Raw genomic sequence first — 57,671 nt, forward strand, 5'->3', positions numbered from 1 at the left:
CGCTGCCCGCGCCGCCGAAGTCCAGCCGTCTGGTACGGCCGAGGCCGCGCAACGATCTGCCGCGCGACGCGGCCGACTTCACCGGGCGCGAAGCGGAGCTCGCCGCCGTGCTCAGCGCGGTGGACAGCCATCGGGTCGTCGCCGTCGACGGCATGGCCGGGGTCGGCAAGACCTGTCTGGCGATGCACGCCGCCCACCGGCTCGCCGCCGACTACCCGGACGCCCAGCTCTATGTGGACCTGCACGGATTCACCGAGGGCCGGGAACCGCTGGACCCCGAATCCGCGCTGCGCATGCTGCTCGGCGCGCTCGACGTCCCGTCCGAGAAGGTCCCGCGCGAGGGCGTCGAGCAGCTCGCCGCGTGCTGGCGCTCCGAGCTGGCCGGCCGCCGGGTCCTCGTGGTCCTCGACAACGCGGCCGACGCCGACCAGGTCCGCCCGCTGCTGCCCGGCGCCGGAGCGTCCGTCGCCCTGATCACCAGCCGCAACCGCCTCCTGGGTCTGGACGAGGTGCCCCCGGTCTCCCTCGACGTGCTCAGTCCGCGGGAGAGCGCGGACCTGCTGGCCCGGGCCAGCGGTGAGAGCGCCAACCCGGACAGCCGGCTGGTCCGGGATCCGGAGGCCGCCGCCGAGGTGCTGCGCCTGTGCGGGCATCTGCCGCTCGCCCTCCGGCTGGCCGCGGCCCGGCTGCGGCACCGGCCGGGCTGGACCGTGGGCATCCTCGCCGAGCGGATGGCCGAGGGGGCGAGCGATTTCGACGCCGAGTTCAGCGCCGCTTTCGCCATGTCCGTACGGCAGTTGGACCGGGCCCGGGCCCGCCTCTTCCGGATGCTGGGCCTGCTGCCCGGCGGATCCTTCGACGAGTACCTGGCGGCGGCTCTCGTGGACGTGCCGCTGGGCAGCGCGCGGACGATGCTGGAGGACCTGGTCGACGCGCACCTGGTCCAGCAGCCGACGCCCGGCCGCTACCGGCTGCACGACCTGGTCCGTCAGCATGCCCGCCGGGCCGGAGCGGAACAGGACTCGGCGGCCGAGCGGGAGCGGGCGCTGGGCCGCTTCCTCGACTACTACGTGCACGCGGCGGCCGCCGCGGACGCCGCGATGCCCTTCCTGTCCCCCGCCCTGCCGCCCTCCGCGGGCCTGCCCCCGGCCGCGCTGCCGCGGTTCCCGGACAAGAACGCGGCGCTCGCCTGGCTCGTCACGGAGTACGCGAACGTCGTGGCGGCCTTCGAGACGGCGGCCGCCGTCGGCGCCGACGCGCACGTCCGCGAACTGCCCCGCTTCCTGCGTGCGTACTTCGCGCGCCGCTGCGGCACGACGCACCTCAACGCCCTGTTCGAGCGTTCGGTGGCGGCCGCGGAACGCCTGGGCGACCCGCTTCACCTGGCGCTCGCATACTGCGACTTGGGTTTCGCACGCTACAACGCGGGACGGACGACGGAGGCGGAAGCCGCGTACGAGACGGCACAGTCCTGGCTGTCACAGTCCGACGACCTGACCACTGAGGCCGAACTCGCCCTGCGTCGGGGTTACTTGAAGTGGGACGAGGGAGACACCGAGGAGCCGCTCGAGCTCTTCGGCCTGGCAGGCAAGCTGTACGAGCAGGCCGGCAGTCCGGCGGGCTCGGCCCACGCTGCCGCGGCGGAGGCCTGGGCGATGCTGCAGCTGGGCCGACATGAGGAGGCCGCGCAACGGGCCCGTGAGGTAATGGAATTTCCCCACGCCGACCCCGCGTGGCCGCCCACGCTGACGGCCCGGATCACGCTCGGCGTCGCCATCGCCGACGAGGAGCCCGACGCGGCGGCGCGCCACCTCGATCAGGCACTGGCGCTGGCCCGCGAGGACGGCCACCTCAACAACGAAGCCTGGTGCCTCAACTGCCTGGGCGTCGCGCTGCGCCGCATGGGCCGCTACGACGAGGCCCTGACCCGCCACCGCGAGGCGTTCGCCCTGCTGGACGAACTGTTCGAGGAGCACTGGAAGGTGCGGTTCCTCAACGGCTACGCCGAGACCTGCCGCCTCGCGGACCTCCCCGACGAGGCCCTGCGTCTGCACCGCCGCACCCTGGAACTGGCCCCGCCCCTGGGATACCGGCTGGAGGAGGCGCTGGCCCACGAGGGCCTCGCGCTCCTCCTCGACCCGACCGACCCGACGGCTGCCGACCAGCACCGGGAGGCGGGGCGGGCCCTACGCGAGGGCTTTCCTCCCCTCGAATTCAGAGCATGATGAGCAGCCGCGTATTCGGCTTGAGTTTCCTGTTCACCGAACGGCTCTGCACGTACACCTCCAACTTCGGATTGTTCCCCGCCTTCACGGAGACGGTTCCCTGCACCCCCGTACCGAACAGAAGACTGCGCGCCGCATCACCCGTATAAGCGCGGTCGGTGTCCTTCTCGACCACGATGACTTCCTTGTTCTGCTGGACCTGAGCTCTGGCACCCAACTGGTAGTAGCAAGCGCCCCGTTCGTAGGCCACGCCCGGATGCGAATTCACGAAGGGGCGGATCTCGATCTCCTTGTCGACCTTGAGAAGCCGGTACCTGTCGGCCGGAATCGGTTCGAGATTCGCCCGCACCTCGTCGACGGATATGTCCTGACCGACGGCGAAGAGATTCTTCGTGCCGCGCACGCCCTGCTCCCGTCCGCGGAGGAAGCTGGTGGCGGCGGCGCGCACGGTGCCGATCGCCTCCTCGACGCCCTGCTGGGAATCCGCGTCCCAGATGGCGATGTTCCCCGCGGGGAAGCCGTAGTTCTGGGCGGTGCGCTTGGCCAGGGAGTTCGGCACGAGGATCGCCGACGTCCAGTGGACCGGCAGCCCGTTCATCTTCGCCGTGATCCGGTCGAGCCAGGGGCCGAGGATGGTCATGTCACCGTCGTGCCGTACGTCGCCGCCGGAGGCGTTCTCCTCGCCGTCCGTCACGACGATCTGGAGGAAACTGTGCTCACCGTATTCCTCCCAGATGTGCCCCAGGTCGTCCAGGGACTTCACGGAGGCTTCTATCAGTGCCGTGGCGCCATTGCGCACCTGGTACAGCCCCCGCATGGAAGGAAGGTGCTTCACGTCCATGTCCCAGACCAGGTTCTCCACCTTGTGGTCGAAGGAATAGAGGCTGATCCGGGTCTCGTGACCGAGGCTGTCCGACTCGGCTTTCAGGCCGGCCACGAACTCGTCCACCACGCGGATGAGCTGACTCTGGTGCGGACGCATCGAACCCGAACAGTCCACTACCAGCGCGACGTGATTCACCTTGTGCTGAATCCTGTTTGCAGACACGTCTGTGCTCCCCCTCCGGCGTTCCCCGAGTGATGTATTCACTCTATGGGGAGGCACTGACAATGGCCTTTGACGCTCGATCACCTGCAAGCGTCGAGGGCCGTGCCTGGTATCGGCCGAGTCGCCGCCGGTGACGACGTTTGGCTACAACCGCCCGTGACCGCGCCGCGGTGGACCCGGGCTCCCTCGTCAGGAACCGGCGAGAAAGGACAGCCGAACCTTCCGCTCAGGGTTGTCCCGGTTCGTGTCCGCGAATCTCCGTTAAGACAACCCCCAGGCTATCCCGGGCATGGCGGGGACATCAGTTGAGTTCTGGGCGGAAGCGAACCACGGCTGGAGCGGCGTGCGGTTGATGTCAAGGAGCAGCGGTCTCAGGTCGTCGTGCCGACGGATGAAGTCTTTGATCGCGCAGTCGTCGTCCCAGTCCTCTCCGTACAGGTCCTCCCAGGCATTGCTCCCGGGCCGGAGGTAAAGCGGACGGCGTCGGCCACGGCCTGCGAGACAGAGGTTGAGATGTCCACGGCGGCGGTGGGCGGCAAGGTGAGCAGGTCCGGGACTGCGGCAAGGGTGAGGGCCAGCGGGTCGCTCGCGGGCTCGGGGTGCCCAGCACGGTCACCGCGTCCTCAGTCGGCACTTGGTCCTTCAGCAGGTGAAGGTCCCCGCGAGCACCTCCAGGGTGTCGGCGTTGCCGGGCTGCTCAGAGACCACCACGATCGAGTAGCTGCTGGCGCTCCGGTCGCACTCGAAGCGGGCATATGGGGAGGGGATGGTCTCTTCGAGGTGCATGGGGTCTTCTTCCTTGTCGGGCGTCGTCCGGCGGGGCGGGCCGGTGCCGACGGCGCTCCTCTTCCGCACCCGCAGGCAGGGAAGGACACGCTTGCGCACCGGATCGGCCGAGGCATGCCTTCCACGCGGCCAGCGGCACCCGCAGGTCGGCTCACGGCAGGGGGGTCAGAATCCCCCGGCGCTGCAATTCCCGGATGTGTTCGGCTGCCCTCTGCGGAGCGGTGCCGCCTGTGACGAGCACTCCCGCCTCCAGATTCCTGCGTACCCCGGATTCCGTCAGGTTGGCGCTGCCCACCAGCAGGATGCGGCGATCAGCGACGGCCAGTTTGGCGTGTTGTCGGGCATGCTCGTGCCCGCGTGCCGCGGGGGCCCAGTGCTAGAGTCTCAGGCCGGGCACCGAGGCGAATGCCGTGGCCGGCTCGGGTCCGCCGAGCAGTCCGGCCGCGCCTTCCCGGGTCTCGACGACGACGTGCACGTCGACGCCGCGTGCGACGGCCTCACTCAGGGCGGATATGAGCGGAGGGTAGCGGCGGGCCGCGTAGGCCATGGCCAGGAATTCGGAGCGGGCCCCGCCGACGACCTCGGTAAGGACGCGTGTGGTCGCGCGTACCGGCACGCCCGGTGTGGCCGGTCCGCTCCATACCGTGCGCACTTCGGCTTCGTCCCTGCGCCGGGACCGCCCCGCCACGAACCCACGAAGGTAGGCGGCGGCCTCGGCCGACGGAACGTGATTGCTCTGAACTGCCTCGTACAGCGCCCGGATCGCATCGCCGACGGCCGGGGCCTGGAACAGGAGCAGTGCATACTCCAGGCTCCGGCCGCGAGCGAGCACCCCCGCCAGGTCCTTGGCCCGGGATGGCCCGAGCAGGACGACCGCCTGCTCTGCCGCCGCCTCGAAGTCCCGACGGCTCACGGCCGCAGGTTCACCGGCGTCAGCACCTGGTCGGTGTCGTCGCCGAGCGGGACGAGGAAACGGCGGTCCAGGAAGCGGTTGCCGCGTTCGCAGGTCGTCTCGGAGACGAAGAGGCAGACGTGGCAGGCCGCGCCGTGCAGGTAGTCCGCGGGGTCCTTTGGCAGCCGTTCGGCGCAGAGCGGGTCGGAGGAGCAGCGAGCCGCGTCCTCCAGGGCTCTGCGCACGATCCGTTCGAAGTGGGTGTCCTCGGTGAGCGAGACGAGGCCGCCCAGGGTGCCCTCGGAGTCGGGAACGGCGGTGTAGATGAGGATGCCGGTACGGGTGTTCTCCTCGTCTCCGGCGTAGATACGTTCGCCGGGGCTCGCCGAGCTGTAGCCGCATTCGAGGGCGATGGTGCGGATCAGCAGGTGGGACAGGGTGTGCAGAGCTATGTAGCGTTCGCCCGGCCAGCCGCGCATGGGATCGAAGGGGCCTGTGATGCGGTCCGACTTCCGGTTGCTGCGGAACCGGCCGAAGGCTTCCCGGTGCGCCGCCATCTGCGGCGACTTCTGCATCCGGTCCTCCCACTCGGCCATCAGGTCCTCGCGCACCCGCAGGAAGATGCCCTCACCGCGGACCTCGCTGGCCGGCACCCAGTTCTGCGAGGTGCGGGAGAGCCTTACGAGCGTGGCGATCTCGTCGGATTCAGGGTCGGGGGCGTCGAGGCGGGTGAAGCCGACCAGCGCGCGTGCCTCCCGAAGCCGCTGCACCTGGCGGACGTCCGCGAGCAGTCCGTCAAGGGGCGTGGGGACGGTGACGCTCTCCATCGCGAAGTCGTCGGTGGGATCGGGTACGTGCGGCGCGGCGAGGACTTCCCATTCGGGGCTGAGCAGGTCGGCCGTCGCCTCGGTGACCTGGTTCTGCTGTCCGGTGGCGCCCTGCCTGCGGGCCTCGACGGCGGCGATCAGCGCGTCCGGGTCGTACTCCTTGAGATAGGTGAACTGCGGCATGGCGCACAGGGCGTCGTAGACGGGACGGGAGGTGACGTTCTGCAGTTCCACCCAGCGTTCCTCGACGAGTTCGGTCAGGTCCTGGTTCCTGCTCGGCGGCAGGGCGAGGGCGCTGAGCGTCATCGGGAACCACTGGTTGGAGGCGCCCGCCACCATCAGGGTGGCCTCGCGGTCGCAGCCGTCACTCTCGAAGGCGGACAGGTGCGGGTGGCGGCCGCGGCAGGCGGGCAGCTCGGCGCGGCCCCGCTCCCCCATCGCGTCGCGGATGTTGCGCTTCTCCCCGCAGGCGACGCATTCGAGGGTGACGTTGGCCGCCTGGTTGCCTCCGTGGTCCTTCATCCGCATCAGCGGTCGGGGACTCTTCGCGCACACGTTGCCGCGGTGCACGAACATCGCGTACGGGAACTCGTCGAGGTGTCCGTTCGTGCAGACCAGGGTGAAGCGTGCGGTTACGGCGAGCAGCCTGCCGAACTTGCAGTCGCTGTGGGCGAACTTCGCCTCGTGCGGGGTGCGCGGGTTGTTGTTGAGGAAGGTGAAGGCGTCCGCGTCGACGGGGGCGAGCAGGTTGCACGCGGTGCAGCGCAGCCACTGCGGGAAGGGCGTGACGGGGACGCCGATGCCCTGCGCTGCCCAGTCCTTGGGGGCGCCGTCCGCGCCCTCCATCCAGGGAGCAGAGCGCAGCTCGCTGATCTGGGCCCGTCCGTAGAGCTGGAGGGCCCGGTTGACGGCGGTGCGCAGCCGGGGTTCCTCGATGAGGTAATCGTCCGGGAGTAGCCCTGTGTGGCTCCAGAACTCGAGCCCCGTGACGAGGACGGAGAAGTTGGGCAGGTCGACGAGCGCACCCACGCGGGCCGTGTACATGAGGTGGCTGGGGCGTGCCGCGCCCACACGCCGGTAGTAGTTGCCGCTCATCGCCCTCCCTTTCCTGCCGCCTCGGCGGCGTCCCCGTACTCGTCGGCGTCGACCTGCGCGCCGCCGTCTCCACCTTCCCCACCCGTGCCCTCGGCGTCATTACCGCTCGCGGCCGCAAAGTGCCAGGCGGGACCACCGTTGGTGGGCTGGTCCACGAAGTTGCCGCCGCCCGGCAGCAGCAGGTTGAGTTCGTTCTCGGTCTCCCGCATGGACATGGGCACGGTGAGTTCGTCCCAGCGTGAGCCGTCGGCCCGGTGGAGGAGCCCGGTGACCAGGGCGTCCTTCTTCTCCTTGCGGTAGCCCTGGACGCCGCCGCTCTCGCGCCGTTCCTCCCATCCGTCCTTCAAGGCTTCAATCCGTTCGGTCAGGTAGTCCTGGGCGCGCTGCCCGCCAACGGCGGTCCGCCCGTTCCAGCAGCCGCTGTTCGACCTGCTGGGCGAGTTCGCCGTAGAGATCTACGTGCTGGGCATCGGTGTTGCGGGAGTACTCGTACGCGGCCTGGCGCAGCGCCGCGATGTACGTGGGTGCCGTGCCCCGGTCGAGCGCGCGGCGCGTGAACGGCGTGACCGACAGGGCTTCGACCTGGCGGTAGAAGGTCGCGTGGTAGTGCGCGAAGTCCTCAAAGTGCGCCAGGTCTCGCGGGCGGGACCAGTTGTAGAGGGTGACGACCAGTCCGGGCCGGCGCGCGTCCCGGCCGACGCGGGAGGACGACTGGATGTACTCGGCGGTGTTCTTGGGCTGACCGACGACGAGCATCAGGCCGAACCGGGAGACGTCGACGCCGACCTGGAGCATGGAGGTAGCCAGAACGACATCCACGGCCCGCTGCTGCACGGGCGTCATACGGGCCCGCGGTTCGCGCTTGTCCCGCCGGGCCGCCACGTACTCGGCGGCAAAGGCCTTGCGGCGCTTCGAAGTGTCCCGTTCCGGGTCGAAGGGGGACTCCAGCCGCTTGAGGGTGGCGCTGATGTCCGCCGAAGAGATGCGAGAAGTCAGTTCCTGGATGGTGAGCATCCAGGATTTGGTGGGAATGCGGTCCGCGATCGTGTCGTACCCCTTGCGGCCGCCGTTGGCGCGGACGCGGGTGGCAGTACAGCAGCACGCGGCGCCGGTCCGGGTCGTAGTTCATGTTGGAGTGGGCGGTCAGGCTCTGCCCGCACCAGGGGCAGCTAAGGACCTGGATGACCCGCGCGTGCTTGTCGCTGACGCTCTCCCGGGACCCCGCGATCTGTTACTGGGCCTCGCCGAACCAGTTGGGCGATACCGAGGTTCCCACCCACAGTCCGATACGGAACGGGGTGGCGCCCCAGCGCCGGTCGCGCGGGTACTCCTCGCGGCGCAACACTTCGCGGGCCTCGGCTGCGCTGCCCACGGTGCCCTGGAACCTGCGCAGGGCGAAGTGTACGCGGCGAGGCCAAGGTAGGCCTCGGTCTTGCCGCCACCGGTGCCCTGGCAATGCCATATGCGGCCGACCCCCGTGACCTGACGACAGAGCCCTCTCGGGCTTCGCGGCAGACAGCTCGTTCAACTGCCCTAGGATCTTCAGCAATCACTTACGCGCTGTCATGTCACGTAGACGTACGAGCTTGGGGAGGCCCGGCATGTCTCGGGGAGAGCGCATCGCCGATCGTTATGAGTTGTGCACTCCGATCGGCCACGGAGCGATGGGCGAAGTGTGGGAGTGCACCGACCTGCGCCTTAAACGGCAGGTCGCCCTCAAGTTCATCCGTCCGGAACTCCTCGGCTCCGACGATGAACGGCAGCGCGTCATCCGGCGCTTCCGGCGTGAGGCCGCCGCTCTCGCCGGGGTCGACCATCCCCACGTCGCGACCGTGCACGACGCCGGTGAGTGGAAAGCGATGCAGTATCTCGTCATGCAACTCGTGCCGGGCGTGGCGACTGTGGCGGATCTCCTGGCGGAGCATGGTCCGCTCACGGTGAAGGCAACCGCCGCCGCGGGCGCGCAGATCGCCGCCGGACTGTCTGCCGTACATGCGGCAGGTCTCGTACACAGGGATCTCAAGCCGCAGAACATCATGGTTGCACCCGACGGCATCTTGAAGATCATCGACTTCGGTCTGGTGGCCGTACCCGGCGCTACGCCCATACGGTTGACCGCCGCCGGAGAGGAAATCGGCGCACCGGACTATCGGGCCCCAGAACAGGAAGGCGGTCCCCATTCCCACGTCGATCACCGGGCCGATCTCTACTCACTGGGCTGTGTACTGCACTTCATGTTGACCGAGAAGCCCCCGTTCACCGCTCCGACACCAGCGCTCATCGTGCTGGCGCACCGCAACAGTGCGCCCCCAACCTTCACGTCACTCCGTCCCGACGTCCCACCGGAGCTCGAAGATCTGGTCGTCCGGCTCCTTGCGAAGAACCCCGACGAGCGGCCCGCCGACGCCGCCTCGGTGAACTCCCTCCTGGCCCGCCATGTCCCTTCGTCCGCACCTGACGCATCGTGGGATTCGGTTCCGGCAGCGGGTATGGACGTCACGCGGCCGTTCCGGCTCCCATCCTCTCCGCGACCGCCGGCAGCCCGGGTCGACGATGGAGTGCGGGAGAGCCGATGAGGGACCAGCACATGGCGACAGGCGAGCTGATCGACAACCGCTACGAGCTGGCGGAGCTGCTCGGCAGAGGTGGCATGGGCGAAGTGTGGGCGGCGTACGACCAGCGGCTGGACCGGTCCGTGGCGGTAAAGTTGCTGACACCGCAGACGACTGTCTCCGGGATGCCGCGCCACCTCGATCCGCAGGACCCCGCCGTCATCCGCTTCACCAGAGAAGCCCGGCTGATGGCCAAGCTGGAGCATCCCTATGTACCGGTCATCCATGATGCGGGTACTCATCGAGCGAGCTGGCTCTACCTGGTGATGCAGCGCGTGTACGGGCACACGTTGGACCGGCTCGTGGCCCGGCGCGGGCCCTTCCCCGTGGAGTGGGCCGCTGCGGTGGGCGCCCAGGTGTGCTCCGTACTGGCCCAGGCTCACGGACGCGGGTTCGTCCACCGGGATCTGACGCCCCGCAACGTGATGCTCACTGCGGACGGCACCGTCCGCGTCCTCGACTTCGGTATCGCCACCGCGCTGCAGCCGCCGGACGGCCCACGGTTGACGAGCGCCGGCATGGTGGCCGGAACTCCGGGCTTCATCTCGCCCGAGCAGGGCAAGGGGCAGGCGGCGACCCCCCTCAGTGATCTGTACGCGCTGGGCTGCGTGCTGTACGAGATCCTGGGCGGACGACCGCCGTTCACCGCCGACGAGCCGCTGGCCCTGGTGGTCCGGCACATCGCCGATACCCCGGTGCCCCTTGACCGGCTGCGCGACGACGCGCCGACGGAACTGTGCGAGCTGGTCTCCCGCCTGCTTGCGAAGAGTCCCGAGGATCGTCCAGCGGACGCGGCTGAAGTCCGGGAAGTCCTCGCGCCCTGGGCCGAGCAGGCAGTGCCGAAGGCCGCCCGGGCGGGTGCTCCGGGGCCCGGCTCCGCCACCGCACATCTGCCACGTGGCGACGCAGAGCTTCCAGGCAATCCCCCTCCGGACGGGGAACGCGCACCCTCCCCGGAGCACACTCCGGCCCCGGCACCCGCAGTGCTGCCTCCCGCTCGAACGCTGCAACCGCGGTCCCCCTCGGGAGCCGGGTCGCCCGTGCCCTCGGACCCGGAGGACCTGCGTGAGCACGCGCAACGCCTTGCGGCCGAGGGGCGACTGTCCCAGGCGCTGGAGCTGCTGGGCAGGGATCTCGTCGCGGCGCTGCCCCTCTTCGGCTCATCCCATCCGGAGGTCGTCTCCCGCAGGCTGGCCATCCTGCGGTTGCAGTTCGAGGCGCAGGAGCTGCAAGCGGCGCGCGACGGTTGTCTGGAGCTCGCGGAAACCCTCGCGTCGGCCCGTTCCGCGCCGTATGCCGACCTCGCGGCGTGCCGGGTGATGGCTGCCCGCTGTCTCGGCCGTCTCGGACACAACACCGCCGCTCTCCAGGAGCTTCGTCAAGCGCTCGATCTCCAGAAGGAGGTACTTCCCCCCCTACATCCGGAGGTATTGGAGACCCGGCGGGAAATCGCCACCCTTCTGGCAGGCGCGGGCTCGGCCGACGAAGCCCTGGAGGCTCTGCGCTCTCTCGCCGAAGATCAGCGGACCGCGCTGCCGCCGGACCATCCTGCCCATGCCGAGGTGGAGCGCCTAGTCGGCCGGCTGGGCCGATTGACCCGCACCCTCCATCTCCCACAGTAAGCCCGGGGCAGCCCCTCACCATCGGAAAAGTATCTGCGTGAACTGAGTCAACGAACGAATCACTCGCTAGTATGAGGCGCTCCGGTAGGCACCGCCGTCTCGCCGATAGTGGAGGATGTCCGCATGCCCGGTACCACCCGTACTTCCAAAGCCTCCACAATCGTCGCGCCGCCCGAGGAGAACGCTCTCGTCCAGGTGCGCGGCCAGAACTGGGTGGTGTCCGGTGTCGAAGCTGCCCCGGTCGGCGATGTCACCCTGGTGCATCTGCAGTCCGTCGCCGACGGCCGCTACGGCGACACCCTGTCCGTCATATGGGAGGTCGAGCCCGGACGCCGCGTGTTGCCTGCCGGCTCCCTTCCCGACGCCTCCGCGGGGGCGTTCGACCCGCCGGAGCAGCTCGCCTCCTTCCTCGACGCCGTCCGCTGGTCCGCCGTCGCCTCCGCGGACGTCAGGACACTCCAGGCACCCTTCCGCTCCGGGGTGGCCATCGAGCCGTACCAGCTGGAACCGGTCGCACGCGCCGTCGGCGCCCCCCGCGTCAACCTGCTGCTCGCCGACGACGTCGGCCTCGGCAAGACCGTGGAGGCCGGGCTGGTCGCCGAGGAGCTGCGGCTGCGCGGTCGGGCCCACCGCATCATGGTCGTCTGCCCGGCGGGGCTCACCCTCAAGTGGCGCGACGAGATGGCGGACAAGTTCGGCCTCGACTTCACCGTGGTCGACTCGGCCTGCTGCGCCGAGCTGCGCCGCACGCACAGCAGCGCCGCCAACCCGTTCCGGGTGTTCCCGATGACCATCGTGAGCCTTCCCTGGCTGCGTACGCCCAAGGCGCAGAGGCTCATCGACGAGGTTCTGCCGCCCGGCGGGTCCACGGAGCTGCCGGGCCGCCCCGGACGCCGTACCTTCGACCTGCTGATCCTGGACGAGGCGCACCACGTCGCCCCCAGCGCGCCCAAGCAGATCTACGCCGTCGACTCCCAGCAGACCAAGCTGATCCGGCGACTCGCCCCCCACTTCGAGCACCGGCTCTTCCTCTCCGCCACCCCGCACAACGGCTACCAGGACTCCTACACGGCGCTGCTGGAGCTCATCGACAACCAGCGCTTTTTCCGCAGTGTCGAACCGGACAAGGCCGCCCTCGACGACACCGTCGTACGGCGGCTGAAGAGCACCGTGACCAACGAGGACGGCAGCCCGCGCTTCCACGCCCGCGAGTCCCAGGCGCTGCCCGTCGAGTACCCGGACACCGAGCGCGAGATCCACGCCCTCCTCACCCGCTACGCCGAGCTGCGCAGGAAGCGCGTGGCCCCCGACCGGCGCGGTGGCCGGAAAGCCGTCGACCTGGTCACCCTGCTGCTGAAGAAGCGGCTGTTCTCCTCCCCCGCCGCCTTCGCTCACACGGTCGACGTCCACCTCGAATCGGTGCGCGCCAAGGCGAAGTCCGGCAGGAACAAGGATGTTCAGGCCCCGGTGGAAACCCCGCTGTGGATCACCCAGTATGAGGACTACGCCGCCGACCTCGACGACGAGGAGCTCTCCGAGGCTGAGCACGACGCGATCACCCGCGCCGCCACGGTCACCCCGGGGACATCCGCGGAAGAGTCCGAGCTGCTGGAGCGGATGGCCCACTGGGGCCAGGCCCACCAGGCGTCCCCCGACGCCAAGGCCAAGGAGCTCATCAAGACCCTCAGGGCCATCTGCCTCACCGGCGGGACGTGGGGGAACGAGCGGGTCGTCGTCTTCACCGAGTACCGCGACACCCAGGACTGGCTGCTGAACCTGCTCCAGCAGGAGGGCCTCGCCCAGGAGGGCCGCGTCCTCACCCTCCACGGCGGGAAGAACGCCGACGAGCGCGAGCAGATCCGGCTCGCCTTCCAGGAGCCGCCCCACAACCCGGAGGGCAAGGTCCGCATCCTCATCGCCACCGACGCCGCCAGCGAGGGCATCGACCTCCAGGACCACTGTCGGCACCTGATCAACTACGACATCCCGTTCAACCCCAACAAGCTGGAACAGCGCATCGGCCGTATCGACCGCTACGGCCAGCGCCACAACCCGCAGATCATGCACTTCGTCGGTGCCGCCTGGGACAAGGCCAGGACCGATGTGTACGAGGCCGACCTGGAGTTCCTCGCCCGTATCGCGAAAAAGGTCGCGCGGATGGAGGAGGACCTCGGCGAGGTCAACGCCGTGCTCGCCGAGAAGGTGCAGCTCCGGATGACCGGGCAGCTCAGCGACTTCGACATCGAGCACGCCCGTGCCAGGAAGATCAAGGGCCGTCCCACCGGTGGCAAGGTGGACGCCGAGCAGAACGTCACCGAGCAGGTGCGACGACTCAGCGCCCAGCTGAAGCAGACCACCGATGAACTCGGCATCACCCCCGACCGGGTCGCCCGTGTGGTGAACACGGCGCTGAACCTGGCGCGGCAGCAGCCGCTCGTGCCCTGCCTCGACGAGAACGCGCCGTCCGAGGACGACTTCCGGCAGGGCCTGTTCACCGTGCCACCGCTGACCGGCTCCTGGGAGCGCGCCACCCGCGGCCTGCCCGACAAGCTCCGCCCCGACGTCCTGCGCCCGGTGACGTTCGATCCGAAGGCGGCCTCGGGACGCCCCGACATCGTGCTCGCCCATCTGAACCATCCGCTGGTCGCCATGTCGACGCGGCTGCTGCGCGCGGCCGTGTGGAACGCGAACAACGTCGACCTGCGCCGGATCACGGCCGTCGTCAGCGACGACCCCGCCCTGGAGACCACCTTCGTCGGCGCGTACGCCCGATTCGTGCTGGTCGGCACGGACGGGCAGCGCCTCCACGAGGAGATCCTGCACGCGGGCGGCTGGCTGGGCGACAACGGCTGGCAGCGGCGGCTGCGCGGTGTGGAGGCGGTCGCCTCGATCCTGGACCGCGCGCTCACCGAGGGCCGCCCCGCCAAGGAGCGCCTGCTCCACCGGCTGCAGCAGAGCTGGTCGAAGACGTACGAGGGCCTCACCCAGTCCGTCGAGGCGCGCGGCAAGGAGCGCAAGGCGTCCCTGATGGACCGGCTGGCCGAGCGCCAGGCCGACGAGGAGCAGCGCATCAACGGCACCCTCGACCGCCTCCAGCGCACCCTGCGCGCCCGGCTCGGCGAGACCTCCTCCGGCACAGCGACCTCCCCTGCGGGCGGGATGGACACGCTCTTCGGCCTGGACGAACTGAAGGACCCCGACGAGCGCCGCCAGCTCACCGACGACCGCAAGCGCTGGCGGGCCCGGCTCGACGGCCTTGAGGACGAGCGTCAGCGCGAACTCGCCGCGATCGCCGCCCGCTACCGCGACCCGCAGGACCACCTCTTCCCGGTCGCCGTCGTCTTCGTCATCCCCGCCAAGGAGGCCTACTGATGAGCCCCGCGCCCCGCTCCGGAGGCCGCCGCCCCTCCGCCGCCGCGATCCGTGCCGTGAAAGCGTCCGACGGCAAGCAGCAGCACCTGGACTGGCTGAACCTCGTCGAGGTGTCCGGCCCGTTCCTCACCCTGCCGGTCCTGCTGCGCACCTGGCCGCAGCTGGAGGGCGTCCCCAGCGAGCGCCGCGCCGACATTCGCCTCCACCACGGCATCTGGCAGGACGGCCGCAAGGGCGCCGGCCGCCTCGACTGGATCGGCTTCCTGCTGCGCACCCTGCTGGAATGGGACGACGCCCTGCATCTGCGTGAGGGCGCCGGGCAGTTCGGCGACAGCGGCGAGAGCCTGGCAGAGGACGACGCGCTGCTGGACCGGTTCGCCGTCAGCCCGCCCGGAGCCGACAACACCGTCCGCCCCGACTTCGCCCTCGTCCACCCCGGCAGCGACCCCGCCGCCGAACCGGACACCGCTGCCGCCGCCAAGCACCTACCGATCCTCGGCCTGGTCCTGCCACACGACACCGTGCCGACCCGCCGCATCAAGGGCGATTCCTGGTCGGCGAGCGGAGTCGACCGCCTCGCCCACGTCCTGCGCCACCACGGCGTAGAGCTGGGTCTGGTCACCGACGGCCGATGGTGGTCCCTGGTCTGGGCGCCGCCCGGCGGCGTCACCACGAGCGCCACCTTCGACACCATCGCCTGGAACGAGCGGGCCGACCTGGTGGCGGTCCGCGCCTGGGTGTCCCTACTGCGACGCGGCCGCTTCTTCGGACGGCCCGAGGACGAGCTCCTTCCGGCGCTGCTGCGCGAGAGCCTGGAAGGCCAGGAAGACGTCACCGAGGCCCTCGGTATCCAGGTCCGCCAGGCCGTCGAACTCCTGGTGGACTCCATCGGCCGCGCCGAGGCCCGGATGGTCAAGCGCGGCGGCAGGGGCCTGTCGGGAGTACCGGCGAGCGAGGTCTACCGGGGCGCCGTCGCGGTCATGATGCGCGTCGTGTTCCTGCTCTTCGCCGAGGAACGCGGCCTGCTGCCCGCGGACAACGAGCTGTATGCGGAGGCGTACTCGGCCGGGCGGCTTTACGAGACGCTGGACAAGCGCCGCCGCGCGGACGGCGAGGACTCCCTGGAGCACACGACGGCCGCCTGGCACCGGCTGATCGCCCTCTTCCACGCCGTGCACGGCGGAGTGGACCACCCGCTGCTCACCCTGCCCGCGTACGACGGCTCCATCTTCGACCCCAAGCGCTTCCCCTGGCTGGAGGCGGTCCCGCAGGGCGCGGACGGCACGGACGACGACGCGGCGCGAGCCGCCGACGGCCACACCTCCCTCCTCCCGATCGACGACCGCACCGTCCTGCACGTCCTCGACTCGGTGCAGTTCGTCGTCGTCAACAGGGAGCGGCGCCGACTGACCTTCCGCGCCCTGGATGTGGAACAGATCGGTTACGTGTACGAGGGCCTCCTCTCGTACGACGGCAAGCGCGCCCAGGACACCGTGCTCGGGCTCGTCGGCAAGCCTGGCCTGGAACACGAGGTGGGCCTGACCGAACTGGAGGAACTGGCCGCCCCGTTCGGCGTGGGCACGCGCGCCGTCCCCGGCCAGAAGCCGAATCTGCCGGGCCTTGCGAAGAAGCTGTACGAGCACTTCAAGGACCCCAAGCCGCCGGCCACGGCGTCGAAGATGGAGAAGCTGCTCGCTCCCGGCGACGAGCAGGCGCGGGGCAAGGCCCTCCACCGCCTGCTCGCGGTCACCGAGAACGACCGCGACCTCGCCGAGCGCATCCTCCCCTTCCACGGCCTGCTCCGCGACGACCTGCGCGGCCTTCCGGTAGTGATCCCGGAGGACGGCCTGTACGTCACCGAGTCCCGCCTCCGCAAGAACACCGGCACCCACTACACGCCACGTGCCCTGGCCCAGCAGGTCGCCGAGGGCGCGCTGGAACCGCTGGTCTACCGGCCGGGCCCGCTCCAGACGGCGGACGAGAAGCAGTGGAAGCTCATCAAGCCGGACGAGATCCTGAAGCTCAAGGTCGCCGACATCGCGATGGGTTCGGCGGCATTCCTGGTCGCCGCCTGCCGTTACCTCGCGGACAGACTGGTCGACGCCTGGGTCGAGGAGGAGGACGAGGAGGCCCTGGCGTTCCGCGGCAGCCACCGCGACCAGGCGGGCGCGGTCACGGCGGCGGACGCGGAGAGCGACCCGGTGATGATCCGCGCCCGGCGCCAGATCATCGAGCACTGCCTGTACGGGGTGGACATCAACCCGATGGCAGTGGAGATGGCCAAGCTGTCGCTGTGGCTGATCTCCATGGACCCGGAGCGACCGTTCACGTTCCTGGACGACCGGTTGGTGGCGGGCGACTCGCTGCTGGGCATCACGTCTGTGGAACAGCTGGAGGTCATGGACCTCAACGCACGACGGGGCCGCGAGCGGCACGAGCGGGGCGTCATCGACTTCACGGCGGGTGTGCGTGAACTGGTCCACGAACTCGCCGAGGACCGCAAGCAGATCGGCGACATGCCGGGCGAGACGCTGAAGGACATCGCGGAGAAGCGGGCCATACTCGCGGACGTCCAGGAACGGGCGGATCGGGTCAACCTGCTCGCCGACCTGACGGCAGGGGCGGCCCTGGCCTCGCACGGGAGCGGGCCGCTGCCGGCTCGGGAGTCGCTGAAGAAGGAGATGTCCCGGCACGGGTGGTCCCTGAAGAGGTCCGAGGCTCCGATGGCTGCGGCGGGCATGGGGTTCGCCGTGGCGAAGGGGCTTGAGGGGGCCATGGAGGAGGCTCGGGCGCTGGCACGGGAGTGGCTGGCTACGGATCTGCCGGAAGGCGGGTTTGAGCGGGAGCCGGTGCATTGGCCGTTGGTGTTTCCGGAGGTGTTCGAGGATGGTGGGTTTGATGCGGTGATTGGGAATCCGCCGTTCCTGGGCGGACCGAAGCTAACCCCTTCCCTGGGACTGCCATATCGAAAGGCACTCGTAACTCACGTATCCAACGGAGTCGGGAAGACCAATACTGACCTGATCGGCTTTTTCTTCATGCGGTGTGCGCGAATGATCAACAACGCAGGCACCTTGGGAATCATCGCCACCAATAGCTTGACACAGGGAGACACCAGGGCTGTCGGACTGGACCAAGCCGTCTATGAGTTCACTATTTATCGCGCCACCAGAAGCAAGCCCTGGCCCTCCAAGAGCGCCGCCCTTGAATACTGCGCCGTCTGGCTGTCACCCGAAGTCCACCCCGAATCTCGCCGCCTCCTCGACGGTGTAAACGTACGCGGGATCACCTCATCACTGACTGCCGAATCCCGCGCCTCCGGCAATGTTAAACCACTGCGCGAGAACGCCGGAATTTGCTTTATTGGCCATCACGTAAACGGAGCAGGGTTTCTACTCGACCCCAGTGAGGCCGATTCCTTGATCGCCGCCAATTCGAGAAACTCGGACGTCATCAGACCGTACCTAAACGGCCAGGATCTCAACCAAAGCACGTCCGGTACGGCTAGCCGATGGGCTATCAACTTCGCCGACTGGGACCTAGACACAGCTGAGCAGTATCCCGAATGCCTCCGAATCATCGAGAACCTAGTAAAGCCAGAACGCGAGCAAAGAAATAGGAGTGCGCACGGACGTCGATGGTGGCGATATGCGGACTATCGGATTGGCATGGAAGAAGCCATCCGTACACTCGACGAGGTGATCGTTATTGCTCTTGTGAGCAAGGCCGTGATGCCAATGATTGTTCGCACGGGTCAGGTTTTCTCTCACATGCTCGGCGTCTTCGCATCCAAAGATTACGGACTGTTTAGCCTTGCCAGTAGCTCGCCTCACTACTGGTGGACTATTGATCGAGCATCAACTCTCGAATCGCGCATCCGCTACACCCCCACTGATGTCTTCGAAACCCTCGTGCGACCAAAAATAACGCAAGAAATGCGCGACCTTGGCGTCACCCTTCATAATTCCCGTCGCGATATCATGTCGGGTCGCTCTATTGGGCTCACCGCTACCTATAACCTTATTCACGATCCCGACTGCCGCGATGATGACATCAACGAACTGCGTGCAATGCATCACGCCATCGATGAAGCAACGGCGCGAGCCTACGACTGGGACGACCTCCTGGATGCGCCCGGCGGGCTGGACCATGGGTTCCATGAGACCGACCAGGGCACCCGCTACACCATTGGTCCTATCGCCCGCACCGAAATCATCGACCGCCTCCGCGAGTTGAATCACAAGCGATACGCCGCCGAGGTCGCTGCGGGACTTCACAAGGGCAAGTCCGGCAACAAGGGAAAACGGACGCAAGGCTCGGCCAAGATGACCCAGCGGGAGGAAATCCCCGGCACCGAGGAGGGCGACCCAGCCGAGGGCTTCGGGGACGACGGGCTCTTCCCGCCCCAAGATGCCCTCTTCTGATTCGAACATCCCCCGTGCCGCCACCACCCCCACAGCAGCACCGGCGGCGGCCCGTTCTTCCCCCCTCGCGCAACGCCCAGGCCCCTTCACTCCCGCCCAGTGGAGCGCGTCATGTCTGTCATCGACACTCGGCTCGTCCAGACCGCCGTTATCGGTACCAAGAACTCGGACCAGCCGGTCATCCTCCCCGAAGAGCCTTACAACCTCGACCAGTTCCGCCGACACTTCCAGGGAAAGCGGTTCTGGTGCGGCACGCTGCTCGGCGGTTGCGGCGAAGAGCTGATGACCAAGCGGTACGAGACCAAGGTCTGCCACTTCGCCCACTTTCCTGATCGAACTGGCATGGCCCCGGCATGTCATCGCGTCGCAAATGGCGCCGACAGTGCCGACCATCTCTTCATCAAGAGGGACCTGACCGACTGGCTCAAGGCCCAGGGCGTCCGCGTCCAGGCCGAGCTGCGCAACCTCGGTACCGGGCCCGGCGACGCAGTGGACTTCTGGCTCCCCTCGACTCAGCAGCGGCTGCGCTTCCAGCTGTGCCTCCAGGACTACCGCACCTGGTACCGGGCCGAGCAGGAGCTCAGCACGTCCTCGGAACAGATGGACTGGATCTTCGGCGCCGAAGGGCCGATCTCGGCCAACATGGCGCAACGGCAGGGCTACGCGCTTCGCGTCAAGTGCGAGACCCACGGCTCTGACCGGCGCGTGCTGATCGGCGTCGAACGCACCGGGCGTCCTGTCACCTGGTCATCACTCGACGTTTGCCGACTCACTTCCGACGGGCTGATCACGCCCGTTCTGGAGGAGCTACTCAGCGACGGCAGTGTCATCCAGCGCGGCAAAGGCGCATGGCTCCGACCTGCGACGTTTCCCCTCCGGGCCGACCAGATTGTGTTCGCTATCGACGCCAAGGCTCCGACGCCCAAGCACTCCCCACTCGCGGCCGAAGGTCGCTACATCATCACCGCGGACGTGAAGCCCGCCGACAGCCGCATAATTCGTGCTCATGTGTCCCTTCCAGATGTCGTCCCCATGCCGACCGAGCAGTACGTGTACCGGCTGTATGGAGTGGCCCGTCTCCTCCTCACTGATCCCGATCCGCGAGACGGGGTGCAGTGGGCGGTAAGGGCCGATGGCGTTGTTCAGCTCGGTGGCATCGAGGCCGAACGCACCGGCCTGTGGCGCCCAGGGGTCGCACTTCCCCAACCGGTTCGGGGAACGACTGACGTCCCTGTTCCCGCCCAGCGCGTTGTCACGGGACAGACGGCTGCCGCATCCGACAGAGCTGGCTCAGTGCAACCGTCGAGTATGGGTGCCTCCACAAGGCCGGATCCGGAATCGGTGACCCGGGTTCGCAAAGCATTGGAAGACTTCGCCAGGCGTCGCACCCCCACGACGTGGAGCACGCTCGGAACGGTCGCGAAACTCAACCTGGTTCGGCTGTCTCCGACCGAACGCCGAGACCTTCTCATCGCGGTCGATCGTCCCGCAACCCCGGACAAGCCCGTGCTCTCGGCTTTGGTGCGGGACTCCGGCGGCCGTCCGCTCCCGGATATGACGACCATCATCCGCAAGCTCGGGCTTCAGCCACCCGCCGATGAGGTCACGCTAAAACTGTGGTGCGACCGGGAGAAGGATCGCGCCTACCATGCCCACGGCTCATCACGTGTTCGCATGATCCCGGCCCGGCTGGCGATCGGCGCCGATGGCAGGGCATCCGAACCCCCGGCGACCCCACGTCCTAAGAAGCGGCAGGTTACAGGCGATTCGCGGCGTGCCGGGGTGTCGGAAGACGGCCTCCACGAGCTCATTCGAGCTTTGGCCCGCGGGCAAGAGTTGTTGCGCGCGACAAGCGGCCCGCAATACACGAGGTTGTCGAAGGCCATGAAGAAGGCTCGGGCACGCCTCGATGCGCACCACGCTGCTAAGGCCAAGGGAACGGCCCACGCCGACTGGTTGAACAGTCATAGTGATTCACTGAGTCGCCATGCTCAGCTCCTGGGACAAGCCATCAGGGCAACGGAGGATTCCTTCGCCTCTCGGCCAGACCCTGCTGCAGAGACACTCAAACCTCTGCAGGCGCCTTCGCCGCCCGCCGTCACCGAGGTCAGCTCCTCGAAGGAGCCGGCCGAAGGGGCAGTTGCCCAGTCACCCAAGGATGCAGCCGCCGAGCAGCTCGACTCGCTCGTGGAGCAGTTCAGAGAGGCGCAGCGGGTTCTCGACGTCGACCGGGCTGAGGAAATCTACCGGTTGGCCAACCCCATTTACAGGACACAGTTGTCTCCCGCAGCGCAGCACCGCAATCAGGCGATTCTTGCGGAGATGAGGACGTGGGTGGGCGTGCAACAGCCCAATCGTTCCTCGGCACTTCTCAAACGCTGTCGGCGTCTGATCCACCAGATGCGGGAAGAAAGTGGCACCATCACTACCGATGGCCTGGCGGCCCTCGTGGCGGAAGCGGAGGCGTTGAGTGAACGCGTCGCTCTGCCCGACACCGACCAGAAGGGTCTCGCCCGATGGCAGCAGCACCTCCAAGCGCGACGCGAGGCTGAGCAGCTCACCTCAGCCGACGATCCATCCAAGGACAAGCCTGTAGCCGAAGGTCGGCTTTCCCGGTCACAGGTTCAAGTCGTTGCGGCCGCTGTGCGCTCCTTGCTGGAGCAAACCGCACGTAGTCAGTCCCTGACAACCTGGGGTGACCTGCGACGGCGACTGGGGGAGGACGTTCTCCCCCGCCTGCACCCCGATGATCAAGGCGAGGTTCTCGTCGCTGTTGACCGTGCCACTCCGGCCGACGAGCCCCTGTTGTCGAGCCTCATCGTCGTGGGAGACGACGAGATCCATCCCTTGTACCGTCACGTGGCCTTCTCGCTCGACCGCGACGTTCCTCTTTCGGATGCGGCTCTCCGAAGCGAGTGGACGGTGGACGTGTTACGTCTACGCACGCTATGGAAGCACCGGTGAGGCGCCACTCGACCGTCCGCTACCGCTCGGCTGCGAGGAGGAGGAAGTGAGCCCAGGCGCTGGAATCGAAGGCAAGCGATACACCTTGGGCGTTCTTCGAGTCTCGCACGTGCACTTTTGCGGGCGTTATAGCCACCTCAATGCACTCGCCACCTTCTGGGCCGCTATAGGTGCTTTTACGCCAGAACCGGGATGTCGACCTACTGCCTGGCTGCTCATTGGCTGCGTCGCTCATAGCTCTCCCGCCACCCGCTCGATTAAGTGCGCCGACTCTTCGGTGTTGAGGGCTTGCGAGCGCAGCTTGCCATACCTGAGCGCGAAGGCACTGGCCTTGTGAGGATCGGAGATCACCATGCTCTCACCGTGTGACTCGAAGTACGCCACCTGTTGGTGATCAGTCGTCTCGATGAGCACCATCGGCCCGTGCAGTCCGGCGTGAGCACCCTGCGAGGTCGGCATGACCTGCACGGCGACATTCCGCAACTTCGCGTGCCTCAGCACCTGATGCAGCTGCTCCTTGAGTACTGGGTGGCCCCCCACCGGACAGTGCAGCGCCGGCTCGCCGATGACGAAAGCCAGCTCCACTACGGGACTTCGGGTCAGCATCTCTTGCCGCTGTAGACGCGCCTCCACGCGCTGCTCGATGGTCTCATCATCAAACGGCGGGCAATGGGCTTGGAGCAGCGCCCGCGCGTATGCCTCAGTCTGGAGCAACCCCGGGATGACCTGGCTCCCGTACCAGAAGAAGCTCACCGCCTCCGCCTCGATCGCCGCGAAGTCCTGGAAGAACAGCGGCAGTCGCGCCAGGTCCACGTCCTCCTGGAGTACCCGCAGCGCACCGCCCGCGTTCAGCACCTGCTCCGCCGCCTCCGTGAACGCGGCCTTCACCGGGCGCCAGCCTTGCTCAATGGAGGCGGCCTGTTCACAGGAGTAGCCGACGGCGTCGGCCAGTTCCGGCTGGGTCATTCCGGACAGCTCACGGAAGTGCTTGACCAGCTTCCCGTACCCCGTCCAGATCCGGGGACGATCGTCACCGCCGACTCCCCTACCGCCGCCCTTGCACCTGACAGCGTGGCGGTCCCCCATACGCACACTCCTCGGACTCGACAGGGACCGGACCAACTTCCGTAACACCCGACGCGTCACGGTCGGCCACCCGTACAACGGCGCATCCGGCTCGTACACCGGCAGGGCGTACTCCCAAGTGTCCTGTTAAGACTAAATGCGTGACGGGACGGTTACCCTGTGAATTTCCTTTCGAGCCATTCCCCTGCGCAACTCACGCACCCCAGCCCTACCCGCACCTTCACCCAGCAGTTCAGCTCCACCCGGCGAGGGGCGCGGCTGGCCCGTCTCCTCGCGGTGAACCAGTTCGATGCCTGGGGCTGGCCGAACCGGTCGGATACCTCGCAGACCGCCGCACTCCTCGTGGCCGAGCTGGCGTCGAACGCCGTCCTGCACGGCCAGGTGTCCGGCCGGGATTTCCGGCTGCGCCTCGCTGTGGACGACACCCCGGCCCAGCCGCACGAACTGGACACCGCGCGCCCGACCATTCTTCGGATCGAGATGACCGATCCGCGTGGGGAACGTCTGCCGCAGCCGCCCCAGCAGGCGGGGCCCGACGCCGATCCCTGCACCAGCCCCGCCGTCACCCGCCGCGAAGGTGGGCATGGGCTGCTGCTCGTCCAGAACCTCGCCACTCGCTGGGGCGTCGCGCCGTATCCGCCCTCCGGCAAGACGGTCTGGTGCGAGCTGGACGTCAACCCCTGTCCGACACCCGTAAAGCGAACCTGTTCCAGGGACTGATCACCAGGGACGACCCCGCGGTCAGAACAGCATGTCGTCGCGCTGGAAGAGCCCCCCGTCGAAGACGGGACCCGACTCCTCTTCGCGCGGCAGGTCCTCGTTCACTACCAGGCCGTCCACCTCGGCCCCGTCTTCCCACGGCCCGCCGCCGCGCCCGGAACTCCGCCGCGTCAGCTCGTCCGCCCCGGGCTCGCCGGCCTCGCCGCTCAGCACCCTCAGCCTGGCGTACGCGTACTCCCCGCACAGGTCCCGCACCTCACCGGGTATATCCACCCTGATCGTGCGCAGCACCCGGAGCCCGCCCGCCTGCCGCGCGGCGAGGATGTCGAGGCGGACGAATCCGGTCATGGCGAGCATCAGCAGCCGGGACAGGTCGTCGCGGCCGTCCCCGTCGTACCTGAAGCGCAGGTGGTGGAGGAAGCTCTCGGGCTCGTCGTCGGGCAAGCCGATGAGCAGGTCTCCCGGCTGGTCCTTGCTGACCTCGAACTGGATCCGGCCGTCGTGACCGAGCTTGGCCGCCATGTGCTCCTCGGGGCCGGGGCGCACGGCGCAGAACCACCAAGGGGTGTGCCCAGGCAGGGAGTGCCAGGTGTACGTCTTGGGTGTCGCGCCCCAGTGGGACTCGGCACGCAGCTCGACCATGGTCGTCATCCAGCCCGGTGCCGGAGCCTGCGGGTCGGGCAGGAGCGGCCTCGGGTGGGGACCGGCGCCCGCGTCCCGCACGAGGTGGGCCTCCAGCAGCGGTTCCCAGTCGCGTTGCCGGGAGCCATGGGCCGCCTGGAACAGCTCCTGTTCGTACGTCGTGAGGCCGTCGCGTACGCGCCGACAGACTCTGCCGTAGTCCGCCGCCGCGGCCGACACATCCGCCCAGAGGCCGCTGCCCGTGCCGGAGCTCAGCTCGTCGGCTCGTAGGCGTACGTACTCCGCGATCTCGTTCCCGCTGCCGAGTGCGACGAGGTGCCGCGCCTCCCCGAGGTACTCCCCGAGGTACTGGGCCGAGCGGCTCAGTTGCTCGGCGACGGGCGCCCGCTCCAGCAGCCCGAGGGCGGCTCCCGTGACGTTGTCCCGCTGGGTGGCGCGCAGATACGCGGCGAAGGACTGCCATCGGGCTCCCGGGTCGAGGGGCCTGTCCAGGGAGCCATCGCTCATCACCATCGGGTCGAGCACCCAGCGTTCGTCCAGTTCGCGAGCCGTGCGCAGGGCTCCGACGGCGGCGGCGCGGCGTGCGGTGTACAACTGGAGCAGCCCGCTCCACAGGTCAAAACTCCGCCAGGGGCGCAGCAGCGGGAGGGAGTGCTCGTGCAGGTGGCGCAGGAGACGGGCGACCAGGTCCGCGCAGTCCTCCAGGGGCGGTTCGCGCTCCGGCCAGAGTGAGTAGAGCTCGTCGGCGATGTCGGTGGCGGCGGCCATCCGCTGTTCGCGCAGTGCGGTGCGGGCCATGAGCATGGCCTGTACGAGGGTGAGGTCTCCCACGTCTCTGGGGAGGAATCGTTCCGTCCCCGGGCAGGCGAAATCCAGTTCCATCACCAGTTCCTGGACGATGCCCTCCCACCACTCGGCTCTGACGCCGGAGAATTCCCTGCCGCTGTCCACTTCCCACCCCTGTAACTGCGTTTACTGACACCCTTGTTGAGGATGTGTCAGCTGTTGCCGGACGGGCATCACTGTACGCCGCACGACAGGAGAAGTCACTTGTGAACTGAGTACACGGATGCAATGCTTGGGCTGCGCAGCTCATCGCGGCATCACTCTGTCAGTGTGCCGCCCTATCGTTGTTCGCGGGTGCCGGTCAGCACCCAGGGAGGGAAACGCGCATGCCGTCACCACAGAACGCCCCCGCTCCGGAGCCCGGCGTTCCCCATCCCGTCGACGAGGTCCCGCAGACCTTCCGGTCCGGGTCGTCGTACGACGTCCGGGAGGAACTCGGCGACCTGATCTCATGGGACCTGCTGGGGCCGTGGGCGGACAACGAGACCGAGGCGCTGCCGCCGAACAGCGCGGGGCCCCGTGACCGCTACCTCGTCGGGCTTCTCGGGCCCCGTCCCGCGCCGACCGACCAGCCCGTAAAGGTCGCGGTCGGCCAGGCGGAGACCGAGGCCAGCGCGGAGGGCGACGGGCAGGACGCGGAGCTCGTGGACCGGCTCACCCCGCAGGCGGCCGGACGGCTGTGGGCGTCGTCGATGGGCCTGAGCTTCCTGGTGCCGGCCGATGTGGGCATGCTCAGTGTCGTCGCCTCCTGGGGCCGGTACAGGCAGAGCGACAGCAAGACCGAGGACGGCCGGACGGCGCGCACGTGGTCGCGGGAGCCGGTGCGCCACGAGGTGGACGTCCCCGTCGACGCCCCGGGCACCTTCCGTACCGTCCTGGAGGGCGAGGACGAGAACGACCCGAACCGTCCCTGCATCCGGCTCGATGTGCATGTGCAGGAGCGTCCCGGCACGGTCGACGGTGCGGACAACCTGCGCTTCGTCGACGTATCGCTGATCAACGCGCTGGAGGAGTCCCGTGAACTGCGGGACGGGCAGTGGCTGTTCCAGACGAAGCTGGAGGTCACCTCCTTCGACGGGCAGTCCAGCGTCTTCCTGCCGATCGACGACCCGCTGTCCGACGAGACTGGCAGGGTCCAGGAGAGCCCCGAGGAACAGCATCTGCGGCTGCTGTACCGGCAGGAGCTGAAGCACGCGCACGGGCGGAACGTCGCCGTGCACGCGAGGGTCCTGCCGAAGGGGCGCCGTGCGGTCAAGCTGGAGACGACGTGGCTGCCGGTGAAGGACGTGCCAGCCACGGTCGCGCCGAGCACGGCGCAGCAGCCGCTGCTCGCCGGTCTCAAAGTGAGCATGGACAAGCTCGCCGACCTGGCCGTGTGGGAGCGGCGTGACGAGCTGCTGAAGGCCCTGCAGCCACTGGCCGACGGATACGACGGGTGGCTGGAGCAGCAGGCCGCCAAGGCGGATTCGCTGTCGGGCGACCTGCGGACCGCGGCGCTGCGTGCGGTCGACGAGGCCCGCGACGCGTGCGCCAGGATCGCGCTCGGCATCGACCTGCTGCACGCCGACGAGGACGCACTGCAAGCGTTCCGCTTCGCCAACCGGGCGATGGCCATGCAGCGGCGGGCCACGGCGACGGCCGCGCTGCGGGCCGAGGGCGGCGAGAAGCCGCCGACATACGCGGCGGCCTACGCCGAGGTGGACGGCCGCGGCCCCGCGGCCGCGAGCTGGTATCCCTTCCAGCTGGCGTTCGTGCTGCTCAACCTGTGCTCGCTCACCGACCCGGCGCACAAGGAACGCAGGGCTGACAGCACCGCCACGGTCGACCTGCTGTTCTTCCCGACCGGTGGCGGAAAGACGGAGGCCTACCTGGGCCTCACGGCCTACACCTTCGCCATCCGACGGCTGCAGAAGATCGCCGGGGAGGGCGAGGACGCCCGCGAGGGGCGGGACGGCGTCGCCGTGCTGATGCGCTACACCCTGCGGCTGCTGACGGCCCAGCAGTTCCAGCGGGCCTCCGCCCTGGTGTGCGCGACGGAGGTGCTGCGCAAAGAGGACGAGAAGGTCTGGGGCACCAGGCCCTTCCGTATCGGGCTGTGGGTCGGCGCCGGTGTCTCGCCGAACTGGTACGGGGACGCGGCGCAGCAGATCGCCGAGGCCACCGAGTCCGCCTCGGGTCGGCATGCGAACGTCCTGCAGGTGCTGTCCTGCCCGTGGTGCGGCGAGGAGCTGCGCGCATGGCGGGACGTGTCACCGGATGACGTACGGCGTCGCATCATCGTGTACTGCCCGCGTGGGGAGGATGAGGAGCCCTGCCCGTTCTCGCGAATGAAGGCAAAGGGTGAGGGGCTGCCGATCCTCACGGTCGACGAGGAGATCTACCGGCAGGTGCCGAGCCTGCTGATCGCGACCGTGGACAAGCTTGCCCAGCTGCCGTGGCGCGGCTATGCGGGAATGCTGTTCGGGCGCGTGACCGAGTACTGCGAGCGGCACGGTTACCGGCACGACGACCTCGACGAGGAGACCGGCTGCGGATCCCGGCACAACGCCAAGGACAAGCACAAGGCCGTGACCAGCCGGCCCATGCCGCGGCGGCTGCGCCCACCGGATCTCATCATCCAGGACGAGCTGCACCTGATCTCCGGAGCCCTGGGTACCACGGTGGGGCTGTTCGAGTCGGCCGTGGACCAGCTGTGCACCTGGCGGGTGAAGGACGCCCGTGGGCAGCTCCGCGAGACCGGACCGAAGATCGTCGCGTCGACGGCCACCACCCGCAACGCCCGCGCCCAGGTGCTGGGGGTGTTCGCCCGGGACCTGGCGATCTTCCCCCCGCAGGTGGTCGACGTCGGTGACACCTTCTTCTCCCAGCAGGTCGACGTCACCCGCGACAACCCGGGGCGGCGCTACTACGGCGTGTGCGCGCACGGGGTGCGCATGAAGGCGGCCGAGATCCGTCTCGCGGAGATCCTGCTGCTGGCCGGGCAGCACATGTTCGACCTCTACGGCGCTCCCGCCGATCCGTACATGACGGTGGTCGGGTACTTCAACGCGACCAAGGAGCTCGCCGGTATGCGGCGGGTCCTCGACGACGACGTGCCGAGCCGGCTGCGGGCCAACGGACGCCGCAGGGGCATCGCCAACCGGCTGCTGCGCGACACCGACATGCTCAACCTCCAGGAACTGACCTCCCGTATCTCGTCGGCGGACATCAGCGCCACCCTCAAGCGGCTGGAGATCGGGTTCAACCCGGAGCACGACACCTCGGTGCGCAAGCAGGCGATCATCGACGAGTTCCGGGACGCGGGCAAGGCGCGCCAGCCGCGGGTCCTGCCCGCCTTGCCGCACCGCAAGCCGGTCGACTACGTACTGGCCACGTCGATGCTCCAGGTCGGTGTGGACGTCTCCCGCTTCGGCCTGATGGTCGTCACCGGGCAGCCGAAGAACACCGCAGAGTACATCCAGGCGTCCTCCCGCGTCGGACGACAGGCCAAGCGGCCCGGCATCGTGATCACGCTCTACAACTGGGCGCGCCCCCGGGATCTCGCCCACTTCGAGGACTTCGAGAACTACCACGCGACGTTCTACCGCCAGGTCGAGGCGCTTTCGGTGACCCCGTTCACGCGGCGGGCGCTCGACCGGGGCACCACCGCCACGTATGTCTCCGCCGTCCGGCAGGCCTGCGACGAGTTCTCCGACAACGTGGACGCCGAGGGCGTGGACCTCGACGATCCGCGCGTGCGGGACGTCGAGCGGCGGCTGCTGGCGCGTGCAGAAGCGGTGGACGGGGACCGGGCCCGCGGATACCTCGCCGAGCGCATCGACGCGCTGCGCGACGCCTGGTCAGCCAAGAAGGGCGAGCAAGGAAGGCTCGGCTACCGGGGCCAGACCCGGCAGAAGCAGACGGTGCTGGGGCTGCTGCGCAACGCGGACGGCAGCGGATGGGACGTGCTCACCGTCCCGCAGTCGATGCGCGAGACGGAGAACGAGATCAACATGCTGCTGCCCGCCGACACAGTGCTGTCGGCCCCGGCCGGCAAGGCCTGGGAGTTCGGACCGCCCGCCGATGGCGGGGACGGCGCGGACACGGCGGGCGGCGACGAGTTCGGCGAGGTGCCGGACTCGGACGGGAACGGCAACGGCACGGCCAGGGGGCGGCAGTCATGAGCGGCGGCGGGTACTTCAGGCGGGTGGGTGCGGTACGACCGAGCCACCTCATGTTCACCGGCGGCGTCGGCGCCCTCGTGGACCTGCCCAACTTCTCCGTCATGGTCAAGGGCATCGACCACTGGAGCTACGCCGGCGTACCGGACCCGGTGATCGAAGAGCCCCGTCTCCGCAAGGCCGTCAATCGGTCACTGCGGCGCTACGGTCCGAACCAGGTGAGCGAGCTGCGCGCCGCGCCGTGGATCCCCGGCACCGACACCGACCCGAAGGGGTACGCGGCGCGGATCGGGGTGCCCGTGACCCCCTTCCCGCAGTGGCTGCGCTGCACGGCGTGCAACGAGCTGGCCTCCCTCGGCTCCGGCAAGTGGGGATTCGAGAACCAGAACCCCCGCCGCCCCGACGAGGCGCGCTTCTACCACGAGAACTGTTACCGGAAGAAGAAGGGCCGCAAGCCCCTCGCCGTGGCCGCCCGCTTCGCGCTCGCCTGCACCAAGGGGCACCTCGACGAGTTCCCGTACACGGAGTTCGTGCACGAGGGCCGCGCCTGCCCCGACACGACGTATCCGACGCTGCGAATGCGCGACAACGGCGGCAACCTCGCGGCCAACGTGTCCCTCGAATGTCTGGTGTGCAAGAAAGCCAAGCGCAACATCCGGGACGCGATGGGCGACAAAGGCCGGGAGAACCTGCCCCGGTGCCGTGGCCGTCACCCCCAGTTCGACGGTGTCTACGACAACTGCGACGCGCAGCCCTATCTGCTGGTCGTGGGCGCCTCCAACCAGTGGTTCCCCGTGGCGCTCAGCGCGCTGGCACTGCCGGACACCGGAACCGACTCGCTGCGCAAGCTCGTCGAGGAACGCTGGCCGGACCTGGAGGACTTCGAGGACGAGGAGGACATCGCCAGGTTCGCCAAGAAGTCCAAGCACCACCGCTACCTGCGCGACTACGAGCCCGGACAGGTCTGGCAAGCCATATCCGCCTACCGCGCGGCCCTGTCGGGCGATGAGGGCGAGCCTGAGCAGCCGCCGGGCCCCCCGGACCTGCTGACCCCCGAGTGGCAGGTGCTGTCCGCGGCGAAGACCGCCGACCCGACGGAGGACTTCGCGCTGGTGGAGGCCTCGCTCAGCGGGCCGCTGTCCACCGTCTTCTCCCAGGTGCGGCAGGTGGAGCGGCTGCGCGAAGTGCGCGCCCTCATCGGCTTCACCCGGCTCGACGCCCCCGACCCGGAGGACCCGGGCCTGGTCACCCGGGTGGACCTGGGGCGGCGCGAGCGCGGTTGGATCCCGGCCAGCGAGGTGCGTGGCGAGGGGCTCTTCCTGCGGGTGGACGATCAGCTGATCGAGCAGTGGGAGAAGCGGGTCGCGTCGAGCGCAGCCCTCGCCGCGCACGCCGCGGCGTTCGGCCGGTTCCGAGAGCACCGCAAGTCGGACCGGATCCAGGACGACTCCGACCCGATGCAGGGCTGGCCCGGCAGCCGGTACATCGCCTTGCACACGCTCTCCCATCTGCTCATCCGTACCATCGCGATGGAGTGCGGCTACAACTCGGCGAGTCTGGCAGAGCGGATCTACAGCGGCGACACCGAGGAGCGGCGGACCGGCATCCTCATCTACACGGCCGTCCCGGACTCCGAGGGCACGCTCGGCGGACTGGTTTCCCTCGCCGACCAGGACCCCAGCACCGGGGAGAACCGGCTGGCCAGGATCGTACGGATGGCGCTGCACAAGGCGGGGCGGTGCTCCTCGGACCCGCTGTGCGGCGAGCGCCTTCCCCAGGCACCGGAGGACTTCTTGCACGGTGCGGCCTGCCACTCCTGCCTGTTCGTGTCCGAGACGACGTGCGAGCGCGGCAACCGGTTCCTGGACCGGCGGTTCATCACCCCACTGGCGGGCGACACCGAACCGCTGGCGCTCATCCCGGACTTCAAGTGAGCGGACCGACCGGGTGAGCCGCAGGCGCTTCGAGGCGGCGGTCGCGACGGCCGCCGCCTCGCTCGGGCCCACGCGGACGAAGGCCCTGGCCACGCTCCTCGCCCAGGGCCGCTCTCCCGCATACATCCTCGGCAGGGTCCAGACACCGGCCGCACTGGAGACGGTCTCGTCGTTACTGGCCTCGATCACAGAGGACGGCGTGTCCTCGGCGGAAGCCGCGGCGTATCTGCGGGGCTACGCGGCGGCCTGGACCCGCCGGCGTGAGGACACCGAGGCCCGTGCGGTGTGGAGCGGCCCCTCCACACCCGGGACACCCGGCCGCGCCACCGCCCAGGTTCTGACGGAGGTCGTCGGGGCCGCGGAGCACCGGCTCGTCGCCGTGACCTACTCGGCCCGCTCGTACGCGCCGCTGACCGCGGCACTGTCCAAGGCCGTGGCCCGCGGCGTCACGGTGGACATCATCATGGAGACGCTGGAAGGCGCGGGCGGGCTGCTCTCAGGAGGCGAGCCGGCCGACGCCTTCTCCCGCATACCAGGCCTGCGGCTCTGGCATTGGCCGACAACCCAACGCGCCACTCCCGGCAGCCGGTTGCACGCGAAGCTGGCGGTGGCCGACGACCGAATCCTATTCCTCACCAGCGCCAACCTCACGGCGGCGGGCGCCGAGCGCAACATCGAGGCAGGCGTGCTGCTGAACGGCGGCCCCATGCCTGGGCGGATGGCGGACCACATAAGGGAGTTGCAGCGCCGAGGGGTTCTCGCGCGGTGGCCGGCCACTTCCTGACGCCTGGCTCCACCGACGCCGTCACCATCGAATCATTGCCATTCATATGGCTGATTGACAGCTACTCCGCTCTGGAGGCCGGAACCCGCCCAACAATGTGAGCCTCCAGTCCCACAAGATGCAGGAGGTCACAGATGGTCGCCGTCGCTCTGGTGCACAGCACCGCGCTGATGATGGAGCGGCTCCCCGAGAAACCTCCGGCGTGGCTCCCCCGTGGTGAGCGGACCTTCGCGTACCCGCACAAAGACTGGAGAAAGCCGCGCGTATGGTGCCTCGCCTTCTTCACAGACCGTCACGCCAGATACGAGCAGCGCAGGATCATCGGAGTGGGCAGCGTCTTCCCTGGCAGACGGTCGGGTACGTACGAACGAGCCCTGATCACTCGCGACTTCACCGCACTCCAGTTGCCACTGCCGCTCGTTGATCTCGAAGGCGCCATGGGCGCCAGCCGCCGATTCCTCGGCGACGACGGCCGCATGTCTCCTGCAGCCGGCGACAATTTGCTCGACGCCGTCCGGCACCTGCGGCCAGAACTGAACGGGGCACTGGACAGCCTGGAGAGCAGCCTGGGAGCCAATCCTCCGACTGGGGAGGTGGGAGAGCGGCTCAGCCTCGAGAAGGACGCTGTGGGCACCCTCCTTGAGACGTTCGGCGCGGATCGCGATCCGCTCGAAGCCTGGCAGCCGCCGCTCGGTGAGAACGGTCCCCGCTCCCGATCCGTGCCCTTCCTCGAAGGGCTGCCCACCCTCCGGCAGATCGAGGACCAGCAGATCGTTCATGACTACCTGCGCTTCCCCGGCATGGAGGGCGAGGACGCCATACAGGTCGGCTGGCGGATCTACCGCCGCAACTCCGAATCCCCTCATCGGTTGTTCGTGTACAACGCCAACCGGACACACGCAGAGACCGTCATGGGCGTCGACATGATCTACGTGAACGAGCACGCGCGCAGCGTGGCGACGGTCCAGTACAAGCGCATGCGCCAGAGCGGACGCAGCTGGGTCTACTGGCACGACGGCACCGGTGAGCGGGAGCTGAAGCGGATGGAGGCCGTGGACGAAGAGTGCAGGGCCGCGGACGACTGGGCTCGGACGAATCACCAGGGCTCCAGGACGCTGGGAGACCCGCGCCTGGTCACCACGCCGAGCATGATCAAGCTGTGCCGGACCGTTCCCTTCATGATGAACTCAGCCGCCCTCATCCCCGGCATGTACCTCACACGGGATCATTTCTGGGAGCTGCTCCATCGCCCCGAGTCTGGTGGACCGTCCGGCGGGACACGCATCGTCGAAGACTCGGTTCCCCGGTATCTGAACAACACCACGTTCACCACCTTGCTCAGGGACGGGTGGATCGGCACGCGCGGTACCGGCTGGGATTACGTCATCGACCTGATCCGCGAGAGTCTGTCCGCCGGGGGTCCGGGCTCCGTCGTCGTCGGGATGCACCGGAGCGAGGTTCCGCCCGGCAATCGCCGAGTCAACTAACGCGCAGCGCACCAGGCGGACGGCGCATCACACTTGCCCCTACCCATGGCGTGTACGGACCGGCCTTCCAAGTCGGCGCCGGTCAGTAGAGTGATCGTAGTTCCTGGAGAGGTCGGCCGGAGGGGGCGGGGATGGCGACGCTGGGCATGCATCGGGACTTCCTGATGGAGTTCGCCGCACTGGAGAAACCCGTCCAGAAGCGCGTCTTCGAGGTGTTCGAGAAGTTCGCCACAGCCACGCACGCGGGCCTCCACCTCGAAAAGCTCACGCACCAGAAGGACCCGCTGATCCGGACCATCCGCATCAACGACTTCTGGCGGGGCGTCGTCCTCAAGGCGGAGTCGGGCGACAGCTATCTGCTGCTCAAGGTGCTCCCCCACGACAAGGCGAACGACTGGGCCTCCAAGCACCGGGCCTCGGTGAACGGGGCGACGCAGGGCATCGAGATCCGCAACGACGTCGGCCTGGAGCGGGCCACGGCCGGGCTCCGGGCGCGGGCGGCCGAGGAGCCCTCCCGGCTCTTCCCAGCCTCGGAGTACCCGGACAAGGTGCTGCGCAGCCTGGGAGTGGACGAGGAGATCCTGCCGATCATCCGGCTGGTGCCGGACGAGACGCATCTGGAGGCCTTGCACAAGGTGCTGCCCGAGCAGCAGTACGACGTGCTCCTGGGGCTAGCCACCGGGATGGACCCGGCGGAGATCGACCGGGAGATCGTCCAGGCCTACGCGCGGACCGCGCCGCAGCCGTCAGACGCCTCCAAGGATGACGATCTCGCCACCGCCATGGCCCGTTCGCGCGGCCGGGTCGCCCTGGTTTCCGGGACCGAGGAGCTGCAGGAGATCCTGGCGCAACCCTTCGACGCCTGGCGGGTCTTCCTGCACCCGAGCCAGTACCGGGTCGCATACCAGGAGAGCTACGCCGGACCGGCGCGTGTCACGGGCGGGCCGGGCACCGGCAAGACGGTGGTCGCCCTGCACCGGGCGTACCACCTGGCGCGGCGGCTGCCCGCCGACGCGCCCGACGGGTGCGTGCTACTCACCACGTACACCAAGGACCTCGCCGCGGAGCTGGAGCGCTGCCTGGCACTGCTGGTCACGGACCCGGCGGTGCGCGCGAAGATCCGGGTGGTGAACGTCGACGCGCTGGCCAACGAGACGGTACGCGCAGAGCGTGGCGGCGCCCCGCTGAAGCTGGTCTTCGACCAGAAGAAGATCACGGCCCGCTGGGCGCGGATCGCCCGCCGGGTGGAGGCCGACTTCACCGATGTGTTCCTGGACCAGGAGTGGCGGCACGTCGTCCTCGCCCAGTCCCTCACCATGCCGGAGGAGTACCTGCAGGCGCCGCGGACCGGCCGGGGCAGCGCGCTGGGACCTCTGAAGCGGCTCCAGGTGTGGCGGGCGATAGCCGCGTTCGAGGAGCAGCTGCGGCAGGCAGGCGAGTGGACGTTCCTACAGGTGTGTGCGGAGGCGGCGCGGGTCATGGCCGGGCGCGAGGAGCGGCCGTTCCGGCATGTGGTGGTCGACGAGGCGCAGGACCTGCACCCGGCGCAGTGGCGCTTTCTCCGGTCTCTGGTGTCACCCGGCCCCGACGACCTGTTCCTCGCCGGGGACACCTATCAGCGCATCTACGGCAACCGGGTCTCGCTGCGCTCTCTCGGCATCCAGGTGGTCGGGCGTTCGCACCGGCTGCGGGTCAACTACCGCACCACCCAGGAGATCCTCGCCTGGTCCGCCTCGCTGCTGACGGGTGAGGAGCCGGACGACATGGACGGGGCGAAGGAATCCCTGGCCGGTTACCGCTCCACGATGCACGGCGAACGGCCCGAGACGTCCGCGCACGCGGCCAAGGCCGAGGAGACCGCGGCACTGGTGTCCCGGGTGGAGAAGTGGATCGCCTCGGGGGTGGAGGCGGAACACATCGGTATAGCGGTGCGGTTCGTCCAGTTCGGCCGGGACATCGCAGGTGCCCTGGAGCGGGCCGGGATCGCGGCATGTGTGCTGGGCGCCGGTCGTAGCGGGCCAGGGGTGCGGATCGGGACCATGCACCGGATGAAGGGGCTGGAGTTCCGCTGCGTGGCAGTGGCCGGGGTGAACGACGGCACGGTGCCGATGAAGGCCGCGGTCACTCCGGTGGAGGTCGACGCGCAACAGCACCAAGAGGACCTGAACAGCGAGTTGAGCCTGCTGTTCGTGGCGTGCACGCGGGCGCGGGAGGCACTTCGGGTGTCCTGGCACGGCGAGCCGAGCCCGTTCCTGGCACGGGTCACCGGCCCGCGCCCGTAGCGTCAAGCGGGTCTGGCCTGCGTGAGGCCCCGGGGAGTCCCCTGAGCCCCACGCCCGCGATGGATGCGGGGCGTCAGAGAGTGCCGGGGTCCTCGTCCAGCATGCGGCGGGCCTCCGCGAGGGCGGCCGTGTGCGCGAACCACTCCAGCACCGCGCAGATCTCCTCGCTATACACGGCGAAGACCTCCACGGGGAAGGATGGACGCAGATCGAGCTTGGCCTCTGCAAGCTCGATGCCCTCGATACCGTTCAGCCGGGTCATCAACTCGCGCCGCAGCGGCTCGTCGTCGAACGGGGGGCGCCGCTTCAGATACTGGAAGACGACTTCGACCGTCCCGGAGACCGGGTAGATCCCCAGTGGCCACAGCGCTCGGGTGTCGAGCGTGCCGCCGAACCGCGCCATGGGGAAGCAGCTGGTCTCGCTCGCCCGGCCGTAGGCGAGGTGGCCGCCCTGTTGTTCCCAGAAGCGGAGCGCGCCCAGAACACCTTCGGCGGTTTCCTTGATCTGGTTGTCACGCAGTTGCGCTTCGAACCGGTCGGCCGCCGACTGCTGGTCGTCTTCGGTCTGTGGGGACGGCACGGCCTCCTCGGCGGTTTCCTTGCCCAGCAGGGTCGCCAGGTCGGCCGTCGTCAGCCGGTGGGAGCGGCGGGCCCGGCCCGCGTCGTCGAAGGGAACGCCCTCCGCCTCCAGGTGGGTTCGCGCATCCCCGGACTCCTGACCGTCGGGCCACCGGAAGCCCGCCGAGACGCGGCCGTCCGCCGTCAGCACCCGGTAGGCGCCGTGCAAGCCGGCCTTGGACGCCAGGTGCTGGCCCACCGGGACGGCATGGGTGCCGATGAGCGCTGCGACATCGCCGTACGTCGTCCACGTACCCGCCGGCATGGCAAGGAGCGCGGCCCGCAGCTCCTTCCAGCCGGACCACTCGTCGTCCCCGGGGACCGTTCCGGCGACGGGTCCGGGCCACAGCCGCACCGCCCGGTCGGCCAGGCCAGCGGCGCGGTCGAGGATCTCCGCACTCCCCCACCGCTCCCGCCCGGCGATCTCCTGGTTCATGCGCAGGGCGCTGGAGTCCAGGATCTCCTGCTTGCGGCGGAACGGATGATTCGAGAGCTTGGCGTTGTCCGCGGAGAGGGTCAGATTGCCCAGTGTGTGGACGAGTAGGGCATGGAGCTCGTCCGGGCCCTGTCCGTCCTCGGCCTCTTCGGCTAGCAGGTCGAACCACTGCTGGGCGGGGTTCTGCGGCAGTACGTGCTCGACGGTGAGACGCGCTTTGGCATAGTCGACAGGCTCACTCCCCCCGTAGCTCTCCTCCAGCCTGCGCAGTACCTGGAGCCGCTGGTTGCTGCGGCCCGCCTTGTAGAAGGGCCTGGTGCGGATCGCTCCGCGGACGGCGTCGTCGTCAGGCCAGACACGCGCGCCCGTCTTGTTCTTCGACAGGATGCGGCGTACGGCCTCCGCCGGGTCCTCGTCCTTCTCCAGTTCCTTGGGCATCTCCATGAAGACCCGGTTGCTGCCTGTGGTGGAGTAGCCCGCGAAGAGCCGTCGCACCATGTAGCTCTCGGCGTACGCCAGTGCCCGGGCGGCCTGATGGGGTGTGGCCTGTCCACCGTCCACCCGGTCGAGCAGCTGAAGCGCCAGCGGGTAGTGGGTCTGGCCGCCCCAGCGGGACAGCCTTTCCAGCACCTCACGCAACTCCGGATCAGGCTCCCGTTCGGGCTCCAGGATCCGCATCAGACGTTCGGCCCGCAGAGAGAGGGACTCGATCTCGGCTTCGAGTGCCGCTTCGTCCGCGCTCTGGGGTTCCAGGCGCTTCTTCTGGTCGCGGTAGATCTCGCTCTGTTTGGCCCGGCTGTTGCCGGCCACTACCAGGTCGAGCCAGACCAGGAGTTCGAGGTTGGCCGGGCCGAGCAGCTCCTGCATGGGCAGCCAGCGGTTGCGGTAGACCCACTCGCCGCGGGTCGGCAGACACATGAAGAGGTAGTTGCGCAGCAGGTCGCTCTGGCTGAGTCCGACACCGGTGTTGTTGATCGACTCGAAGATCCGGTAGACGTTGTCGCCCTCGGCCGCGGTGATCTCGACGATCGACAGCAGGCTGCTCAGTACGGTCTCCACCGCGTCCGTCCACGCCTCACCGCCGCTCTCCTCACCCTCGGTCAGCGCGGCGAGGAAGAACCGGTAGGCGGCGCCCACGTTGCCGGGACCGCCCGCCTTGGGTGAGCTCTCGACACATGCGGTGAAGGCATCCCGGTCCGCCTGCGTCGGCAGGAGCCGGTAGTGGTCGTCACCGTTGCGGTACTTATTGACGAGCATTAGGTCGTGGATGCGATCGGCCTGCCGTTCCGCACCGCCGCGTTCCCGGTGGCGATCGCGCAGCGCGGTGAAGGCGAGCATGAGGGTGGTGAGCCGCTGCTGGCCGTCGACGACGAGCCAGCGCTGCATGCCGCCGGCGGTGATCCGGCCCGGTGCCAGCACGACGGAGCCGAGGAAGTGCGCTGCGGGGGCCCGCCCTTCCAACTGCTCCTCGACCAGCTCCTGCACGTCGTCCCAGAGTTGCTGCAGCTGCTCACGCTGCCAGCTGTAGGTTCGCTGGTAGAGCGGCACCTGGTACTGCTTCTCGCCCTGGACGAGCTCTTTGAACGTGGTCTCCTGAGCGTGCACGCGCGCTTCTCCCCCTGGATGTCCCCGACCGGCTGCCCATTTTCCACGATCAGAGGTCCGCACGGGAGTAACCGGAAGATCTCGACTCTGAACAATGCGTTCATAAACTGAGTCAAGAGACACACACCCGTGTGCGCTGCATGCCCGGTACCGTAAGCCGACGCACCGTCACGCACCGCAGGTCTGTACCACCCCCGGAGAGTCCGATGCCCGAGCCCGCAGAATCCCCCACAGTCTCCGTGCCCCTCGCAGAGGTCGCGCGGATCGCGGGCGTGGGACGTGCCGCCGTCAGCAACTGGCGGCGTCGCCACGAGACCTTCCCCGCACCGATCGGTGGCACCGATGCGAGCCCTCTGTTTTCGCTCGCCGAGATCGAGGTCTGGCTGCACAGGGAAGGCAAGATCAAGACGGCCGTCGAGCCTTTGGAGCGGCTCTGGCCGGAGTACGAGGCCCTGGGGGACCGGGATGCGATGGGTTTTCTCGTCGCGCAGGTCGGCCTGCGGCTCTGCGGGGAACCCGGGAAGCCGGACGACGGTCCTCCGGCCGCAGCGGGGGTGCTCGACGAGCGGCAGTCCGGCCTTCTGAAACGGACGCTGGAGCTAGCCGGGACGAAGGGTCCGGCGGAGACCTTCGGGTTCCTGCTGGAGCGGTGGCTGCGCACTCACGTACGGCAGATCGCGGTCACTCCGGGGCCCCTCGCCGAACTCATGACGGACATCGCTGCGGTCGTCCACGACGGCGCGGTCCGCACGGTTCTCGACCCCGCGTGCGGCACCGGGACCTTGCTTCTGTCGGCGGGACGGCGATGGGGCGACTCAGAAGGCGACTCAGGACTGGCCGAGCTCCGAGGGCAGGACAGGGACCCGGTGCTCGTGTCATTGACGCGCGCACAGTTGGCCGTCGCCGGCTACACAGGGGCAGCTCCACCGGAGATCACAGTCCTGGCCGCGGACACCCTGCGCGCCGATGCCCGTGCGGAGGTACGGGCCGATGTGGTCCTGTGCAACCCGCCCGCGAACGAGCGTGACTGGGGGCATGCGGAGCTCGCGACGGACGCCCGCTGGGCCTTCGGCCAGCCGCCCCGCACCGAGTCGGAACTCGCCTGGGTCCAGCACATCGCCGCCGCTCTGGCGCCGGGAGGTGTCGGGGTGATGGTGCTGCCGCCCGCGGTCGCTGCGCGGCGGGCCGGCCGGCGTATCCGGGCGGGTCTGCTGCGCGCAGGTGTACTGCGTACCGTGGTCGCCCTGCCGCCCGGCGCCGCGCCTCCGCACGGGGTCGGCCTTCATGTGTGGGTCCTGCGGGCAGGCGGCACCGGTGAAGAGCCGGGGACATCCCCGGCCGAGATCACCTTGGTGGACACCGCGGCCCGGCAGAACGGTCCTGGCGCCATGGGTGCCGGGGGCGTCGACTGGGTCCAGATCACGGAGCAGGTGGTGAAGGCCCTTCAAGGGGCGGGCGGAACCGGAAATGTGACGGTTCCGGTCATCGACCTGCTGGACGAAGAGGTGGACCTCACCCCGGCCCGGCACATTCCGCGCGGCCGTACCGCCGACCTGGTCGGACTGCGGCGGTCGTGGGCCCGGTTCGACGCCCATGCGAGCGAGCTCCGCCAGGCGACTGGTGTTCTCTCGGCACTTGAGCCGGTCGAGGCCGGTGACGTCGCCCCGCTCATCACAGTCGCCGACCTGGAGCGCGCCGGAGCGCTGGAGATCCGAGGCGGGCAGGCGCTGCCCGAAGCCGAGGTGGAGCGGGGTGCGCGCCCGGCGGACGGCGCGCGGGTACTGACCGGTCTCCGCCTGCCCGGGGGTCCGGAGCTGTGGCTTCCGGCACGGGCGGTGGCGGAGGGGGAGAAGACCGGCGCGCTGACCGTCACGGCCTCACAGGATGTCGTCGTATCCATGCTGGCCCGCGATTTCGATGTCCATGTGGACACCGCGGCACCGTCGGTTCTCGGGCCACAGCTCTGTGCGCTGCGCGTGGACCCCTCGGTCCTCGATCCCTGGTTCCTGGCAGGCTGCCTGCGGGCTCCCGACAATGCCCGCCGGGCGGGCACGCACGCGTCCACGACGTCCCGTGTCGATGTACGGCGGCTGCGGGTGCCCCGGTTCTCCCTGGAGGAGCAACGGCGGTACGGCGAGATCTACCGCAGGATCACGACGTTCGAAAGCGAGCTCCAGGGGCTCCGCCGGGTGGGGGGCGAACTCGTCCGGTCGCTCGGAGATCTTCTGTCCCACGGCCAGTTGCCGCGCGTCTGATCCGAGTGCCCGGTCCGCCGCTGGTCGTTGCCGACACCCCTACAGGGCGGCCAGACGGCCGTCGAGGGAGGAGATCTCGGCCCCGAAGCCTCGCTCGCCCAGTTCGAGGGCTACCTCACGGCAACGGGCGACCAGGCGGGCGGGCGGAGAGGCGAGCCGTAGCGTCTCCGTGGCCGCCTCATGCCAGTCACCGAGTGCACCCCGAAGATCACCCTCGGGCACCTTGCATTCCGCGAGGCCGATTCGGGCCTCCAGCACCAGTGACGCGAGGCGAGGATCTGCACCGTCTCCGAGCGCCACCGCCACCTCCCCGTACAGCCTCCTCGCCCGCCCTGTGTCACCGTCGAGGCGCGCCGCGTCCGCGCACACCAACTGCGCGTCCACAACAGCGGGTTCCCTGGGTCCCCATGCGGACACGGCGCGAGCGAGCGCCGATGCGAGCTGCGCGCACTCGGCAGCGGGTCCTGTGGAGTCGAGTTCGGCCCTGGCGAGGGCGATCCGGTCGGCGAACTCGCCCCGCCCCAGCCAAGAAGCGCGACGGCTCCGGCCACGCAGGGAACTTCTCGCGCGCACGCGGTCGGCGTACTCGGCGATCGGTCCCCCGCGCAGCCGGTAACGGGCCGTGGGATCGGGATGCAGCTCGGGGTCGGGGCCGGGGTCGCCGGGCGCGGGGAGGTGTGCGCGCAGCACGGCGAGGGCTTCGCCGATGCCGGCCGGGCGGTCGGCGGGCGTCTTCCCCAGCAGGTCCCACACGAGTTCGTCGAGGTCCTCCGGGATCCCGATGTTGATGCCGCGGACCCGGGGAGGAAGGTCTTCGAGGTGCTGCGTGTCCTTGTTCCGGTCCGGCTTGTCCTCGAACGGCTTCTCACCGGTGAACAGCTCGAACAGCACGGAACCGAGCGCGTAGAGGTCCACCGCGGCGGAGATGTCCTGCTGGCCGCGGAGCTGCTCCGGCGCCATGTAGCCGGCGCTGCCCGGAGTGGCACCCAGCGCGGTGTAGCGCGTGGCATCGGGGTCGGCCAGGTGGGCGATGCCGAAGTCGAGCAGCTTCACCGCCCCGTCCGCGGCGGCGATCACCACGTTGCCGGGCTTGAGGTCCCGGTGCACCACGCCGTTCGTATGGGCGTGGCCGAGGGCCTCGGCGATCTGGACGGCGATCGCGACGGCCGCGCCGAAGGGGAACGGACGGCGAAGGTCGAGGAGTTCACGCAGGTTGACCCCGTCAACGTACTCCATGACGAGGTACGGCTCCTCGTGGTGGTAGCCGCGGTGCAGCAGACGCGGGATGGCGGGATGGTCCAGTTCTTCGAGGATCGCCCCCTCGCGCTCGAACCGCTTCATCAATTCCACCCGGCGTCGGGTCCGTTCGGCCGGGCTGAACCGGCCCTGAGTGTAGGCGTCGAGGCGCAGCGCCTTGACCGCGACCAGCCGTCCGGTGGCGGTCTCCGTCGCTGTCCAGATGCTTCCCATACCGCCCCGATCGAGCGCTTCCTCGATCCGGAAGCGTCCGTCGAGGAATTCCCCGGTTTCCACCCGTACCTCCGGTTCACCGCAGCACCATGCCAGGCACAGGATAGCGGTTCACAAGACAAACAAGAGACATCGCTTGACTTAGTTCACAGTCATACGCTTCTCTGGGGTCATAGGTTCCCTTCTCCAACTCCGCCGCGAGGGAGACAGCGTGACGCTTCATCAGCCTCCGCCCGGCACGGTCGGCGACACCCGGCTCATCCGGACTTCGCTGCCTCTGCTCCGCGAGGATCCGCAGGACTGCCCCCGGGGAAATGCCCTGCGGGCCAGGCCGCTCGTGGTGCAGGCACCAGAACGACCGCGCGGAAAGCCCCTTGAGGACTTCGCGCTCGGGCCGGTGATGCGCACCCTGGACCTCATCGAGTACGAGGGAATGGATCCGCAGGTCGCGCTGCGGCGGCTCCATCGCAGCACGAAATGCCATCCGGGTCACGCCAGTTGGGCCGAGATGGCGGTAATCAACTATCTGGCCGCGCGCGAGGCGTCCGAAACTGGCCGCCGCGAGCTCGGGCGCCCCGCGACGACCCCCGTGCGCGCGCAGTGGACCGCGATCGCCCAGTCGCCGGGCGATGCGCCGGACGAGCGAGGGGCGACGCGGTACGAACGCACCGCCTGGGGGCGACGGTACGCATCCGCGGACGGCTCGGAGCGCGAGCTGTGGCTCCTCTCCGTGAACACGGTCAAGAAGGACCGCCCGCATGCGGAGATCGCCGAAGCCGCTGCCGTCACCGCCACCGGGGTCCCCACGCAGGCCGCCTTCGGCGACATCCACCGCCCCCTGGCGGGCAGCACCGTTCCTCCACGGCAGGTCAGGCTGATCGGCCTCGGCTGCGGGGACGGCCGACACACCGTCCTCGCGGACTGGGACACCGGCCGGACGGCCCATGAGTTCACCCTGCACGCCAAGCCCGTACTGGCCCGCGTGACCGAGGACGACCGGCTCAACCCCGGCTCCGGGTGCGAGCGGTGCGAAGGGCTGACGGGTTGTGAACAGCCACCCCGGGTGAACGGCCTGCTCGGCGTACCCGGTCCGCGCCGGCCCCGCAAACGCCGCTCGGTCTCCGCCACCGACCTGCGAGTGCACTCCCGCTGCCCCGCCCAGTTCCACCTCACCCGAGTACTTCACCTCCGGTCCGGCGAACCCGAGAGCGAACCCGTCCGAAGGGGGCGGGCAGTCGATGACTGGCTCAATGAGCGGCATCGCCAAGGGAGTTGCCGTGGTGCCACTCTTCCCGCCAGCCTCCCGGGGCTATCCGAGGCGGAACAGTCCCCTGCCCTGGCCATGCTCGCCCAGCACCTGCTCGATTGCCCCCTCGACGGACTTCCGCCCGATGAGCACGTACGGGTGCAGCCGCGCCTGACCGCGTACGACCCGGAGCTCGACGTGCTCCTCATCGCCGACCCCGACCTCCTCTACACCCGTTCCGGCGGATGGATCTGGCACGAGACGAAGACGGCCTCCCGGCGCCCCTGGGAGGGGCGGGAACTGATGGAGACCTACCCGCAGCTGCCCTTCGCGGTCCTGCTGATGGCGGCGGGCGTGCCGGGTGGCGATCCGCGCCGGTCGCTGATCGAACTGGAGATGCTGTACGAGGGCAGCTCGGGCTGCGAGGAGATCGACCCCGGCGAGCCGGAGACGCAGGCCGAAGCCCGCCGCATCATCGCGGAGCTGGCGGGTCCCTGGGCCGTCGACGAGACGTACGCCCCGAAGCCGGGGGGGCACTGCGCGGGCTGCGAGATGCTCGGGCACTGCGCCGCCGGCCGGTCCCACCTGGAGACCCGGTGAACGCCGTACCCGCGAACGAGGACGGTTTGCCCGTCCACGCCGCCGACTGGTCCGCCCACGACGGCATCCCGCTGATGCGCACACTGGCCTCGGCACTCACGGCGCTGGACGCCGAGACCGGACTGGACTCCTTCACTCTGCCGTACCCGGCCGAGGTCCAGCGCGCCTTGGACCGGACCGTCCTCGCCTGCCTGGAACGGAGTGCCGAGCCCCCGGCGAGCCTCCCCGACCTTCTGTCGTGGTGCCGGGAACGCCCCGTGGCCGACTGGCCGGTCGATCTCCCGCCCGACGCGGTGGGCCCTGGCGACCTGCTGCTGGACCTGAACTCCTCACGGCCGACCGAGCTGTGCCACGAATGGGCGGAACAGACCAGGGACAGCGCCCTCGTCCTGCGCGACCGGGAAATCATCCGGGCCGCGCTGCGTCTGTGCCGCGAGTACGGGGAGGAGGAGGCGTACACCGAGTTCCGGCGGCTGCTGGTCACCCGGCCAGTGCTCACCGCCGCCGAAGAGTTCGCGGTGTCGGTGGATCACGTCCTCGACCCGGTCAAGGAGCTGCTGCGCCGCATTTACCAGCCCGTTCCTGACAGCTATCTGCGGGGCGGCGCCTACGCGGTCTGCGGCCGCTGCCTGACCCTGCTGACCCCGCTGCTGCACGGCAGCGGCTGGTGGTGCGAGCGCGACCGCTGCCGCCGTCTCGGGCCGCCCCCGGTGGGACGCCGTATCCAGAAGGAGGAGGCCGGCGGGCTGCTCCAGCTGGAGCGGCCACTGCGTCAGTTCGTGACTGGCCCTGGACGGGCCGAGGTGGAGCTGGAGGCGCGGCTCACGGCTCTCGGACTGCACGTGCGGATGTGGCCAGCGTACGACGCGTACGACATGCACATCACCTTCGCCGACGGCTGGGTGTGGGCGGTCGATGTGAAGGACTGGGCCCACCCTGCCTTCCTCGGCCGGGCCGCACGGCCCGTGCCTCCGGAGCCCCGGTACGACGAGGCGTTCTGGGTGGTACCCCGGGCCAGGGCCGACGATCGGCCCGGCTATGTCGCCTCCTACGAGCGCAATCGCCCCGCGGCGGCCAGGGATCTGCCGCTGCTCACCGACACCGAACTGGTCGCCCGAGCCCGGGCCCGTATGAAGCGGACCGGGACCGGCCGCGCGCAGGAGGACCGCGATGCGTGACCGCGACGGCTGGCACAAGCCTGTCAGCCAAGAGCTCTCCCGGTTGTGGAGCGAGGTGCCCGCCGAACTGTCCGGGGTGAAACCCGGCCTGCTGTGCCAGGTCGAGCTGGCCCTGCGGCTGCTGGAACGCCTCTCCCCTCTGGAGCCCGCACGGGGCGCGTACGTCCTGTTCGGCGGCTATCCCTTCGCACGGGCGCGCGGCATCGCGGTGACCCCGGAGCACGAGGCGATGCTCACCGCCGGCCGCCATCTGCTGTGGACGCTGCGCCGAGGACGCACCTGGCACCAGGCCCTGGAGACGTACGCCGCCCTGCCCGAGCGGCTGCGCGCCTATGACGTCCCGGCCGACGACGCACCCGCGCGGCGCAGCGAACCCACCGTCGCCTCCGACCGGATCGCGGTGTACGACACCGCGCTCGCCGCCCTTCCCCCGCTGGCCCGCAAGGCGTTGCCGATCGCACCCGTCGGCCGGGCCACCTTCGTCGACCGGCGACGGCCCACCTCGGTCATGCTGCCGGAGCACCTGCGGCCCGATCCGGTGCCGGGACACGCCCCGGAAGGCGGGCGTCCGGGGCGCGGTGAGCCGATCACTCTGAAGCGTGCGGACCTCGTCGAGACCGCACGCTGGATGGACCGGATCGAGCGGCAGGAGAACGTCGAGAGCCCGGGGCACTGGGAGGAACGGCTGTCCGAACTCCACATCGCGCCGCGCGACGCCGACCGGCTCGGTTTCTCCGAGGACGGCGACCTGCGTCTGGACGGCCTGCTGCACCTCGCGGGCATGGTCGGGGCGGGGAAGTCCACGCTGATGACACTGATCGCCGTCTGGGGCGCCCGTCAGGAGCCGAAGTTGCGGACGACGATCGTCGTCGGCGATGTGGCGGAGCAGCTGCGGCTCAGCGCGCTGCTCCGCGACCTCGGTCTCGCCGCGACCCTCGTCCTGGGGCTGACCACGCGTGAGACGCATGTGCAACGGCTGCACCGCAGGCTGGCCTCCCGGGGCCTGGACAACCTCCTCGACCATGACGTGCCGGGCTTCGACGACCTGAGCACGGTGTGCGTGGTGAATGCACTGCGCGGCACCGAGGCGGCCGAACCCCTGCGGTTCGCGGACGCGCCCTGCACCTCGCTGTATCCGGAGAGACGCCGGGCCGGAAAGGAGGAGCCGGACACCGTCCCCCTGCCCGAGCCGTACCGGCCGGGTCGTCCGGCCCGGCCGGAGCGAGCCGCCCAGCCGCACCCGCCGGAGGTCAAGGGCACTCCCCACGGGTGCCCCTTGTGGTATGCCTGCCCGCGTCACCGCTCGGCGCGCGAACTCGTCGACGCGCAGATCTGGGTGGCCAACCCGGCGAGCCTGGTGCAGACATCCGTGCCGCGGCACCTGGGCGACGAACGGCTGCGCCACCTCGAGCTGGCCTGTCTGCGCAGCGACATCATCATCGTCGACGAGGCCGACTCGGTACAGATGAAGCTGGACGAGATCTTCGCCCCGTCGGCGACGCTGGTCTCGCCCGGCCCCGAGTCCTGGCTGGACCAGCTCCAGACGCACCGGATCGAGGAACTGTCCCGGCAGGGCCGGCTGCCGCTCACGGACCAGGAGATCGAGCGCTGGTCCGCCTCGCTGACGGTCGTGCACGCCGCCACCGACCGGCTGTACAAGCTGCTGATCTCCGACGAGGAGCTGCGCGAGTGGGCCGACATGGAGTACTTCAGCCCCTGGACCCTGCAGGAGAAACTGCTGGGCGACTGGTTCGCCCCGGAGCGCACCCCGGGATCCCCAGACGGGGTGGCGGACGAAGCGGAGCTGTACGAGGCATACGAGGACGACGCTCCGGAGCCGGAGCCGTCTGGCCCCGGTTCCGACGCCCGCCGCACAGAGCTGACGGACCTCTTCGACACGTTCCGCGACGATCCCCTGGGCGGCCTCGGGCCCTACGGAAACACGACGGACGATTTGGTGCGGCTGGTCCAGGATCTGCTGGCCACGCTGTCCTCCTCCGACACCCGCGCCCGCGTCCTCGCCGTACTGCGCCCGCTGCTCGCCGACAGCCCCGCCGCCGCACGGGCAAAGGACGAGACCTGGCTCGATCTCACCGCCCGACGGCTGGAGTTCATGCTGCTGCTCAGCGCCCTGAACCACCGCCTGGACCGGCTGGTCTTCCTATGGCCGCAGGTGGAGGCCGCCCTGCACCTGGACTCGACGGGCAACGAGCTCTCCCGCCGTCCTCCCCTGGACTACGCGCCGCTGGTCCCGGAGGCCCCGATGGGCAACGTGCTCGGCTTCCAGTACCTGCCCGACGACCGAGAGCAGGACGTCGACGGACGGCACAGCGGCACCCTGCGCTTCTTCCGCTGTGCGGGCGTCGGCCGTGAACTGCTGCTCTCGCTGCACGAGGTGGGAGCCGACCCGGGCGCCGGGCGCCGGGGCCCGCATGTGGTGCTGATGTCCGGAACGAGCTGGGCCGGGTCCTCCACCCGCGCCCATGTACTCGCGCCGGTCGGCGCCGTACTCAAGCCGTCTCCGCGCTCGCTGGAGGCCGTGAGCGAGTCGGTCTTCACCACGCACTTCCTCTACGACGACGAGGGCCGCCCGATGAGCCTGTCGGGAACCGAGCCGAAGACCCGGCCGGCTGCGGCGCGGGCGCTGGCGAGCAGGCTCGGATCCGCGGGCCGCGGCGGCGCCCCGAGCCCCCTTGAGCAGGAACTGGCGAAGATCGCCGACGACCGCCGACGGCGGGCGGTCCTGCTGGTCGGCAGCTACAAGGAGGCGAACACCGTCGCGGACGTGCTGCACAGCATGGAACGCTGGCACGGCCGCGTCCGGGTGCTGGCCGCCGATGACGCCGATCTGGATCAGGCGGTACGCGGGTCGGGGCCGACGTCCTCCGGATCCGACCGCGCCACCGCGCTGCGCCGAGGTGATCTGGCCTCCTTCGCCGAGGACCGCAGCGCGGAACTCCTCATCGCCCCGCTCATGGCGGTCGAGCGCGGCCACAACATCCTCAACGCCCAGCGCAACGCGGCCTTCGGCACGGCCCTCTTCCTGGCCCGCCCGCATCCGCGCCCGGACGACCTGGCTCTCGCCGTGTTCGCGATCAACGACTGGGCCACCCGTTTCGCCCGCGACGAACCGGGCCTGGCACAGGGCACGTTCAGCAAGCTGGCGGTCGCCGCAGACAGTCTCGACGAGGCGGGACTCGCGTTCCGTCATGTGGCGCGCGGCGAGTGGCGCAGGCTGCTGTCCCGCCGCTACATCTACTCGCGACTGTCCGACCCCGAAAAGCGGTCGTTCACCTGGGACCAACTGGTGACGATCTGGCAGGTGATCGGCCGGCTGGTACGCGGTGGTGTACCGGCCCGGGTGGTCTTCGTCGACGCCCGTTTCGCTCCGCGCACCGCCAGGCTGCTGTCCCCGGGAGCGGCAGCGTCCCCGCTCCCGCAGGAGGACGGGCTGCTGACCGGCCTGCGGGACGTCCTCGCCCCGTACTTCGCGGAAGGCACCGTGCCGCCCGACTGCCCCGATCCCGGCGATCCCGCGGTCGCCCGTCTCCTGTACGCGCCCCTCTACAAGGCGCTGCGGGACATCACCCACCACACCTCCTGAACGAAGGGACACCCTCATGGCTCAGCGCTACGACTCCATCCGGACCGCCTCCTCGCTGCCCGTCTCCCGCGACGCCTCGGCGACGGGGCGGTACCGGGCTCTGCCCTTTCCCGAACAGTGGCGCGGCCCGCTGCTCGCGCTGTGCGGCGCGGGCCGCGACAAACCGCTGGAGACGGTTCCCACCTTCCGCATGGATCAGGTGATCCAGGCACTCGCACCCGATGTACTGGTGCGCCCGCGCCCGTCCCGGTACCAGGACGAAGGCCCGGACTTCTGGCTGTACGCCCCGGAGGACATCCCAGATCCGCTGCCCGACACGGCTTTCCGGGCTCTCGTCGGAGCCTGGCTGAAGGATCTCCGTCCGGAGCGCGAGTACCGGTCGCTGCTGAACGAGACCAGGGACGCCCTGTTCGAGGACCCTCCCGAGTGGCAGGAGGGTGTGGAGGTGGAACTGCTGCGCTGCCCGACCACCCCCGGCGGTACGGCCGCCCCGGATCCGCGCCAGTTCCAGCTGACGACGGACTGGCTGGCCCGGCGGCTCCTCGGCAAACTGGAGCCATACGACTTCGGTGCGGGCCAGCTGCGTTTCCGCGCCATGCCACGCGGGCCCCGCGACCAGGGCGCCGAGCTGGTGTCGCAGGCGCTGGGGCACGAGGGCAGCCGGGGCACGGAGTGGTTCTCCGTCGTCCTGAACATCACCCTCCAGACGGTGCCGTTCGACCCGCTGCCCCGCTTCCACCTGCACACCCACATCCGGCGGTACGCCACCCGCGTAGGCGTCAAGTCGGAGCGGCTGTATCTGCCATACGGCCGCAGGAGCACGGTGCTGCTGCGGCCTCGTGTGCCGTGGCTGCCCGGAGCACCAGCGAGTGACCGGTTCGCGCTGGCTCGCCTCGGGTGGAACAAGGGCGGCCACGATTGGGTGGGCGGCGGCCCCGCCGGGATGCTGCGGAGCGTGTCGCTGGCCGAGTCGTTCCCCGACGCCGAGTCCGTTCTCACCGCCCCGGCCGAATGGCTGGAGGACGGGATGCGGGCCGCCGTCGTGCACAGCACCGCGATGGGGTCGCACGAGGTGGGCACCGGTCTGATGCCCGACCAGCGTTCGAGGATCGTCGAGTGGGCCGAAGAGGCACTGCCGGAGCAGTTGCGTCCGGCGCCCGCGCTGGTGCGCACCCGTCTGTCGGGGAGCACTCCCGCCAATCCGCGCCATGAACCGTCCGAGGCGGCGAAGAAGGCTGTGGAGGAACGGCAGCGGACGGAGGCCCGCCGGATGGGTGCCGCCTTCGCGCTGCGCTGCCTGGCCCCGGACGCGGACCCCGGTGAACTGCCCCTCCTGGAGGCCGGAGTGTTCTGGCAGACGCCCGACATGCGAGACACCGCGGTGGCAGCCCTGATCGCCCATCTGGACCTCAAGGGGGACGGAGGTGCGCCGGAGGACGCGGGTGCCTTCGACGGCACGGTCATGCTGGAGTGGCAGACTCCGGAGCTGACGGTACGGCTGCGTTGCCGCAAGCTCACCCGCTCGCTGGGCCACGACCTGACGCTGCCCGAAGGATCCCGGCACTCACGGGAGGTGGTGACCGCCGCACTCGGTGCCCGGCGCCGGGAGATGGCAGATTTCGTCTCAGAGGACGGGCCCGTTTCCCTTCCGTCCCTCGCACTGGTGGAGATCGACCGGGCCAAGGACTTCACCTCCCCAGACCACGACCCCAAGTTCGCTCTACGACTCGGTTGCGCGGACGCCGGTGTCCTCACCCAGTTCATGACCGTCCCGAAAAAGGCCAAGGGCTACAACAGCGAGAAGAACAAGGACTTCCGCGCAGCCAAGGCCTGGGACGACGGTCTGCGGCAGCTCGGCGTACGGATCCACCCCGAGCACAGTCTCGGCGAGCGGCTTCCCTCGGGGATGCGGTACGCGGCCGTATGGATGGTCCGCAAGAACCGCCGCAGCCGTACACGCTGGGCCGGGCATATGCCGGTCGCGGTGCTCGTCACCCCGGAGGTGTCCGGACAGGGCCTGGCACGGGTGGAGGGCTGGGACGACGAGGCACGGGCCTGGGTGCCGTATCCGGTGATGCTGCTGCGGCTGACCAAGCGCGCGGAAGTACCGGCCGCGGGCACAGTGCCCGCGCCGCGCGACGGCAGCAGTCCCGTCTCCCGCCCGTCGTGGTGGGGCGACATGGCCGAGCAGCGCCGGGCCGCCGAGGAATGGCTCCAGCGGGTACGCCGCTCCCTGCGGGGTACGCCGACGATGTTGCTGGCCCACGGGCAGAACATGCGCTCGCACTGGACCTGGCTGCAGGACAGCAAGACGATTGCCGACAAATTCCGTGACGGTCATGCTCCCGCCCGCCGTCTCGATCCGGACCTGCGCCTGGTGCGTGTGCGTACCTCACGCGGGCGGGAGACGGCGCAGTGGTGGGGAGTGAACCCGGACGGGGCGAACGGCCTCGCTGCCCATCTGTGGACGAACCCGGATACCGGCCCGGAGACGGCCCGCGCCTTCTGGTCCACCACACCGAAAGCTCGGACTTTCAAGCTGTCGGTGGCCGCCGACAAACTCGCCCCCCGGGTGAACACCAAGGGGAAGCTGACGGTTGACACCGACAAGGCCGCGTGGAATCCAGGCCTTGTGGAACTCACCGTCCTCGGTTGCCACACCGGGGACGGTGATTCTCCCGAGGCCCTTGCCCTCGCCGCGCATCAGCTGCGCCAGGCCCCCGATGTACCGGACGCACTGAGCCTGCCGCTGCCACTGCATCTCGCCGGTCTGGCGCAGGAGTATGTCCTGCCGACGCGCGCGGAAGAGGATCAGACCCCCTCGGTGGATTCTGCGGCCGATGCCGACCCGGACTCGGGGGCTGCCCCGGGGCTGGCGAAGGAACCGGAACCGCAGGACGAGCAGGAGCAGTTGTCCTTATTCCACGCGTCTTGAGACCAAACCGCCAGTGGGCGAAGGGGCTCGGGTAACGGCAAGCCATGCCCGCCAGCAGCTCCCGGGCCTTCTTCCCCCGACGATGGGGTCGTTCGTACTTCGGCTTGGCCACCTACGGCTTCAACCGGACGGTCGCCTCGATCACCAGCTCCGCCCGTTTGGCTTGTGCGCACCCCCGTTCCCACGTCCTGGCTCCCCCGCCGAGGGTTCGAACCTGCGGACTCCCGCAAATCGGGCGCCAGCGCCCGTGGCTGCCGCACAGGGCCCACGATGGCCGCACTGTCGGCGCACGTGGGCGCACCCCGGCCGCACGGCGCCCACCCCGACACCCCGGCACCCCGGCACCCCGTGACGCAGACCAGCCGGAAACCGCCCCAGCCACACTGACTCCCCATTCAGCACCCTCCAGCCCCGATCCAGCCATCGCACGAAGAACAACAGACGACTACATGTGACGAAACGTAAGATAATCCAGCATGAATCCACCTTCGCCCATTGGCACACCACGAGGCCGACCCCATCTGAGCTGCACATTTGCTAAATCACCGCATCCACGCTGCCGCGACCCTAAACCTTGAAGTGGAATGGTTGGTGCAGAGCTCCCGCCTGCGGAGACATGGTTTCTGGGGTGCCCATCCCAGCACGGGAGTTCCATCCCAGCACCACGCAGCTCAGTCGCCTCACCGGCCGCCCCTTGACCCGTCGCCCGGGTGCTAACGCCGGATCCAGTCAGCGCCTCAGTCGGGCCCGCCTCAATGAGGGGTGCCAGCCGCACCGCGTTCTGCAGGACCGTACGACAGCGACCCAGGCGCTCGGCAGCGGATGTCCGTAGATGTCGATCGTGGTCTTGACCGAACGGCGGCCCCGCCAGCGTGTGGGCAGCGATGAGCAGGTTGCGGTAGTCACGCCAGGTACCGATCGCCTTCCAGGAACGGTCGGCCCTAGGAACACTCAACCTCCCGCGAGGCCTTCATCGATCCGGGCGGCGTCTCGTTTGGTGTGGCCGGAAGTCGCCCCTACAGTGACGGCGTATGTGCTCCTACCCGAGGAACGACAACCGCACCTGACGGTTGTGATTCGAGACGTTCGTGTCCACCAGGCACACCGACTGCCACGTCCCCAGTTCCAGCCCACCCCCGACCACCGGCAACGTCGCATGCGGCGGTACGAACGCCGGCAGGACGTGGTCGCGGCCGTGGCCGGGGCTGCCGTGGCGGTGCTGCCAGCGGTTGTCCGCGGGCAGGAGGGTGTGCAGGGCCGCGAGAAGGTCGTCGTCGCTGCCGGCACCCGTCTCGATGACCGCGATGCCGGCCGTGGCGTGCGGCACGAAGAGGTTGAGCAGGCCGTCGCGGCCCTGAGCGGCTTCGCGGAGGAAGGACTCGCAGTCGCGGGTGAGGTCGACGACCCGCTCGGTGGAGCCGGTGGTGACGGTCAGGACTCGGGTCGTGAATTCGTCGGACATGGGCCTATTGTCGCCCCGAGCTGCCCGCCGCACGACCTTGGCCCCGGTCCCGATCACCCGTCCGCCGGACCGGAACATGAAATCCCCGGTCCACACGGTGAGACACCATTGACCGTGTGTCGACAAGCTGGCTACGTTCTCCGGCATGTTGCGTTCAGTCCTGCTCACCACGCGCGGTCACATCGACCTGCTGCGGGTGGCCTCCGCCGCGTGTCGTCGCGGCCACTGACGCCTTCTCGCACCACCTTCCGCTTTCTCCTGTCGCCCCGGCTGCCCCTCTGCGCCGGCGCGCCGTTGACGCGCGCCCGCTGACGTCGGGGCGCGCCCTCCCCTGCCGTGGAGTGCCATGAGCATCAGTCATGCCCCGCCCAAAGTTCCGGCGCCGGACATATCCGATTCGACGGATACCGCACCCCGCTCGCCCGAACTCGAGCCCCTCGTCCCCTCCTCCACTCGCCGCACCCGCGTCCCGCGCTGGCTGCGCCGCACCTCCGGCCCCCTCCTGCTGCTGCTCGTCTGGCAACTCCTCAGCTCCAGCGGGGTGTTGACGCCCGACGTGCTCGCCTCACCGGGCAAGATCGCGCAGGTCGGCCGGGATCTCGTCGTCGACGGTTCCCTGCCCGGCGCCATGGGCGTGTCCCTGCAACGCGTCGCCGTGGGCCTGCTGTTCGGCGTCGTCGTCGGCGTCGGGCTCGCGCTGGTGTCCGGGCTGTTCCGGATCGGCGAGGACCTGGTCGACGCCAGCGTGCAGATGCTGCGGACGGTGCCGTTCGTCGGGCTCATCCCGCTGTTCATCATCTGGTTCGGGATCGGCGAGGCCCCGAAGGTCGCCATCATCACGCTCGGCGTCTCCTTCCCGCTCTATCTGAACGTGTACGCGGGCATTCGCGGTGTCGACTCCCAACTCGTCGAAGCGGGTGAGTCGTTGGGGCTCAACCGGTGGGGCCTCGTACGCCACGTCGTACTGCCGGGGGCGCTGCCCGGCGCGATGACCGGACTCCGGTACTCACTCGGGATCGCCTGGCTCGCCCTGGTCTTCGCCGAGCAGATCAACGCGGACGCCGGGATCGGCTTCCTGATGGTGCAGGCGCGGGACTTCCTGCGCACCGACGTCATCGTCGTGTGCCTGATCGTCTACGCGTTCCTCGGCCTGCTCGCCGACTTCGTCGTCCGCTCCCTCGAAAGGCTGCTGCTGCAATGGCGACCGACGTTCACCGGCCGGTGACTCCCGCGACCGAAGGGCTCGCCGTACGCGTGGCGGGGCTCACTCGCTCCTTCGACGGACGAGCCGTCATCGACGACCTCCAACTCGACGTGCAGCCGGGCGAGTTCGTCGCGCTGCTCGGGCGCAGCGGCTGCGGAAAGTCCACCCTTCTGCGCATCCTCGCCGGGCTCGACCGGGACATCGAGGGGACCGTTCTCGTGCCGCGCCGCAAGGCGGTCGCGTTCCAGGCGCCGCGGCTCATGCCCTGGAAGCGGGTCTGGCGCAACGTACTGCTCGGACTGCCCGGCAAGCCCGAACGGGCCCTGGCCGAGAGGGCGTTGGACGAGGTCGGCCTGGAGCACCGGACGAACGCCTGGCCCAAGACGCTGTCCGGGGGCGAGGCCCAGCGCGCCTCGCTCGCCCGCGCCCTGGTGCGCGAGCCCGACCTGCTGCTGCTCGACGAGCCGTTCGGCGCCCTCGACGCGCTGACCAGGATCAAGGCTCAGCGCCTGGTCGACGAGTTGTGGCAGCGGCGGGGCTGCGCCGTCCTCCTGGTCACGCACGACGTCGAGGAGGCCGTGCTGCTGGCCGACCGGGTGCTCGTGATGGACGGCGGCGTCATCGCGTACGAGACGCGTGTCGATCTGGAGCGTCCTCGCGACATCACCGATCCGCGCTTCGCCGAACTGCGAGCCGAGCTGCTGCGGCGCCTCGGTGTCGAGCAGACCCATGAGACCCAGCGCACGGACCAGGCCCCGCAGGACGACCGCATCGACGGGGCCGAGACGCTCTCCTCCGTCGAGAAGCAGCCCGCGGCCTGATCCCGTCCCACCCCCTCACCCCTCCCGCGGACTCAACCACCCGCCCTTCGAACGGACTTGATATGCGACGCCCCCTCGGTTCCGCCCTGCCGGCCGCCGCCCTCCTGGTACCCCTCGCGCTGCTCCTCGGCGCCTGCTCCGCCTCACCCTCCGCCAGTACGAGCACCGCGGGCTCCGGCGGCGGCACCGACGGGAAAGGGTCCCTGACTCTCAACGTGGGTGACCAGAAGGGCGGTTCGGAAGCCGTACTGCGGGCCGCGGGCGAACTCGACGATCTCAACTACAAGATCCACTGGTCCACCTTCACCTCGGGCCCGCCCCTCCTCGAAGCCGTCAACGCCAAGGCCGTGGACATCGGCGGCGTCGGCAACACGCCGCCGGTCTTCGCGGCCGGCGCCGGCTCGAAGATCAAGGTCGTGGCGGCGAGCCACGGGACCGCGAAGGGCGACACGATCCTCGTGCCCGACGACTCACCGCTGAAGAAGCCGGCGGACCTGAAGGGCAAGTCGGTCGCCGTCGCCCAGGGGTCGTCCGCGCACTACCAACTCGTCGCGTCCCTGCGGAAGGCGGGGCTCGGCCTCAAGGACATCAAGGTCAAGTACCTCCAGCCGGCCGATGCGCTGGCCGCGTTCACCAGCGGCAAGGTCGACGCGTGGGCCATCTGGGACCCGTACACCTCGCAGGTGCTGCGCGGCGGGAAGGGCCGGGTGCTCACCGACGGCGACGGGCTCACCAATGGGCTCGCCTTCCAGGTCGCCTCCCCCACCGCCCTCGGCGACAAGAAGAAGACCGCCGCGATCAAGGACTATCTGGACCGGCTGCGCCGCGCCCAGGACTGGGTCTACAAGCACCCCGAGGAGTGGGCCAAGGTCTGGGCGAAGGACACAGGGCTCCCCTACGAGGTCGCGCTCGACGCGGTGAAGCGGACGAACGGCACCCGCGTGACCGTCGCCGTCGACAAGGCCGTGGTCGCCTCGGAGCAGCAGATCGCCGACGTCTTCTCCGAGTTGAAGCTGATCCCGGGCAAGGTCGACTTCGGCGACTTCGTCGACACGCGCTTCAACGGCGACCTGCCGGCCTCCTCCACCGCCCCCCGCACCTACGGCAAGGAGTCCTGAGACCATGACCGTTCACCTGCACTGGTTCCTGCCGACCGGCGGCGACGGCCGCACCCTCGTCGACCGGCACGCCTTCAGCGGCGGCGCGTCGGAGCGCACGCCCGGCCGGGCGATCGCCGGGGTACGCGCGCCCGACCTCGACTATCTCGTCCAAATAGCCAAGGCCGCGGAGCAGTTGGGATTCGAGGCGGTTCTCACGCCCACCGGGACGTGGTGCGAGGACGCGTGGCTGACGACCGTCGCCCTCGCCCAGCACACCCGGCGGCTCAAGTTCCTCGTGGCGTTCCGGCCCGGTGTCATCTCCCCCGTGCTGGCGGCCCAGATGGCATCGACGTATCAACGCCTCACGCAGGGAAGGCTGTTGCTCAACGTCGTCACCGGCGGCGACTCGGCCGAGCAGCGGCGCTACGGTGATCACCTCGATCACGACCGTCGCTACGCCCGCACCGACGAGTTCCTCTCCGTCGTGCGCGGGGTGTGGGGCGGGCAGCCGTACGACTTCGACGGCGAGCACTATCAGGTCGACGGCGGGTTCACCGCCCTGCCGCCCGACCCGCTGCCGCAGATCTTCTTCGGCGGTTCGTCGGCCGCCGCGGGGCCGGTCGCGGCGCGGCACACCGATGTGTATCTGACCTGGGGCGAGCCGCCGGAGCAGGTGAAGGAGAAGATCGACTGGATTCGGGCGCTCGCCGAGAAGGAGGGGCGCACGGTGCGGTTCGGCATCCGGCTGCACACCATCTCGCGCGACTCGGCGCAGGACGCCTGGGCGACGGCGAACCGGCTGCTCGACGACCTCTCCCCCGAGACGGTCGCCGCCGCGCAGGCCGCGCTCGGCCGCAGCGAGTCGGTGGGGCAGCAGCGGATGCTGGCGCTGCACGGCGGCACGCGCGAGGGGCTGGAGATCTCGCCGAACCTGTGGGCCGGGGTGGGCCTGGTGCGCGGCGGCGCCGGGACCGCCCTCGTGGGCAGTCACGCGGAGGTCGCCGACCGGATCGAGGAGTACCACGCGCTCGGCATCGAGCACTTCGTGCTCTCCGGCTATCCGCATCTGGAGGAGGCGTACTGGTTCGGGGAGGGCGTGATTCCCGATCTCGCGGCGCGCGGCCTCCTGCCGGCGGATGCGCCGGTCAGGGGTGGCGCTCCGCTGCTGGTGGCGGGCGGCCGCTGAGCGGGGCGCGGCGGGCGGGAAGATCTCGGACCCCGGTCGAGTTAGTAGAAACGTGAACGATATCGGGGCAGGAGACGGCACCGCCGCGGTGGGCGTCCGGCAGGTCGACGTGGTGGTCATCGGGGCCGGACAGGCCGGTCTGT

The 57,671-nt window shown here is 69.4% G+C and carries 37 protein-coding genes (2 of these 37 only partly in view); 23 read left to right on the forward strand and 14 right to left on the reverse strand.

Annotated elements, in window-relative coordinates:
- Positions 1-2,225: the 3' portion of an ATP-binding protein gene (locus ACVHNB_RS25160; protein WP_456225947.1), read on the forward strand. It extends 256 nt beyond the left edge of the window; the window shows 2,225 of its 2,481 coding nt (coding positions 257-2,481); its start codon lies beyond the left edge, outside the window; it ends in the stop codon at positions 2,223-2,225.
- On the opposite strand, the gene ACVHNB_RS25165 is transcribed toward ACVHNB_RS25160, so the two are convergent.
- From ACVHNB_RS25165 to ACVHNB_RS25200, 8 genes are all read right to left on the reverse strand, one after another.
- Complete coding sequence (locus tag ACVHNB_RS25165) at positions 2,215-3,273, reverse strand: vWA domain-containing protein (RefSeq protein ID WP_428957737.1); 1,059 nt, start codon at positions 3,271-3,273, stop codon at positions 2,215-2,217. The genes ACVHNB_RS25160 and ACVHNB_RS25165 overlap by 11 nt on opposite strands.
- A gap of 642 nt (positions 3,274-3,915) precedes the next feature.
- On the reverse strand, positions 3,916-4,059 hold the full coding sequence (locus tag ACVHNB_RS25170; protein WP_456225948.1) for a hypothetical protein: 144 nt from the start codon (positions 4,057-4,059) through the stop codon (positions 3,916-3,918).
- Positions 4,060-4,210: 151 nt separating this feature from the next.
- On the reverse strand, positions 4,211-4,384 hold the full coding sequence (locus ACVHNB_RS25175) for a phospholipase D-like domain-containing protein (protein WP_456228945.1): 174 nt from the start codon (positions 4,382-4,384) through the stop codon (positions 4,211-4,213).
- A 51-nt stretch (positions 4,385-4,435) separates the two neighbouring features.
- Entirely contained in the window at positions 4,436-4,972 is a 537-nt protein-coding gene (gene drmC, locus ACVHNB_RS25180) for a DISARM system phospholipase D-like protein DrmC (protein WP_456225949.1), read from the reverse strand.
- Positions 4,969-6,873, reverse strand: coding sequence for a DrmB family protein (gene drmB / locus ACVHNB_RS25185; protein WP_456225950.1), 1,905 nt, complete (start codon positions 6,871-6,873; stop codon positions 4,969-4,971). Before drmB (ACVHNB_RS25185) ends, drmC (ACVHNB_RS25180) begins: the two co-directional genes overlap by 4 nt.
- Complete coding sequence (locus ACVHNB_RS25190) at positions 6,870-7,220, reverse strand: hypothetical protein (protein ID WP_456225951.1); 351 nt, start codon at positions 7,218-7,220, stop codon at positions 6,870-6,872. The genes drmB (ACVHNB_RS25185) and ACVHNB_RS25190 overlap by 4 nt, the downstream gene beginning before the upstream one ends.
- A gap of 4 nt (positions 7,221-7,224) precedes the next feature.
- Positions 7,225-7,887, reverse strand: coding sequence for a helicase-related protein (locus tag ACVHNB_RS25195; RefSeq protein ID WP_456225952.1), 663 nt, complete (start codon positions 7,885-7,887; stop codon positions 7,225-7,227).
- Positions 7,888-8,104: 217 nt separating this feature from the next.
- Positions 8,105-8,245: a hypothetical protein gene (locus ACVHNB_RS25200; RefSeq protein WP_456225953.1), complete on the reverse strand. Its 141-nt coding sequence runs from the start codon at positions 8,243-8,245 to the stop codon at positions 8,105-8,107.
- Positions 8,246-8,474: 229 nt separating this feature from the next.
- On the opposite strand from ACVHNB_RS25200, the gene ACVHNB_RS25205 reads away from it, so the two are divergent.
- The 5 genes from ACVHNB_RS25205 to ACVHNB_RS25225 all read left to right on the forward strand — a co-directional run bounded on the left by ACVHNB_RS25205 (position 8,475) and on the right by ACVHNB_RS25225 (position 21,867).
- On the forward strand, positions 8,475-9,449 hold the full coding sequence (locus ACVHNB_RS25205) for a serine/threonine-protein kinase (RefSeq protein WP_456225954.1): 975 nt from the start codon (positions 8,475-8,477) through the stop codon (positions 9,447-9,449).
- A gap of 11 nt (positions 9,450-9,460) precedes the next feature.
- The gene (locus ACVHNB_RS25210; protein ID WP_456225955.1) at positions 9,461-11,107 is read left to right on the forward strand and encodes a protein kinase domain-containing protein; all 1,647 of its coding nucleotides are present in this window, start codon (positions 9,461-9,463) and stop codon (positions 11,105-11,107) included.
- Positions 11,108-11,230: 123 nt separating this feature from the next.
- A complete protein-coding gene (gene drmD, locus ACVHNB_RS25215) occupies positions 11,231-14,479 on the forward strand; it encodes a DISARM system SNF2-like helicase DrmD (RefSeq protein WP_456225956.1) in 3,249 nt (1,082 codons plus the stop codon).
- Positions 14,479-18,903 (forward strand): Eco57I restriction-modification methylase domain-containing protein, encoded by a 4,425-nt coding sequence (locus ACVHNB_RS25220; RefSeq protein WP_456225957.1) that lies wholly within the window; start codon positions 14,479-14,481, stop codon positions 18,901-18,903. Before drmD ends, ACVHNB_RS25220 begins: the two co-directional genes overlap by 1 nt.
- A gap of 111 nt (positions 18,904-19,014) precedes the next feature.
- The gene (locus ACVHNB_RS25225; RefSeq protein ID WP_456225958.1) at positions 19,015-21,867 is read left to right on the forward strand and encodes a hypothetical protein; all 2,853 of its coding nucleotides are present in this window, start codon (positions 19,015-19,017) and stop codon (positions 21,865-21,867) included.
- A gap of 19 nt (positions 21,868-21,886) precedes the next feature.
- Here the strand turns inward: ACVHNB_RS25225 and ACVHNB_RS25230 are convergent, their stop codons facing one another.
- Complete coding sequence (locus ACVHNB_RS25230) at positions 21,887-22,102, reverse strand: DUF397 domain-containing protein (protein ID WP_456225959.1); 216 nt, start codon at positions 22,100-22,102, stop codon at positions 21,887-21,889.
- Positions 22,099-22,833, reverse strand: a complete 735-nt coding sequence (locus tag ACVHNB_RS25235; protein WP_456225960.1) for a DUF5753 domain-containing protein — start codon at positions 22,831-22,833, stop codon at positions 22,099-22,101. The genes ACVHNB_RS25230 and ACVHNB_RS25235 overlap by 4 nt, the downstream gene beginning before the upstream one ends.
- Positions 22,834-23,112: 279 nt before the next feature.
- On the opposite strand from ACVHNB_RS25235, the gene ACVHNB_RS25240 reads away from it, so the two are divergent.
- A complete protein-coding gene (locus tag ACVHNB_RS25240) occupies positions 23,113-23,673 on the forward strand; it encodes an ATP-binding protein (protein ID WP_456225961.1) in 561 nt (186 codons plus the stop codon).
- Between the two features lie 21 nt (positions 23,674-23,694).
- Here the strand turns inward: ACVHNB_RS25240 and ACVHNB_RS25245 are convergent, their stop codons facing one another.
- The gene (locus ACVHNB_RS25245) at positions 23,695-25,266 is read right to left on the reverse strand and encodes a hypothetical protein (protein WP_456225962.1); all 1,572 of its coding nucleotides are present in this window, start codon (positions 25,264-25,266) and stop codon (positions 23,695-23,697) included.
- 221 nt (positions 25,267-25,487) lie between these two features.
- Here ACVHNB_RS25245 and drmA point away from each other — a divergent pair, with 221 nt between their 5' ends.
- The 5 genes from drmA to ACVHNB_RS25270 all read left to right on the forward strand — a co-directional run bounded on the left by drmA (position 25,488) and on the right by ACVHNB_RS25270 (position 35,808).
- Positions 25,488-29,324, forward strand: a complete 3,837-nt coding sequence (drmA, locus tag ACVHNB_RS25250) for a DISARM system helicase DrmA (protein WP_456225963.1) — start codon at positions 25,488-25,490, stop codon at positions 29,322-29,324.
- Complete coding sequence (gene drmB, locus ACVHNB_RS25255) at positions 29,321-31,255, forward strand: DrmB family protein (protein WP_456225964.1); 1,935 nt, start codon at positions 29,321-29,323, stop codon at positions 31,253-31,255. The genes drmA and drmB (ACVHNB_RS25255) overlap by 4 nt, the downstream gene beginning before the upstream one ends.
- 13 nt (positions 31,256-31,268) lie before the next feature.
- Entirely contained in the window at positions 31,269-32,039 is a 771-nt protein-coding gene (gene drmC, locus ACVHNB_RS25260) for a DISARM system phospholipase D-like protein DrmC (protein ID WP_456225965.1), read from the forward strand.
- Positions 32,040-32,173: 134 nt separating this feature from the next.
- A complete protein-coding gene (locus ACVHNB_RS25265; protein WP_456225966.1) occupies positions 32,174-33,526 on the forward strand; it encodes a hypothetical protein in 1,353 nt (450 codons plus the stop codon).
- A 131-nt stretch (positions 33,527-33,657) separates the two neighbouring features.
- Entirely contained in the window at positions 33,658-35,808 is a 2,151-nt protein-coding gene (locus ACVHNB_RS25270; protein ID WP_456225967.1) for a UvrD-helicase domain-containing protein, read from the forward strand.
- Positions 35,809-35,881: 73 nt separating this feature from the next.
- Here the strand turns inward: ACVHNB_RS25270 and ACVHNB_RS25275 are convergent, their stop codons facing one another.
- The gene (locus ACVHNB_RS25275) at positions 35,882-38,467 is read right to left on the reverse strand and encodes a GmrSD restriction endonuclease domain-containing protein (RefSeq protein ID WP_456225968.1); all 2,586 of its coding nucleotides are present in this window, start codon (positions 38,465-38,467) and stop codon (positions 35,882-35,884) included.
- A gap of 239 nt (positions 38,468-38,706) precedes the next feature.
- On the opposite strand from ACVHNB_RS25275, the gene ACVHNB_RS25280 reads away from it, so the two are divergent.
- Positions 38,707-40,722, forward strand: coding sequence for an N-6 DNA methylase (locus ACVHNB_RS25280; protein WP_456225969.1), 2,016 nt, complete (start codon positions 38,707-38,709; stop codon positions 40,720-40,722).
- Positions 40,723-40,761: 39 nt separating this feature from the next.
- Here ACVHNB_RS25280 and ACVHNB_RS25285 read toward each other — a convergent pair whose 3' ends face one another.
- Positions 40,762-42,255 carry a protein kinase domain-containing protein gene (locus ACVHNB_RS25285; protein ID WP_456225970.1) on the reverse strand — a complete coding sequence of 498 codons (1,494 nt, stop codon included), beginning with the start codon at positions 42,253-42,255 and terminating at the stop codon, positions 40,762-40,764.
- Between the two features lie 148 nt (positions 42,256-42,403).
- Here ACVHNB_RS25285 and ACVHNB_RS25290 point away from each other — a divergent pair, with 148 nt between their 5' ends.
- From ACVHNB_RS25290 to ACVHNB_RS25305, 4 genes are read left to right on the forward strand one after another with little or no spacing between them, the layout of a single operon-like run.
- Positions 42,404-44,038: a PD-(D/E)XK nuclease family protein gene (locus tag ACVHNB_RS25290; RefSeq protein WP_456225971.1), complete on the forward strand. Its 1,635-nt coding sequence runs from the start codon at positions 42,404-42,406 to the stop codon at positions 44,036-44,038.
- Positions 44,035-45,216, forward strand: a complete 1,182-nt coding sequence (locus ACVHNB_RS25295; protein WP_456225972.1) for a pPIWI_RE_Y domain-containing protein — start codon at positions 44,035-44,037, stop codon at positions 45,214-45,216. Before ACVHNB_RS25290 ends, ACVHNB_RS25295 begins: the two co-directional genes overlap by 4 nt.
- Entirely contained in the window at positions 45,209-48,820 is a 3,612-nt protein-coding gene (locus tag ACVHNB_RS25300; RefSeq protein ID WP_456225973.1) for a pPIWI_RE_Z domain-containing protein, read from the forward strand. The genes ACVHNB_RS25295 and ACVHNB_RS25300 overlap by 8 nt, the downstream gene beginning before the upstream one ends.
- Before the next feature lie 16 nt (positions 48,821-48,836).
- The gene (locus ACVHNB_RS25305; RefSeq protein ID WP_456225974.1) at positions 48,837-51,755 is read left to right on the forward strand and encodes a pPIWI_RE module domain-containing protein; all 2,919 of its coding nucleotides are present in this window, start codon (positions 48,837-48,839) and stop codon (positions 51,753-51,755) included.
- A 1,039-nt stretch (positions 51,756-52,794) separates the two neighbouring features.
- Here ACVHNB_RS25305 and ACVHNB_RS25310 read toward each other — a convergent pair.
- Complete coding sequence (locus tag ACVHNB_RS25310) at positions 52,795-53,217, reverse strand: YjbQ family protein (protein WP_456225975.1); 423 nt, start codon at positions 53,215-53,217, stop codon at positions 52,795-52,797.
- 145 nt (positions 53,218-53,362) lie between these two features.
- On the opposite strand from ACVHNB_RS25310, the gene ACVHNB_RS25315 reads away from it, so the two are divergent.
- From ACVHNB_RS25315 to ACVHNB_RS25340, 6 genes are all read left to right on the forward strand, one after another.
- Positions 53,363-53,446, forward strand: a complete 84-nt coding sequence (locus ACVHNB_RS25315) for a putative leader peptide (RefSeq protein WP_351373514.1) — start codon at positions 53,363-53,365, stop codon at positions 53,444-53,446.
- Between the two features lie 117 nt (positions 53,447-53,563).
- Positions 53,564-54,442, forward strand: a complete 879-nt coding sequence (locus ACVHNB_RS25320; RefSeq protein ID WP_456225976.1) for an ABC transporter permease — start codon at positions 53,564-53,566, stop codon at positions 54,440-54,442.
- Entirely contained in the window at positions 54,415-55,242 is an 828-nt protein-coding gene (locus ACVHNB_RS25325; protein ID WP_456225977.1) for an ABC transporter ATP-binding protein, read from the forward strand. The genes ACVHNB_RS25320 and ACVHNB_RS25325 overlap by 28 nt, the downstream gene beginning before the upstream one ends.
- Before the next feature lie 62 nt (positions 55,243-55,304).
- On the forward strand, positions 55,305-56,360 hold the full coding sequence (locus tag ACVHNB_RS25330) for an ABC transporter substrate-binding protein (protein WP_456225978.1): 1,056 nt from the start codon (positions 55,305-55,307) through the stop codon (positions 56,358-56,360).
- A gap of 4 nt (positions 56,361-56,364) precedes the next feature.
- Complete coding sequence (locus ACVHNB_RS25335; RefSeq protein ID WP_456225979.1) at positions 56,365-57,528, forward strand: LLM class flavin-dependent oxidoreductase; 1,164 nt, start codon at positions 56,365-56,367, stop codon at positions 57,526-57,528.
- A gap of 52 nt (positions 57,529-57,580) precedes the next feature.
- Positions 57,581-57,671, forward strand: the start of a protein-coding gene (locus ACVHNB_RS25340) for an NAD(P)-binding domain-containing protein (protein ID WP_456225980.1). The gene runs 1,022 nt beyond the window's last position; only the first 91 of its 1,113 coding nucleotides appear in the window; it begins with the start codon at positions 57,581-57,583; its stop codon lies beyond the right edge, outside the window.

It is taken from the genome of Streptomyces sp. YJ-C3, from assembly GCF_053891275.1.

What these genes read in the sequence shown, in the direction of transcription:
- ACVHNB_RS25170 (WP_456225948.1), bottom strand. Translation starts at nt 4,059, where the DNA reads ATGCACCTCGAAGAGACCATCCCCTCCCCATATGCCCGCTTCGAGTGC.
- drmB (WP_456225950.1), bottom strand. Translation starts at nt 6,873, where the DNA reads ATGAGCGGCAACTACTACCGGCGTGTGGGCGCGGCACGCCCCAGCCAC.
- ACVHNB_RS25195 (WP_456225952.1), bottom strand. Translation starts at nt 7,887, where the DNA reads ATGCTCACCATCCAGGAACTGACTTCTCGCATCTCTTCGGCGGACATC.
- ACVHNB_RS25205 (WP_456225954.1), top strand. Translation starts at nt 8,475, where the DNA reads ATGTCTCGGGGAGAGCGCATCGCCGATCGTTATGAGTTGTGCACTCCG.
- ACVHNB_RS25210 (WP_456225955.1), top strand. Translation starts at nt 9,461, where the DNA reads ATGGCGACAGGCGAGCTGATCGACAACCGCTACGAGCTGGCGGAGCTG.
- drmD (WP_456225956.1), top strand. Translation starts at nt 11,231, where the DNA reads ATGCCCGGTACCACCCGTACTTCCAAAGCCTCCACAATCGTCGCGCCG.
- ACVHNB_RS25220 (WP_456225957.1), top strand. Translation starts at nt 14,479, where the DNA reads ATGAGCCCCGCGCCCCGCTCCGGAGGCCGCCGCCCCTCCGCCGCCGCG.
- ACVHNB_RS25225 (WP_456225958.1), top strand. Translation starts at nt 19,015, where the DNA reads ATGTCTGTCATCGACACTCGGCTCGTCCAGACCGCCGTTATCGGTACC.
- ACVHNB_RS25230 (WP_456225959.1), bottom strand. Translation starts at nt 22,102, where the DNA reads ATGAGCGACGCAGCCAATGAGCAGCCAGGCAGTAGGTCGACATCCCGG.
- ACVHNB_RS25235 (WP_456225960.1), bottom strand. Translation starts at nt 22,833, where the DNA reads ATGACCCAGCCGGAACTGGCCGACGCCGTCGGCTACTCCTGTGAACAG.
- drmA (WP_456225963.1), top strand. Translation starts at nt 25,488, where the DNA reads ATGCCGTCACCACAGAACGCCCCCGCTCCGGAGCCCGGCGTTCCCCAT.
- drmB (WP_456225964.1), top strand. Translation starts at nt 29,321, where the DNA reads ATGAGCGGCGGCGGGTACTTCAGGCGGGTGGGTGCGGTACGACCGAGC.
- ACVHNB_RS25265 (WP_456225966.1), top strand. Translation starts at nt 32,174, where the DNA reads ATGGTCGCCGTCGCTCTGGTGCACAGCACCGCGCTGATGATGGAGCGG.
- ACVHNB_RS25270 (WP_456225967.1), top strand. Translation starts at nt 33,658, where the DNA reads ATGGCGACGCTGGGCATGCATCGGGACTTCCTGATGGAGTTCGCCGCA.
- ACVHNB_RS25300 (WP_456225973.1), top strand. Translation starts at nt 45,209, where the DNA reads ATGCGTGACCGCGACGGCTGGCACAAGCCTGTCAGCCAAGAGCTCTCC.
- ACVHNB_RS25305 (WP_456225974.1), top strand. Translation starts at nt 48,837, where the DNA reads ATGGCTCAGCGCTACGACTCCATCCGGACCGCCTCCTCGCTGCCCGTC.
- ACVHNB_RS25310 (WP_456225975.1), bottom strand. Translation starts at nt 53,217, where the DNA reads ATGTCCGACGAATTCACGACCCGAGTCCTGACCGTCACCACCGGCTCC.
- ACVHNB_RS25315 (WP_351373514.1), top strand. Translation starts at nt 53,363, where the DNA reads ATGTTGCGTTCAGTCCTGCTCACCACGCGCGGTCACATCGACCTGCTG.
- ACVHNB_RS25320 (WP_456225976.1), top strand. Translation starts at nt 53,564, where the DNA reads ATGAGCATCAGTCATGCCCCGCCCAAAGTTCCGGCGCCGGACATATCC.
- ACVHNB_RS25325 (WP_456225977.1), top strand. Translation starts at nt 54,415, where the DNA reads ATGGCGACCGACGTTCACCGGCCGGTGACTCCCGCGACCGAAGGGCTC.
- ACVHNB_RS25330 (WP_456225978.1), top strand. Translation starts at nt 55,305, where the DNA reads ATGCGACGCCCCCTCGGTTCCGCCCTGCCGGCCGCCGCCCTCCTGGTA.
- ACVHNB_RS25335 (WP_456225979.1), top strand. Translation starts at nt 56,365, where the DNA reads ATGACCGTTCACCTGCACTGGTTCCTGCCGACCGGCGGCGACGGCCGC.